Annotated in this window: 46 protein-coding genes (1 of these 46 running past the window's edge); 24 read left to right on the top strand and 22 right to left on the bottom strand. The window is 65.2% G+C overall.

Going from position 1 to position 57,671, the window contains the following annotated elements:
- Both U1R88_RS17195 and U1R88_RS17190 read left to right on the top strand, forming a co-directional pair.
- Positions 1 to 55 carry the end of a 2Fe-2S iron-sulfur cluster-binding protein gene (locus tag U1R88_RS17195; protein ID WP_322432341.1) on the top strand. It extends 1,112 nt beyond the left edge of the window, so only the last 55 of its 1,167 coding nucleotides appear in the window; the start codon falls outside the window, past its left edge; its stop codon occupies positions 53 to 55.
- Positions 52 to 2,085 (top strand): mechanosensitive ion channel domain-containing protein, encoded by a 2,034-nt coding sequence (locus tag U1R88_RS17190; RefSeq protein ID WP_322432340.1) that lies wholly within the window; start codon positions 52 to 54, stop codon positions 2,083 to 2,085. The genes U1R88_RS17195 and U1R88_RS17190 overlap by 4 nt, the downstream gene beginning before the upstream one ends.
- 42 nt (positions 2,086 to 2,127) lie before the next feature.
- Here the strand turns inward: U1R88_RS17190 and U1R88_RS17185 are convergent, their stop codons facing one another.
- The 4 genes from U1R88_RS17185 to U1R88_RS17170 all read right to left on the bottom strand — a co-directional run bounded on the left by U1R88_RS17185 (position 2,128) and on the right by U1R88_RS17170 (position 5,199).
- A complete protein-coding gene (locus U1R88_RS17185) occupies positions 2,128 to 2,745 on the bottom strand; it encodes a class I SAM-dependent methyltransferase (RefSeq protein WP_322432339.1) in 618 nt (205 codons plus the stop codon).
- Positions 2,715 to 3,683: an SDR family oxidoreductase gene (locus tag U1R88_RS17180; protein ID WP_322432338.1), complete on the bottom strand. Its 969-nt coding sequence runs from the start codon at positions 3,681 to 3,683 to the stop codon at positions 2,715 to 2,717. The genes U1R88_RS17185 and U1R88_RS17180 overlap by 31 nt, the downstream gene beginning before the upstream one ends.
- Positions 3,684 to 3,687: 4 nt before the next feature.
- A complete protein-coding gene (locus tag U1R88_RS17175; protein ID WP_322432337.1) occupies positions 3,688 to 4,548 on the bottom strand; it encodes an SDR family NAD(P)-dependent oxidoreductase in 861 nt (286 codons plus the stop codon).
- Between the two features lie 81 nt (positions 4,549 to 4,629).
- Positions 4,630 to 5,199: a TetR/AcrR family transcriptional regulator gene (locus U1R88_RS17170; protein ID WP_322432336.1), complete on the bottom strand. Its 570-nt coding sequence runs from the start codon at positions 5,197 to 5,199 to the stop codon at positions 4,630 to 4,632.
- Positions 5,200 to 5,776: 577 nt separating this feature from the next.
- Here U1R88_RS17170 and U1R88_RS17165 point away from each other — a divergent pair.
- On the top strand, positions 5,777 to 8,413 hold the full coding sequence (locus tag U1R88_RS17165; protein WP_322432335.1) for an ATP-binding protein: 2,637 nt from the start codon (positions 5,777 to 5,779) through the stop codon (positions 8,411 to 8,413).
- Positions 8,410 to 9,615 carry a response regulator gene (locus U1R88_RS17160; RefSeq protein ID WP_322432334.1) on the top strand — a complete coding sequence of 402 codons (1,206 nt, stop codon included), beginning with the start codon at positions 8,410 to 8,412 and terminating at the stop codon, positions 9,613 to 9,615. The genes U1R88_RS17165 and U1R88_RS17160 overlap by 4 nt, the downstream gene beginning before the upstream one ends.
- Before the next feature lie 187 nt (positions 9,616 to 9,802).
- On the opposite strand, the gene U1R88_RS17155 is transcribed toward U1R88_RS17160, so the two are convergent.
- Positions 9,803 to 10,543: a response regulator transcription factor gene (locus tag U1R88_RS17155; RefSeq protein ID WP_322432333.1), complete on the bottom strand. Its 741-nt coding sequence runs from the start codon at positions 10,541 to 10,543 to the stop codon at positions 9,803 to 9,805.
- Positions 10,544 to 10,896: 353 nt separating this feature from the next.
- On the opposite strand from U1R88_RS17155, the gene fmdA reads away from it, so the two are divergent.
- From fmdA to U1R88_RS17140, 3 genes are all read left to right on the top strand, one after another.
- Entirely contained in the window at positions 10,897 to 12,123 is a 1,227-nt protein-coding gene (gene fmdA, locus U1R88_RS17150; RefSeq protein ID WP_068291088.1) for a formamidase, read from the top strand.
- 86 nt (positions 12,124 to 12,209) lie between these two features.
- The gene (locus tag U1R88_RS17145; protein WP_068291084.1) at positions 12,210 to 12,722 is read left to right on the top strand and encodes an AmiS/UreI family transporter; all 513 of its coding nucleotides are present in this window, start codon (positions 12,210 to 12,212) and stop codon (positions 12,720 to 12,722) included.
- Positions 12,723 to 12,776: 54 nt separating this feature from the next.
- On the top strand, positions 12,777 to 13,076 hold the full coding sequence (locus tag U1R88_RS17140; protein ID WP_322432332.1) for an FmdB family zinc ribbon protein: 300 nt from the start codon (positions 12,777 to 12,779) through the stop codon (positions 13,074 to 13,076).
- A 112-nt stretch (positions 13,077 to 13,188) separates the two neighbouring features.
- On the opposite strand, the gene U1R88_RS17135 is transcribed toward U1R88_RS17140, so the two are convergent.
- A complete protein-coding gene (locus U1R88_RS17135; RefSeq protein WP_425545446.1) occupies positions 13,189 to 14,526 on the bottom strand; it encodes a nucleotide sugar dehydrogenase in 1,338 nt (445 codons plus the stop codon).
- Positions 14,527 to 14,689: 163 nt separating this feature from the next.
- Here U1R88_RS17135 and zigA point away from each other — a divergent pair, with 163 nt between their 5' ends.
- Positions 14,690 to 15,904 (top strand): zinc metallochaperone GTPase ZigA, encoded by a 1,215-nt coding sequence (gene zigA / locus U1R88_RS17130; RefSeq protein WP_322432330.1) that lies wholly within the window; start codon positions 14,690 to 14,692, stop codon positions 15,902 to 15,904.
- A gap of 44 nt (positions 15,905 to 15,948) precedes the next feature.
- On the opposite strand, the gene U1R88_RS17125 is transcribed toward zigA, so the two are convergent.
- The 10 genes from U1R88_RS17125 to U1R88_RS17080 form a co-directional block, all read right to left on the bottom strand.
- Positions 15,949 to 16,362, bottom strand: coding sequence for an MAPEG family protein (locus U1R88_RS17125; protein ID WP_322432329.1), 414 nt, complete (start codon positions 16,360 to 16,362; stop codon positions 15,949 to 15,951).
- Between the two features lie 52 nt (positions 16,363 to 16,414).
- The gene (locus U1R88_RS17120) at positions 16,415 to 16,900 is read right to left on the bottom strand and encodes an SRPBCC family protein (RefSeq protein ID WP_322432328.1); all 486 of its coding nucleotides are present in this window, start codon (positions 16,898 to 16,900) and stop codon (positions 16,415 to 16,417) included.
- Positions 16,897 to 17,214, bottom strand: a complete 318-nt coding sequence (locus tag U1R88_RS17115) for an ArsR/SmtB family transcription factor (RefSeq protein WP_322432327.1) — start codon at positions 17,212 to 17,214, stop codon at positions 16,897 to 16,899. The genes U1R88_RS17120 and U1R88_RS17115 overlap by 4 nt, the downstream gene beginning before the upstream one ends.
- Positions 17,215 to 17,310: 96 nt before the next feature.
- A complete protein-coding gene (locus U1R88_RS17110) occupies positions 17,311 to 18,477 on the bottom strand; it encodes an ABC transporter permease (RefSeq protein WP_322432326.1) in 1,167 nt (388 codons plus the stop codon).
- A 7-nt stretch (positions 18,478 to 18,484) separates the two neighbouring features.
- On the bottom strand, positions 18,485 to 19,504 hold the full coding sequence (locus U1R88_RS17105; RefSeq protein WP_322432325.1) for an ABC transporter permease: 1,020 nt from the start codon (positions 19,502 to 19,504) through the stop codon (positions 18,485 to 18,487).
- Entirely contained in the window at positions 19,501 to 21,438 is a 1,938-nt protein-coding gene (locus U1R88_RS17100) for an ABC transporter substrate-binding protein (RefSeq protein ID WP_322432324.1), read from the bottom strand. The genes U1R88_RS17105 and U1R88_RS17100 overlap by 4 nt, the downstream gene beginning before the upstream one ends.
- Positions 21,435 to 23,339 (bottom strand): ABC transporter ATP-binding protein, encoded by a 1,905-nt coding sequence (locus tag U1R88_RS17095; protein ID WP_322432323.1) that lies wholly within the window; start codon positions 23,337 to 23,339, stop codon positions 21,435 to 21,437. The genes U1R88_RS17100 and U1R88_RS17095 overlap by 4 nt, the downstream gene beginning before the upstream one ends.
- A gap of 119 nt (positions 23,340 to 23,458) precedes the next feature.
- Positions 23,459 to 25,321: a glycosyltransferase gene (locus U1R88_RS17090; RefSeq protein WP_322432322.1), complete on the bottom strand. Its 1,863-nt coding sequence runs from the start codon at positions 25,319 to 25,321 to the stop codon at positions 23,459 to 23,461.
- Entirely contained in the window at positions 25,318 to 26,445 is a 1,128-nt protein-coding gene (locus U1R88_RS17085; protein WP_322432321.1) for a glycosyltransferase family 4 protein, read from the bottom strand. Before U1R88_RS17085 ends, U1R88_RS17090 begins: the two co-directional genes overlap by 4 nt.
- Positions 26,446 to 26,567: 122 nt before the next feature.
- Positions 26,568 to 28,646, bottom strand: a complete 2,079-nt coding sequence (locus tag U1R88_RS17080) for a bifunctional rhamnulose-1-phosphate aldolase/short-chain dehydrogenase (RefSeq protein ID WP_322432320.1) — start codon at positions 28,644 to 28,646, stop codon at positions 26,568 to 26,570.
- Between the two features lie 167 nt (positions 28,647 to 28,813).
- Here U1R88_RS17080 and U1R88_RS17075 point away from each other — a divergent pair, with 167 nt between their 5' ends.
- On the top strand, positions 28,814 to 29,593 hold the full coding sequence (locus U1R88_RS17075; protein ID WP_322432319.1) for a DeoR/GlpR family DNA-binding transcription regulator: 780 nt from the start codon (positions 28,814 to 28,816) through the stop codon (positions 29,591 to 29,593).
- Positions 29,594 to 29,746: 153 nt separating this feature from the next.
- Here the strand turns inward: U1R88_RS17075 and U1R88_RS17070 are convergent, their stop codons facing one another.
- A complete protein-coding gene (locus U1R88_RS17070) occupies positions 29,747 to 31,084 on the bottom strand; it encodes an MFS transporter (protein ID WP_322432318.1) in 1,338 nt (445 codons plus the stop codon).
- Between the two features lie 92 nt (positions 31,085 to 31,176).
- On the bottom strand, positions 31,177 to 32,097 hold the full coding sequence (locus U1R88_RS17065) for a phytanoyl-CoA dioxygenase family protein (protein WP_322432317.1): 921 nt from the start codon (positions 32,095 to 32,097) through the stop codon (positions 31,177 to 31,179).
- A 238-nt stretch (positions 32,098 to 32,335) separates the two neighbouring features.
- Here U1R88_RS17065 and U1R88_RS17060 point away from each other — a divergent pair, with 238 nt between their 5' ends.
- From U1R88_RS17060 to U1R88_RS17045, 4 genes are all read left to right on the top strand, one after another.
- Positions 32,336 to 33,319, top strand: a complete 984-nt coding sequence (locus U1R88_RS17060) for a LacI family DNA-binding transcriptional regulator (RefSeq protein WP_322432316.1) — start codon at positions 32,336 to 32,338, stop codon at positions 33,317 to 33,319.
- 310 nt (positions 33,320 to 33,629) lie between these two features.
- Positions 33,630 to 35,246, top strand: a complete 1,617-nt coding sequence (locus U1R88_RS17055) for an FGGY-family carbohydrate kinase (protein WP_322432315.1) — start codon at positions 33,630 to 33,632, stop codon at positions 35,244 to 35,246.
- Between the two features lie 157 nt (positions 35,247 to 35,403).
- Positions 35,404 to 36,468 carry a substrate-binding domain-containing protein gene (locus U1R88_RS17050; protein ID WP_322432314.1) on the top strand — a complete coding sequence of 355 codons (1,065 nt, stop codon included), beginning with the start codon at positions 35,404 to 35,406 and terminating at the stop codon, positions 36,466 to 36,468.
- Positions 36,469 to 36,589: 121 nt separating this feature from the next.
- Positions 36,590 to 37,960, top strand: a complete 1,371-nt coding sequence (locus tag U1R88_RS17045; RefSeq protein ID WP_322432313.1) for an FGGY-family carbohydrate kinase — start codon at positions 36,590 to 36,592, stop codon at positions 37,958 to 37,960.
- A 67-nt stretch (positions 37,961 to 38,027) separates the two neighbouring features.
- On the opposite strand, the gene U1R88_RS17040 is transcribed toward U1R88_RS17045, so the two are convergent.
- On the bottom strand, positions 38,028 to 38,603 hold the full coding sequence (locus U1R88_RS17040; RefSeq protein ID WP_322432312.1) for a tyrosine phosphatase family protein: 576 nt from the start codon (positions 38,601 to 38,603) through the stop codon (positions 38,028 to 38,030).
- 304 nt (positions 38,604 to 38,907) lie between these two features.
- Between U1R88_RS17040 and rhaS the strand changes: the two genes are divergently transcribed.
- The 8 genes from rhaS (at position 38,908) to U1R88_RS17000 (ending at position 51,546) form a co-directional block, all read left to right on the top strand.
- Positions 38,908 to 39,900 carry a rhamnose ABC transporter substrate-binding protein gene (rhaS, locus tag U1R88_RS17035; protein WP_322432595.1) on the top strand — a complete coding sequence of 331 codons (993 nt, stop codon included), beginning with the start codon at positions 38,908 to 38,910 and terminating at the stop codon, positions 39,898 to 39,900.
- Between the two features lie 261 nt (positions 39,901 to 40,161).
- Complete coding sequence (locus U1R88_RS17030) at positions 40,162 to 41,658, top strand: sugar ABC transporter ATP-binding protein (RefSeq protein WP_322432311.1); 1,497 nt, start codon at positions 40,162 to 40,164, stop codon at positions 41,656 to 41,658.
- A complete protein-coding gene (locus U1R88_RS17025; RefSeq protein WP_322432310.1) occupies positions 41,655 to 42,662 on the top strand; it encodes an ABC transporter permease in 1,008 nt (335 codons plus the stop codon). Before U1R88_RS17030 ends, U1R88_RS17025 begins: the two co-directional genes overlap by 4 nt.
- On the top strand, positions 42,662 to 43,663 hold the full coding sequence (locus U1R88_RS17020; RefSeq protein ID WP_322432309.1) for an ABC transporter permease: 1,002 nt from the start codon (positions 42,662 to 42,664) through the stop codon (positions 43,661 to 43,663). The genes U1R88_RS17025 and U1R88_RS17020 overlap by 1 nt, the downstream gene beginning before the upstream one ends.
- A 20-nt stretch (positions 43,664 to 43,683) precedes the next feature.
- Entirely contained in the window at positions 43,684 to 43,968 is a 285-nt protein-coding gene (locus U1R88_RS17015; protein ID WP_322432308.1) for a type II toxin-antitoxin system VapC family toxin, read from the top strand.
- Between the two features lie 476 nt (positions 43,969 to 44,444).
- Complete coding sequence (gltB, locus tag U1R88_RS17010) at positions 44,445 to 49,205, top strand: glutamate synthase large subunit (RefSeq protein WP_322432307.1); 4,761 nt, start codon at positions 44,445 to 44,447, stop codon at positions 49,203 to 49,205.
- 97 nt (positions 49,206 to 49,302) lie between these two features.
- The gene (locus U1R88_RS17005; RefSeq protein WP_322432306.1) at positions 49,303 to 50,727 is read left to right on the top strand and encodes a glutamate synthase subunit beta; all 1,425 of its coding nucleotides are present in this window, start codon (positions 49,303 to 49,305) and stop codon (positions 50,725 to 50,727) included.
- 186 nt (positions 50,728 to 50,913) lie between these two features.
- Positions 50,914 to 51,546: a LysE family translocator gene (locus tag U1R88_RS17000; RefSeq protein WP_322432305.1), complete on the top strand. Its 633-nt coding sequence runs from the start codon at positions 50,914 to 50,916 to the stop codon at positions 51,544 to 51,546.
- 16 nt (positions 51,547 to 51,562) lie between these two features.
- Here U1R88_RS17000 and U1R88_RS16995 read toward each other — a convergent pair whose 3' ends face one another.
- Together U1R88_RS16995 and U1R88_RS16990 are read right to left on the bottom strand one after the other, a co-directional pair.
- On the bottom strand, positions 51,563 to 52,705 hold the full coding sequence (locus U1R88_RS16995) for an SGNH/GDSL hydrolase family protein (RefSeq protein ID WP_322432304.1): 1,143 nt from the start codon (positions 52,703 to 52,705) through the stop codon (positions 51,563 to 51,565).
- 52 nt (positions 52,706 to 52,757) lie between these two features.
- Positions 52,758 to 53,993 carry a lytic murein transglycosylase gene (locus tag U1R88_RS16990; RefSeq protein ID WP_322432303.1) on the bottom strand — a complete coding sequence of 412 codons (1,236 nt, stop codon included), beginning with the start codon at positions 53,991 to 53,993 and terminating at the stop codon, positions 52,758 to 52,760.
- 79 nt (positions 53,994 to 54,072) lie between these two features.
- Between U1R88_RS16990 and U1R88_RS16985 the strand changes: the two genes are divergently transcribed.
- The 3 genes from U1R88_RS16985 to ccmB all read left to right on the top strand — a co-directional run bounded on the left by U1R88_RS16985 (position 54,073) and on the right by ccmB (position 56,454).
- Positions 54,073 to 55,071: a KpsF/GutQ family sugar-phosphate isomerase gene (locus U1R88_RS16985; RefSeq protein WP_322432302.1), complete on the top strand. Its 999-nt coding sequence runs from the start codon at positions 54,073 to 54,075 to the stop codon at positions 55,069 to 55,071.
- A 14-nt stretch (positions 55,072 to 55,085) separates the two neighbouring features.
- Positions 55,086 to 55,688 carry a heme ABC exporter ATP-binding protein CcmA gene (gene ccmA, locus U1R88_RS16980; RefSeq protein ID WP_322432594.1) on the top strand — a complete coding sequence of 201 codons (603 nt, stop codon included), beginning with the start codon at positions 55,086 to 55,088 and terminating at the stop codon, positions 55,686 to 55,688.
- Between the two features lie 97 nt (positions 55,689 to 55,785).
- Entirely contained in the window at positions 55,786 to 56,454 is a 669-nt protein-coding gene (ccmB, locus tag U1R88_RS16975; protein ID WP_322432593.1) for a heme exporter protein CcmB, read from the top strand.
- 132 nt (positions 56,455 to 56,586) lie between these two features.
- Here the strand turns inward: ccmB and U1R88_RS16970 are convergent, their stop codons facing one another.
- The gene (locus tag U1R88_RS16970; RefSeq protein WP_322432301.1) at positions 56,587 to 57,492 is read right to left on the bottom strand and encodes a LysR family transcriptional regulator; all 906 of its coding nucleotides are present in this window, start codon (positions 57,490 to 57,492) and stop codon (positions 56,587 to 56,589) included.
- Positions 57,493 to 57,671: the final 179 nt, after the last annotated feature.

Raw genomic sequence — 57,671 nt, 5'->3', positions numbered from 1 at the left:
GGCTTCGGCCGGCGGGGCCATATCGCAACCCATCGCGTCTCAGGCCGCGCCATGAGGATACGCAGCATCCTTTCTATCCTGGCAGGCGCTTCGATTGCCAGCCTGGTCCTGCAGCGGGCGCAAGCGGAAACGCTCGCCGCTGCCGCGCTGATCCAGGACCAGACGGTCCCGCAGGGGCAGCTTTCGGCCTTCGTGGCCAGCCTGCTGCAGGCTGCCAAGCATCGTCTCTCCGGCATTGCCAACAGTCTCACCCTGGCACCCGGCGAATTCGCCCGCCTTGCCTCGGACGTCTCCACCGCGATGCCGACCGGCAACGGCATCGTCACGCTGACTTATGGCCTCATCCTGCTCATCGTCGGCGCGGGGGCCGAATGGCTCTATTGGACCTATGCCACGCCGGCGGTGATCGCGCTGGAGGCGGCTGCCGTCACGAGCCGCCGCGAGGCTTTCAGCCTCGCCATGCGGCGCCTCGGCCTGCGGGCTTTTGGCCTGGTCCTGTTCGTGGTGGCCATTGTCGGCGCCGCCGCTTATTTCGATTGGCCGTCCGGTTTCGACGGCTTCGTGATCGCCTCGATCCTGCTCATCGTGTTCGTGCGCCTGGCCTGGCTCATGGCGGACATCATTGCCGCGCCCGGCCATCCGCAATTGCGGCTCGGCGACATCGACCCCGCCCGGGCCAAGCGCTTCGTGGCTGCCTTTGTCGGCATGGGCTTCCTGCTCGCCCTCAGCCATCTCCTGCCCGAACTCCTGGAATATGTCGCCGGCGCGCCGCATGCGGCTTCAACGGTGCGGGTGATCGCCGCCACTCTGATCACGGTGATCGTGCTGGCCGGCGTTCTGACCGGGTTGAGACGGAGCCGGGCCGTCGTCAGGGCAAGCGGCCGGCTGCTGCCGCGATTTCCCTATGGCTTTCTCGCCGCCGCGCTGATCCTCGGTATCTACGGCGTCTGGCTGGCGGCCGGCTCGACGCTCGCGACGTTGCTGGCGATCCTGGCCATCGTCGCGGCGGTGCAGATGCGGCTCAGGCGTTGGGTGTTCTTCTTCTGGCCCGAGGAGGTGACGCCGGACGGCAACACCATCGGTGCCGGCCTGCTGCCGAACATCGTGCTGGCGCTGTCGCGCTATGTCGTGGTGCTCACCGGCATCGCCGCCGCCCTCCTTGCCCTGGACGCGCCGATGCGCAACATGGCGGGCAGCGACAGTCCGCTGATGCGCTTCGTGCTGCACCTGCTCGGCGTCGCCGGCCTGGCGCTCGTGGTCAATGTCGGCTGGGTCGCCATCCGCGAATTGATCGATCGGCGCCTGCGTGCCATCGGGCCCTTCGACCCGCATGCCGAGCCCGGCCCCAATGCGCGCCTGCGCACCCTGCTGCCCTTGCTGCGCATGACCAGCGCCATCGTGCTCCTGGTGCTGCTGGTGCTCTCCGCCCTGTGGACGCTGGGTATCGAGATCACCCCGCTGCTGGCCGGCGCCGGCGTGCTCGGCCTCGCCGTCGGCTTCGGGGCCCAGGCTCTGGTGCGCGACATCATCGCCGGCATCTTCTATCTGGTCGAGGACGTCTTCCGCATCGGCGAATATATCGAGAGCGGATCGAGCACCAAGGGCACGGTGGAGCGAATCACCCTGCGTACCGTCGCGCTGCGCCACCACAATGGCCCATTGCATTTCGTGCCCTATGGTTCGCTCGGCACGGTGCGCAACAATTCGCGCGATTGGGTGATCGAGAAGTTCAACCTGCCGCTGCCGGTGGGCGTGGATTCCGAACAGGTGCGCAAGCTCATCAAGAAGGTGGGCGAAGGAATGCAGGCCGATCCCGATATCGGCCCGCTGATCCGCGAGCCGCTGAAAGCCAAGCTCTACCGCATCGATCCCGGCATCAAGATCTTCCGCTGCAAGTTCCAGACCGCGCCGGGCAAGCAGTTCGACGTGCGGGCCGAGGCCTATAAGCGCATCGAGGTCGCCCTGCAGGCCGCCGGCATCCGCTTCGCGGACGGAATGCAGACCGTGGTGATCCCGGGCTCACAGGTGAGCCCGGGATCACAAGGAACACCGGTATTGCCGGGCGGGCAGCCGGCCGTCGCCTGATGATCAGACGCTGCGGCCACCGCCATTGCCACGGCGCCTTGCTCAAATGCGTTTTGCTCTCGTGATCCGGTAGACTGCGGCTGGCGGCAGGTTCCAGAGGGCGCCTCCGATGCGTTTTGCCTGCAGGCCGAAATCGGCGAGGACGGCGCGGGGAACCGGGCAGCGCGGACCATAGGTGAACTGGTAGAAGGCGCCATCCGGGCGCAGATAGTGGAAGGCGCCCGCCACGATATCCGCCACCTTGTCGGGCGGCGTCGACAGCAGCGGCAGGCCGCTGACCACGGCACCGACGGGACGGCCCTGATAAAGCGCATGCCGGGCAAGATGGGCGGCATCCATCGACAGGATGCGAGCACGGGGGAAGCGGCGTTCCAGCATGCGGGCAAAGTCGGCGCCGAATTCGATCAAGGTGAGATCGCCTTCGGCGATGCCGCGTGCCAGCAGGGCGCGGGTGAACACGCCGGTGCCCGGGCCGAGTTCCAGCACGGGGCCGTGCGCCGGCGTGATCTCGCGGGTCATTACCCGGGCGAGCGCGTCGCTGGAGGGCGCCACGGCTGCCACGCGCAGCGGGCTGGCGATCCAGGCCCGGAAGAAGCGGGAGAAATCGGCACAGGACGTGCCGGGATCGGTCAAACGAAGCTGGGCTGATGGTTCGGCCATGTCACACCTGTCAGTTCTTCGGAAATGGTCCAGAGGCGGGCTGCGAGGGCGGGGTCGCGAGCCTTGTCGCCGACCCTGGCGTCCCCGACCGGCCCCCTGAGCTCGAACATATTCTGAGGACCGTAATAGCCTGACGGCAAGGCCTCGGGCGCTGTCGCTGCGAACAGCGTCGGCAACGCCCCCTCGGCGGCGGATTGGGACATCAGCGGCTGCATCAGCCTTGTCAGCCACGCCATCGGGTGGGGGCGGCTGCGGCCGAGGCGCGGTCCGCTGGTCTGCAGATCCGTGACAGCATAGCCGGGATGGGCGGCATTGCTGGTGAGGCCCCAGCCGAAGGCGTTGCTGCGCCGCTGCAGTTCGAAGGCGAACAGGATCATGGCGAGCTTGGACTGGGCATAGGCCCGCCAGGGCTTGTAGCTTTTACGCCATTGCAGGTCGTCGAAATGGATATCGGCCAGCAGCCGGTGAGCGCCGCTGCTAAGATTGACGACGCGGGGGGCCTTGCCGCGGCGTAGCAGGGGTAGCAGCCGGCCGGTGAGGGCGAAATGGCCGAGATAGTTGGTGCCGAACTGCAGTTCGAAGCCATCTCGGGTTTCGTGACGGACGGGCGGCGTCATTACGCCGCCATTGTTGACGAGAAGGTCCAGCGCATCCTGTTCGTCGCCGAGGCGGGCCGCAAAGGTCGCGACGGCGTCGAGATCTGCCAGATCGAGGTCTGCGTAGCGGATGGTGGCGGCGGGGCTGTGGGCGCGGATGCGGGCGAGCGCCTGCTGCCCCTTGGCTGGGTTGCGCCCGGTCAGCAGGACATCGGCACCCGTCCGTGCCAGGGCCAGGGCCGTCTCGTAGCCGAGGCCGCCGGTCGCGCCGGTGATCAGGACGCGCCGCCCCTTTTGGGGCGGCATGTCACGGGTGGTCCAGTCCAGGCTGGTTGCACTCATTGTGTCAGGCCCTCAGCAAGGCCGGAAGTTCGGCGCCGTCGAAGTCGGTGGAGGCGCTGACCTCGGCCCAATCTGCTGCGGCCTTCTGCCGGGCCGTCTCCGCCTGACGGAAGACGTGGAGCGCGTCACTGCCCAGGAGCAGGTGAGCCGGCAGTGTCTCGCGGGTGGAGATGTCGACGACGAGCCTGGCGATCTTCTCGGGGTCGCCGACCTCGTTGCCGACATAGGCCTTCATGCGCTTCAGGACCGCGCCGACGCTGGGCTCATAGTCGGGCAGGATGTCGCTGGCAGCGTCACGGGCCGTGTAACCCCAATCCGTGCGCATGCCGCCGGGCTCCAGGGCGATGACCTTGACGCCGAAGGGCGCGACCTCCTGGGCCAGCACCTCGGTGAAGCCGCCCACCGCCCATTTGGCAGCCTGATAGGCGCTGAGGCCGGGGGTGGCGACGCGTCCGCCGACGGAGGAGATATTGATGATGTGGCCGGATCGCTGGCTGCGCATCACCGGCAGCGCCACCCGGATCAAATTGACCACGCCGAAGAAATTGGTCTCGACCTGGGAGCGGAAGTCCTCCTCCCCGGTCTGCTCGAAGGGACTGAGATGGCCGAAGCCGGCATTGTTGACGAGGACATCGAGGCCGCCATAGGCCGCCACGGCAACGTCGACGCCGCGGCGGGCCATGGCCGGATTGGTGACGTCGAGCGCCGGATTGAGCAGGTTGTCGCCATAAAGCCGCTTGAGGTCGGCAAGGCGCTCCGGATCGCGTGCCGTCGCCACCACCTTGTTGCCGGCGGCCAGCGCCGCTTCGAGGATCGAACGCCCCAGCCCGCGGCTGGCACCCGTGATCAGCCAGATCTTAGACATGATTCACTTCCCGTTTCGGTAAATAAAGAGTGTGCACTCACTCATTTAACCTGTAAAACAGCTTCGTTTTTCAAGCCGCCGTCAGCTTCCCAGGCCGCTCCAGAAGATCTGGAAGCCGGCCTGCTTGTAGGCTTCCCGCCTTTCCGGATCGCGCGCCGTGAATTCCAGGGTCGTCTCCGCGAGCGCCTCGAAGGAGGCGCTCAGGAACGCCATGGGCTGGTCCTTGAGCGGGCCCAGCGCATGGGCCTGTTCGAAGGCAGCACTGACATCGCGGAAAGCCGCGCTGCCGGCCTGCCTGGTGGCCGGAGTGATGCGCTCGGATACGCCGAGTTGGCGCATGGCCTTGCGCTTCACCGGATATTTCGCGCCCCAGTCGATCCAATGGCTCCAGATGTGCCAGGCACGCTCCCTGATGCTGGCATCCGGGAGGAAGCCTTGCATGATGGTGCCGCCGAGTTCGGTCTTGAGGGTCAGATAGAGCTGGTTGAGCAACTCGTCCTTGTTGGCGAAATATTTGAACAGCGTGCCCTCGGCGATCTCCGCGCCTTGGGCGATCTTCGCCGTCGGCGCGCCGATCCCCATGGCCGCCACCAACCGGGTGGCGGATGCCAGGATCGCCTGGCGCTTTGCTTCGCTGAGGGGCCGTGCCACGGTTCGACTTCATTTGAGTGAGTACATGCTCATTTATAGGAATAGCGAGGCGCTCCGTCAAGATCCAAGATTGGGTTTCCGGCAGGGTGGACGTCTTCCGTAGGCATTAACTTGAGGCGAGGGGCGCGGCGCCAATCACCCCTTCGCCCCGTCTTTACGGGGAGAAGGTAAGGATGAGGGGCAGCTCGACCTCATAAATCACACCCTTGGAGCAGCCCCTCACCTCGATCCTCTCCCCGTAAGAACGGGGCGAGGGGGCTCATATGTCGAGCTTTATCGCCAACCGCCTCATCTTGCCCAACCCCTCAAGTCAGCGCCTGTGAACGCCTTCATCCGTGCTCCCGGAAATGGCGGGCGCCGCCTTGCGGTATCCGCGGGGGCGGATCACAATACCGACGCCGAGGGATGATACTGTCGGAGCGAAGGAGATTCGGCCGCTTCAATCCGGTAACACCGGGATCGCGGACCGTGTCGAGCCCGCCGCCGCCGCATGAAAGCGCCGCCCGGGCCGGGAGGGGAGAGGCATGTCTGACACGGTCGGCCTGAGGCGCAAGCGCCGTTCCGGGCGGGTCCTTTAGTGGACATTCCGCGCCTGCCTGCCTTGCGGTCCTACCATTCCTGGATCGCCAACGAGACGCTGGAGGACTATTCGCTGCGCTATGCGGCCAGGTCCTTCCGGCGCTGGTCGCCTTTCGTCATCGCCAATACGGCGCTCGGCGGCATTTCCTTCCTGGCGCTGGAGGCGATCGGCGGCACCATCACGCTGAGCTATGGTTTCGCCAATGCCTTCCCGGCCATCCTGGTCACCTGCCTGTTCGTGTTCGTGACCTCGACGCCGATCGCCTATTATTCGAGCCGCTACAACATCGACATGGACCTGCTTACCCGCGGGGCAGGGTTCGGCTATATCGGCTCGACCATCACCTCGCTGATCTACGCCACCTTCACCTTCATCTTCTTCGCCCTGGAAGGGGCGATCATGGCGCAGGCGCTGAAGCTCTTCGCCAATGTGCCGCTGGTGCTTGGCTACATCATCTCCTCGCTGGTGATCATCCCGATCACCTTCATGGGCGTCACCATGATCTCGAAGCTGCAGATGATCACCCAGCCGGTCTGGATCGCCCTGCACCTGCTCCCCTTCGTCTATATCGCTGTCGGTCATCCCGGCACGCTTGGCGAATGGGTTGCCTTCGCCGGCAGCGCGGCAGGCGGAGAGGGGTTCAATCTCCTCGCTTTCGGCTCGGCGATCGGCGTGCTCGGTGCCCTGTCGATCCAGATCGGCGAGCAGGTCGACTTCCTGCGTTTCCTGCCCGACAAGACCGAGGAAAACCGTTGGCGCTGGTGGACGGCGGTGATCGCGGCAGGGCCGGGCTGGATCGTGGTCGGCGGCTTCAAGATCCTGTGCGGCAGCTTCCTGGCCGTGCTTGTGGTCAGCTCGGGCCTGCCGCAGGCGACGGCCCTCGAACCGGTCCACATGTATATCAAGGCCTATGAATATGTGAGCACCGATACGGCCGTGGTGCTGGCCGCCGCCGTGGTGTTCGTGCTGATCTCGCAGGTCAAGATCAACGTCACCAACGCATATGCCGGTTCGCTCGCCTGGTCGAACTTCTTCTCCCGTGTCACCCACTACCATCCGGGCCGGGTGGTCTGGCTGATCTTCAACATCCTGATCTCGCTGCTCTTGATGCTGCTCGGCATCTTCCAGACCCTGGCGCTGGTGCTGGCCGTCTATTCCATCATTGCCTCGGCCTGGATCGGCTCGATCTTCGCGGATCTCGCCATCCTCAAGCCGCTCAAGATCAGCCCGCCCTTCACCGAGTTCAAGCGGGCCTATCTCCACAATTTCAACCCGGTCGGCTGCGGCTCGATGGCACTCGCCTCCATCGTCGCCGTGCTCTGCTTCATCGGCAGTTTCGGCACGTTGGCCGAGGCCTATGCGGCCCCGATCGCGTTCTTCACCGCACTCGTCAGCGCGGTCGCGATCGGCGTGGCGACCGGTGGGCGTTACTATCTCGCGCGCCCTCGGGAGGAAGTGGCCGCCCGCCGGCAGGCCATCGTCAAATGCGAGATCTGCGGCCTCGACTACGAGCGCCCCGACATGGTGCACTGCACCTTCTACGACCGGCCGATCTGCTCGCTGTGCTGCAGCCTGGATTCGCATTGCCATGATGTCTGCAAATCACCCGGCGGGGTGCTGGAGGACCAGCGCTCGCGCTATTTCGGGCGCACGCTGATCGGCAAGATCGCCCCGCATATGGGCCAGCGCCTGCTCAAGGTCGGCGGGGTGGGATTTGCGCTGACCATCGTTACCGCCGCGGTCTTCCTCATCACCTACCGCCTGATCGAACCCGGTGCCGAGGAGCCGCATCTCGACAGTGGCGCCTTGCTGCTCCGGGTCTTCCTGGCCCTGCTGCCGCTGCTCGGCATCGGCGCCTGGTGGATCGTGCTCTCGCATGAAAGCCGCGAACTCGCCGAGCGCGACCTCGTCGCTTCGCTGGGACGCCTGCACCAGGCCCAGCAGGAATTGGCGAGCAATGAACGCCTGGCGGCGATCGGCCAGATGACAGCCACGGTGAGCCATGAATTGCGCAATCCGCTCGGCACGCTGGTGACCTCGGCGGATGTGCTCAGGCGTTCGCTACGCGACGCCGGCGAGCCGGTGATGGGCGAGTTGCAGCGCCTGCAGCGCAATGCCTGGCGCTGCGTGCGCATCATCGAGGATCTGCTCGACTTCTCGCGCAAGCGCCCGCTGGTGCTCGCGCCGGTCGCCATCGATGCCTGGGTCCGCCAGCAGGCCGGCGAGCAGGAAGCGGCCATCCGCGCCCTGATCACCCTCGACCTCAAGGCGAATTGTGCCGTGCCTGCCGACGCCGAACGGCTCCGCCAGGCTTTTTCCAACGTGCTCGTCAACGCGATGCAGGCCTGCGAGGGCCGGGTACCGGACGAGGGAGCCATCACCATTTCCACGCGCCGGGAAGGGGAACGGATGGTGCTCGCCATCGCCGACAAGGGCAGCGGCATGTCCCCGGAGGTGGTCGATCGCATCTTCGAGCCCTTGTTCAGCACCAAGGCCTTCGGTGTCGGGCTCGGCATGCCGCTGGTCAAGCGTATCCTCGAACAGCATGGCGGCGAGGTCAGGGTCGAAAGCGAGCCAGGCGAGGGCGCGTTGATATCGCTGGTCCTGCCTTGTGTTCCGGCGGCCCGGCCATGAAGGACGAAGATAGCGAACTGCCGGCGGACATCATCGGCGCGTCGGGAACTTCCCCCGGGGGCGAGGAGGCCGGAACGCGCTGCGTGCTGATCGTCGACGACGACGTCGATTTTGCCTCCAGCCTCGCCGGCCTGCTGCGCCTGGAAGGCTACCACACCCCGATTGCCCATGACTCGGCGGCGGCCCTGGATATGCTCGGCCGCGAGCGTATCGCCGTGGCGCTGGTCGACGTCCGCCTGGGCCTCGGCGATGGCGTCGATCTCGTCCGCACCCTGCGCCAGCGCAGCCCCGATCTCGTCTGCGTGATGGTCACGGCCTATGCCTCGATCGAGACGGCGGTGGAGGCCCTCAAGGCGGGCGCCTATGACTACCTCTCCAAGCCCTTCTACACCGAGGAATTGCTGGCCCTGCTCGATCGCTGCTTCGAGCGCATCCGCCTGGTGGAGGAGAAGGGGCGGATTGCCGAGCGCCTCCGCCAGACCCAGCGCCTGGAGGCGATGGGCCAGCTCGCCAGTGGCATCGCCCATGACTTCAACAACATCCTGGCCGTGCTCTATTCCAACCTGCGCTGGCTGCAGGAACGGCTGGACGGCCAGCCGGAGCTGCATGAACTCGTCGCCGATGCGCTCGACGCCGCGCGGTCCGGCTCCGAGCTGGCCTCGCGCCTCCTCAGCTTCGGGGCCAGGCGCATGGACGAGACGGCGGTCGTCGATCTCGGCAGGGAACTGCCGCCCCTGATGCGGGTTCTCGCCCGCACGCTGGGCGACAGGGTGACGGTGGTTCTCGAGGTGGCGGAGGATCTCCAGCCGGTCGAGATTCCGACCGGCCAGCTCGAGCCGAGCCTGCTTAATCTCGCCCTCAATGCCCGCGACGCCATGCCCGAAGGCGGGCGCCTCGTCTTTGCCGCTCGCAACCTCCTGGTGGCGGCCGAAGATGCCCGCGTGGCTTCGGGGCTGCTGCCGGGCTCCTATGTACTGCTGTCGGCGACCGATACGGGACAGGGCATGCCGCTGGCGGTCCGGCGCAGGGCTCTCGAACCCTTGTTCAGCACCAAGCCCTCGGGGGAGGGCAACGGCCTCGGCCTCGCCATGGTCGATGCCTTCGTGCGCCAGGCCGGCGGGCGCCTCGGTATCGTCAGTGCGCCGGGCGAGGGCACCACGATCAATCTCTATCTGCCGCAGGCAAGGCGCGTGGGAGGTTGAGAAACCCCTCATCCGGCTGCCGCCACCTTCTCCCGCAAGGGGAGAAGGGGCCAAAATGCCATAGGTCGCGGCCGGTGGGCGCAACCGCTGATTCGCGCTGTGCTCACCCGATAAAATTCCTTCTCCCCTTGCGGGTGTCGTCAACTCTCTTGAGTTGACTAGAGGTCCCGGCAGGGGGATGAGGGGCCTACTCGCCCCGCGCCTCCGCCGCGAACATGTAGCCGACGCCGCGGATGGTCTTGATATATTGGGCGTCGCGCACATCGTCGCGCAGCTTGCGGCGGATCTTGCCGATCAGCACGTCGATGCTGCGGTCATAGGGCGTCCAGCTGCGATTGGCGACGATATCGAGGATCTGGTCGCGCGAGAGGATGCGCCCGCGTCGTTCGACCAGGGCCGACAGGATCTGGAACTCCTGGCTGGTCAGGCGTACGCGCTCGCCCTGCGGCGAGGAGAGCTCGTAGCGCGAGGGATCGAGCTGCCAGCCGGCGAAGCGAATGGCGGGCGAGGCGTTGGGCTCCACTGTTTCGGGCAGGTTGATGCGGCGGGCGAAGCGGCGCAGCACCGTGCGGACCCGGGCCAGCAATTCGCGCGGCTCGAAAGGCTTGGTGATGTAGTCGTCGGCACCCAGTTCCAGGCAGACCACCTTGTCGATGGTGCTGTTCTTGCCGGACAGCATGATCACCGGCAGGTCGTATTGGCTGCGCAGGGCGCGCGCCAGGCTGAGGCCGTCTTCCCCGGCGGGGAAGGTCAGGTCGAGGATCACCAGGTCGAAGCTCTCGTCGGCCATGGCCCGGCGCATGGCCCGCCCCTCATTGGCGCTGGCGGTGGCATAGCCTTCGCTGGCCAGGAATTTCTCCAGAAAGCGGCACAGCCGATGATCGTCATCGACGACGAGGATGCGAGACTTGGTGTCGGCTGCAGGCATGGCGGGCAGGATAGTCGTATTGCTGGCCGGGGTCGAGATGGGCGGACGGGACGTCCGCGGTCCCAGCCGCGACATTTCCGGCGCGAACCTTGCTGGAATTGCATGGGAAACGATGCGGCTGGGACCGCGGATGTCCCGTCCGCCCCTGAAACCGGGATGCTTGTCGCAGAAGCGCAGGCCTTTCCGGTTACAAAAAATTACACAAACCGTGGTCGGACGATTCATGGCGGTTACAGGGCCCGCCTAGGCTCCCTTTGCACGAACGGCCCGGCGGCCCCTTGCGGCGCGGGCACAGAACATCGTGACGGTTCGGCCCGGAGTACCCCGCAGGCCGGCCCCAGGAGGAGGAACCGATGCCCAAGACCGTATTCTCCGTCGATCTGAAAAAGGCACCCGAGGACCAGGCGATCAAGACCCACAATCGCTGGCATCCCGATATTCCGATGGTCGAGACCTTCAAGCCCGGCGACGTGTTCCGCGTCGAGTGCTATGACTGGACCGGCGGTCAGATCGGCAACAACAACAGCGCCAACGACGTGCGCGACGTCAACCTCACCCGCGTGCATTATCTCTCCGGCCCGTTCGGGGTCGAGGGTGCCGAGCCCGGCGACCTCCTGGTCGTCGACATCCTCGACATCGGCGCCCTGCCGGATTCGGAATGGGGCTTCAACGGCCTGTTCGCCAAGGAAAATGGCGGCGGCTTCCTCACCGAGCACTATCCCAACGCCACCAAGTCGATCTGGGATTTCAAGGGCATCTACACCACCTCGCGCCATGTGCCCGGCGTGCGCTATCCAGGCCTGATCCATCCCGGCCTGATCGGCTGCCTGCCCGACCACAAGCTGCTGGCCGAGGCCAACCGGCGCGAGGCGGCATTGGTCGCGACCGATCCCGAGCGCGTGCCGCCGCTCGCCGCACTTCCGTTCGGCGATACGGCGCTGATGGGCCAGATGACGGGCGACGCCGCCCACAGGGCGGCTGCCGAAGCCTGGCGCACGGTGCCGCCGCGCGAGCATGGCGGCAATTGCGACATCAAGAACCTGTCGCGCGGCTCCAAGGTCTACTTCCCCGTCTATGTGAAGGGCGGCGGCCTTTCGATGGGAGACATCCACTTCTCCCAGGGCGATGGCGAGATCACCTTCTGCGGCGCCATCGAGATGGCCGGCTGGATCGACATCAGCGTCGATGTCATCAAGGGCGGCATGGCCAAATACGGCATCATCAACCCCATCTTCAAGCCGAGCCCGATCGACCCGCATTTCGACGACTACCTCATCTTCGAGGGCATCTCGGTCGACGAGCATACGGGCGAGCAATATTATCTCGATGCCCATGTCGCCTATCGGCGCGCCTGCCTCAATGCCATCGAATATCTCAAGAAGTTCGGCTATTCGGGCGAACAGGCCTACTCGATCCTGGGCACTGCGCCGGTGGAAGGGCGGATCGCCGGCATCGTCGACATCCCCAATGTCTGCGCGACACTGGCCATTCCCACGGCCATCTTCGACTTCGACATCAATCCGAACGCGTCGGGTCCGACCAAGAAGGTCTCGGGTGCCGACGTCGCCAGGACCAGCTGATCATCGCCTCGCACACATCATGAAACCAGCGCCTCGGCCGGACTGCCATCTCCGGCCGGCGCGTTGCGTGTAGAGGAAACGCGATCATGCTGCTCGGATTTGCATTGCTTTACGTGGGTGCCGTCCTGTTCCTGAACGGCTTGTGGCTCATGGGCAGGATCGACGACAAGGAGATCGTCGTCATCAACGTGGTCTCCGGCTTCGTCACCTTGTGCGTCGCCCTGTCGTCGGCCTTCGGCGCCAAGGCCGATGCCGCCTCGATCAAAGCGGCGGCCCTGACGCTGTTGTTCACCACCACCTATCTGTGGGTCGCTTACAACCGGGTGGTGACGGTCGACGGCCGGGGCCTGGGCTGGTTCAGCCTGTTCGTGGCCGTCACTGTCGTGCCCATCGCCGTCCAGGGCCTGACCTCGGCCCAGAGCCTGACCGATACCTGGCTCGGCCTGAACTGGGCGATCTGGGCCGTGCTCTGGTTCATGTATTTCCTGCTGCTGGCGCTCAAGCGCCCGATCCTCAAGGTGACGGGGCTGGCGACCGTGGCGTCCGGCATCGTCACCGGCTGGATCCCGGGCCTGCTGCTGCTGGAAGGCAAGCTGTGAACCGGCCGCGGGGTACGCCCCGCGGCATCTTCCGCGTATCGGTTGGAGAGAACCATGCCGCTTTACAACTATGTCTGTGACGATTGCGGTCCCTTCGACGAATGGGTGCCGATGGCGGATGCCGGCAAGGCCTGCGCCTGCCCGACCTGCAGCGAGCCCGGCCAGCGCGACGTCGCCGCCCCGCAGCTCAGCCTGATGAACGGCACGCTGCGCCGAGCGCTTGCCCGTTCGGAAAAGAGCGGTACCGAGCCGAAAGTGGTGAAGAAGGCCCACCTCGCCGGTTGCGGCTGCGGAATCTGCAAGGTCGGCAAGAAGGGCCCCTCCACTCGTCACAAATGGATGATCGGGCATTGAATTCCTGGAGCGCGGACTTCCAGTCTGCTCTTCCTTTCAGCAAACGCGGTGTTTCCAAGCGCGGACATCGCGACATGCCAGCATGTCGCTGAGAAGTCCGCGCTCCCAGGATCTACGCCTTGACCACCTTCGCCATGTCGGCGCCGGCCTTGGCGCAGGCATTGCGGGTGTCGACCACCAGCCGGGCGGCACTGGCGACCAGGCCGTAATCGATGCCGTCATGGTCGGTGGCGACCAGCACGGCGTCATAGCCGGCAAGGATCTCGGGAGAGAGTGCCACCGAACGGCGGCCGGCAAGGGCGGCATGCTCGCGCGTCTTCGGGATCACCTGGGCATGGGGATCGTGGAAATCGGCCTGCGCCCCGCGCTCCTCCAGGATCTCGATCAGCTTGAACGAGGCGCTCTCCCGGGTGTCGTCGACGTTCTTCTTGTAGGCGATGCCGATCAGCAGGACGCGGGCACCGTTGAGGCCGCGCTTGAAGCGCTTGTCGAGCGCCTCCGCCAGCCGGTCGACGACATGGCGGGGCATGGCGGTGTTGATCTGGCCGGCCAGCTCGATGAAGCGCGTGGCGATGTCGAACTCCCGCGCCTTCCAGGTCAGATAGAAGGGATCGATCGGGATGCAGTGCCCGCCGAGCCCGGGGCCGGGATAGAAGGGCATGTAGCCGAAGGGCTTGGTCTTGGCGGCCTCGATGATTTCCCAGACATCGAGGCCCATGGCGTCGTAGATCACCTTCAATTCGTTGACGAGGGCGATGTTCACCGAGCGGAAGATGTTCTCGGTGAGCTTGACAGCCTCCGCCGCCGCCGGCGAGGAGACCGGCACGGTGGCGCTCACGAAGGCGTCGTAGAGGGTCTTGGCCAAGGCGAGCGCGTCGGCGCCGTCGCCCCCGACGACCTTGGGAATGTTCTGGGTGCCGTAAACCGGATTGCCAGGATCCTCGCGCTCGGGCGAGAAGGCGAGGAAGAAATCCTGGCCGCAGACGAGGCCGGCAGCCTCCAGCACCGGCTTCATCAGTTCCTCTGTGGTGCCGGGCCAGGTCGAGGATTCCAGGATGACGAGCTGGCCGCGCCGGAGCTTTTTCGCGATCGAGGCAGTCGAGTTGGCGACATAGGACATGTCGGGCTCGCGCTGGCGCGTCAGCGGCGTCGGCACGCAGACGAGGATGGCATCCGGCTCGTCGAGCCGGGCGAAATCGGCGGTAGCCTCGAACAGGCCCTTGGCGATGGCCTCGCGGATCGGCGCGTTGGAGATGTGCCTGATCAGCCCGTCGCCCTGGTTGAGGGCCGCCACGCGCCTGAGATCGATGTCGAAACCCAGCACTTTGAAACCGACGCCGGCAATGGCGGTGGCGAGCGGCAGGCCGACATAGCCGAGACCAATGATGCCGATCACGGCCTGTCGTGTTTGGATGCGGGCGAGGAGGGCGGAGGCAAGCGGGGACTGCATGTCTTGCATATCCGCCAGGGCGGGACGGAAGGCAAGCGGACGTTGCGCATCGTCAAGGTTCGATTGCCCCTCCGGTGGGTTCACGCCTCTCGACGCCGAAGCGGCTTGCCAAGCAGCAAAGCCATAGGTAATGTTATGTTATAACATTACCTATGGAGTCATTATGGAGATCGAAGACAAGAGGCTGCCGGTCACCGTGCTGTCGGGGTTTCTGGGGGCAGGCAAGACCACCCTGCTGAACCATGTCCTCAACAACCGGGAGGGCCGGCGGGTCGCGGTGATCGTCAACGACATGAGCGAGGTCAATATCGATGCCGATCTGGTGCGTGACGGCGGCAGCGGCCTGTCGCGGACCGACGAGAAGCTGGTGGAGATGACCAATGGCTGCATTTGCTGCACCTTGCGCGACGACCTGGTTTCCGAGGTCCGGCGCCTGAGCGAGGAAGGCCGCTTCGACTATCTCCTGATCGAGGGCACCGGCATTGCCGAGCCGCTGCCGGTCGCCAGCACCTTCTCCTTCCGCGACGAGGCGGGCGTGAGCCTTTCCGATGTCGCCTGCCTCGACACCATGGTCACGGTCGTCGATGCGGCGAACCTGCTGGCCGACTACGGCTCCAATGATTTCCTGCGTGATCGTGGCGAAACGGCGGGAGCCGGGGACGAGCGCACCATCGTCGATCTCCTGGTCGAGCAGATCGAGTTCGCCGATGTCGTGGTGATCAACAAGGCCGCGCAGGTCTCTGCCGATCGGCTCGCCTTGGTGCGCAAGGTCGTGCAGGCCCTGAATGCCGATGCACGCATCGTGGAGACTGATTTCGGCAAGGTTGCGCTCGATGCCGTGCTCGATACCGGCCTGTTCGACGAGGAGAAGGCGCAGCGCCATCCGCTCTGGTACAAGGAACTCTACGGCTTCGCCGACCACGTGCCGGAGACGGAGGAATATGGCATCGCCAGCTTCGTCTATCGCGCGCGGCGGCCTTTCGATCCCGACAAGTTCAACGCCTTAGTCGAGAGGACCTGGCCGGGCCTGATCCGGGCCAAGGGCCATTTCTGGCTGGCGACGCGGCCCGACTGGGTGGGCGAGTTCTCGCTGGCCGGCGCCATCGCCCGCGTGAGCGCGATGGGGCATTGGTGGGCGGCCATCCCGCGGCGGCATTGGCCCGATCATCCCGATTGGTGGCGTATCCTCAAGCGCAACTGGGACGACGTCTGGGGCGACCGGCGCCAGGAACTGGTCTTTATCGGCACCGGCCTGGATGAGGCCGCGATCCGCAAGGCCCTGGACGATTGCCTTGTGCAGCCTGCCGGCGGGAGCCGCTTCGACCCGCAGGCCTATCGCCACCTCAGCGATCCCTTCCCGACTTGGGAGGCGGCCTGAGGCTGTGCGGAACCCGAGGCCAGGGATGGTCAGCTACCGGTTCCTCAGGCGATGGCGACCCATCCGGTCACGACGATGAGGATCACGGTGACTATGCAGCCGGCGATATAGAGAATGGTTCGCACACTGCCGCCCTTCGCCGCGTTGCCGCCGCGCAGGTAGATCGCCACATGGGCCAACCGGACCAGGACGTAGAGCCAGACCAAGGTCGCGAGCAGGGCCGGCCCCACACCTAGCATCATCGCCAGCACGGCTGGTACGACGAAGGGGGCCAGCGCCTCCACCGAGTTCAGATGTGCACGGTCGATGCGGAAGAGCGGGTTTTCGTCGGCGGCCGGAAGTATCGGGCCGGAGAGCACGCCGGCCCGGCCCTTGGAGTATCCCGAGTTGATGGCCAAGGCGATCGAGGTCAGGCAGAGTGCGAGCACCCCGATGATGCTGAAGGTGTAGGCTGCCATGTGATCTCCACGGGTTCGAGCCACGGTGAGGTCGGAATGGAGCAGGCCGGCATCAGGCCTGGCCGGCCACCAACTCCGCGAAGCGCCGCAGATAGAGCGGCCACCCCTGGTCGCCGGCAACGCCATCGCGCACGCTTTCCCAGCCTTGGCCGTGGCGCTCCAGCTTCCGATGCTCGAGCTCGACACGGGTGCGGCTCGCCGTCTCGGCGATGAACTGCACCTCCCATTCGCTGGTCTTTTCCGGATCGGTCTCGATCTGCCATCGCGGGTTGATGTCCCAACTCAGCAGCACCCGACGAGGTGGCTCATAGGCCAGCACGCGTGCCCAGCGGCATTCGCTGCCGTCGACGCCGCGGTCATAGATATGGCCGCCGACCCGCGGCTCAAACACGGTTTCGGCGATCTCGACGCCAAGCAGATTGTGCTCACGGGGCTTGAAACTGCCGAATTGTTCGGTGAAGACCTTGAAGGCGCGCTCGATCGGCGCCTCGACCACGATTGATTGCTTCACGGGTGAGGGCGTTACATGAAGGCTCATTGCAGTTCCTCCGCCGGCTGCTCGACGGCAATTTTGTAGGCCGTCAGGGTGTCGCTCCAGAATCGGTCGAGCCAGGCACGCATCTGGCCAAGTCCGTCGGGATCGATGTGGTAGATGTTGCTCGCCCCTTTCGGTTCCGAGCGCACGAGCCGAGATTCACGCAGTACCTTCAGATGCTGCGAGACGGCCGATTGCGAGACCGAAACATGCCGGGTGATCTCGGCAACGGAGCGCGGTCGCTCCGCGATCAGTTCGAAGATCATTCGACGGGTCTGGTCGCCAAGAGCAGCGAGTTGCGCGCTATCAACAGTCATGACTTATCATTAGTGGAAACTGATGATAGTGTCAAAGCAAGGCAGCGGCCTTCGAGCCGGGCCTGCCGTCCCGCCTCTGCCTAACCAGTCTCTCGCCTAATGATAAGGATCGGCCGCATCCCTGAGGCCGTCACCGAAGAAGTTGAAGGCGAGCACGACCAGCATCACCGGGATCATCGGGATCAGCAGCCAGGGATAGAGGTTGATGGCGCCGAGATTCTGGGCGGAATTGAGCAGCACGCCCCAGCTCACCACGGGCGGGCGCAGGCCGAGCCCGAGGAAGGACAGCGCCGTCTCGCCGAGAATCATCGCCGGGATCGACAGGGTGGCGCTGGCGATCAGGTGGCTCATGAAATTGGGCAGGAGATGGCGGCCGATGATGCGCGATCGCGAGGCGCCCATCATTTCGGCGGCATGCACGAAATCCTCGTTGCGCAGCGACTTCACCTTCGAGCGCACCGCCAGCGCCAGGCCCGGCCAGTCGAGCAGGCCGAGAATGATGGTGATGCCGAGAAAGACGATCACCGGGCTCCAATTGGCCGGCAGGGCGGCCGACAAAGCGAGCCAGAGCGGCAGTTCCGGCAGCGAGCGCAGCACCTCGATCAGACGCATCACCAAGGCGTCGACGATACCGCCGACATAGCCGGCAAGGCCGCCCAGGGTCAGGCCGATCGTGAAGGAGACCGCGATACCGATCAGACCCACGGTGAGGGAGATGCGGGCGCCATAGATGATGCGCGAGAGCATGTCACGGCCGAGCCGGTCCGTCCCGAGCAGGAAGGCGGTGCCGTTTTCGGGCGGGCAGACCAGATGGAAATTGCCCTCGAACAAGCCCCACATCTTGTAGCGTTCGCCGCTGCAGAAGAAACGCAGGGCCTGGGGCTTGGTCTTGTCGACCTGGTAGATGCCGGGAAATTGCGGGCTCTCGATGTCGCGGATGGCGAAGTTCACGGGATAGACGAAGGGGCCGACGAACTGCCCGTCGTGAAACAGATGCACGCTCTGCGGCGGCGTATAGAGATAGTCGGCGTTGCGCTGGTTCAGGGAATAGGGGGCGATGACCTCCACGAAAGGCAGCGACAGATAGACCAGCGCCAGGAAGATGCCGGCGAACAGGGCCGGCCGGTTGCGCCGGAACTTCCACCAGATCAGCATGGCCGAGGACGCGCGATAGAAGCGCTCCTCCTCGGCCGTCATCTTCTTGGCGACGTAGGGGTCGAAGGGAGCCGGATTGACGTAATGGGGCGATCGCAACTCGGTCATTACAGTCCTATTTGCCGGTGCCGATACGGATGCGCGGATCGAGCACGGCGAGGGCGAGATCCGCGATGAACATGCCGACCACCGTGAGGAAGGCAACGAAGAGCAGGATGAAACCCGCCAGATACTGGTCCTGGATGCGCAGGGCCTGCACCAGGATCGGGCCGATCGTGGGCAGGCTCAGCACGATCGAAACGATGGCCGAGCCCGAGACGATGCTGGGCAGGAGATTGCCGATATCGGCCACGAAGGGATTGAGCGCGATGCGGAAGGGGTATTTCAACAGGGCTCGGCCCGGCGGCAGTCCCTTCGCCTTGGCCGTGACCGTATATTGCTTGGCGAGCTCGTCGAGCAGGTTGGCACGCAGCCGCCTTATCATGCCCGCGGTGCCGGCCAGGCCGATCACCACCACCGGCACGATCATATGGCTGAGGAAGGAGCCGAGCTTGCCGAACGACCAGGGCGCATCGGTATAGTCGGGCCCGAACATGCCGCCGATCGAAATGCCGAACCAGCGGTTGAGATAGAACAGCAGCGCGAGGGCGAGCAGGAAGCTGGGCGTCGCCAGGCCGATATAGCCCAGGAACGTCACCAGATGGGCGCCGATGGAATTGCGGCGGGTGGCCGAATAGATGGCAATTGGGATGGCGACGAGATGGATGAAGACGATCACCGCCAGATTGAGCAGAACGGTCAGCAGCAGTGCGTCGCCGACCACCGCCTTCACGGGCTGCTCATATTCGAATGACCAACCCCAATAGCCTTGCAGCAGGCCGTTGAAGCCGTTGGGCCCGGGCAGCACGCCGAGCCAGGTGGCGTATTGGTGCAGCAATGGCTTGTCGAGGCCGTATTGCACCCGCATCGCCTCCGCTTTGGCGATGCTGGCAGTCTCGCCCTGGGCCCTCAGTTCGTTGATCTTGTTGGTGAGGAAGTCGCCCGGCGGCAGCTTGATCACGATGAAGATCAGGAGCGAGATCAGCAGCAGCGTCACCACCATGGTGGCGAAGCGGCGCAGCACGTAACGCATCATGGCGTATTCCCCGTCACGACGATGTTGTCGTAGTAGAATTCGTCGACGCGGTAGACACCGATCAGCGCGGTCGGTTCCCAGGAAAAGACCGCCTTCTTGGGGATGTTGCGGATGGCCTTGTTGACGATGATGGGCTTGAGTGCGCCCTGCACGGTGCCGATGCTGAACTGCTGGTCGGCGTGAAGGGCGAGCATTTCGCGCCAGACGGCTGCCTGGGCGTTGAGCGTGGTGGCATTCATCCACTGCTCCCACAGGGACATCAATTCGATCGCCTCGGGCATATCGGGTTTTTCACCCGCCATGCCGCCGGTTTCGGCATATTGGCCCCATTTGGGCCAGGAGTAATTGTCCTGGCGCAGGGGCGCCAGGCCGTTGGGCGGCATCAACGCGGTCGGAATGGCATTCTCCAGGCCTTCGCTCGCCACCATCAGGGTCATGCCCGAGAAGGAGCGCTTGGCAAGGTCGTTGCTGTCCTCGGCCTTCACCACCACCTTGAGGCCGACATCCTGCCAGAACTCGCTGGTGATCTCGAGCGCGTCGGCGATGTCGCGGGCATTGCCTGCCACCTCCACGATCAGTTCCGCTTCCCGACCGTCGGGCAGCAGGCGGAAGCCGGCCGCGTTACGCTTGTTGAGGCCGGCTTCGTCCAGCAGCTTCTTGGCGAGCGCCGGGTCATAGGTAGCCCAACGCTTGCGGTCGTCTTCGCTGTAGAGCGCGCTTTCCGGCATCACGGTGTTGTTGCCCTCGATGCCGAGCCGGAACCACAAGGAATTGTTGAGCGTGTGCCGGTCGATGGCCATGGACAGGGCCCGGCGGAAGCGCACGTCCCTGAGCACCGCCCGCCAGACTGCGTCGTTGCAGGTGAGGTTGGGGTAGAGGGCGAAGGCGGAGCCGCGTGCGATCGGCCAGGCCAGCGTGCGATAGGCATGGCTGGCTTCGCCTTCCTTGAGCGTGGGAATGTCGCTGGTGCTCAACCCCCAGGCCAGCAGGTCCACCTCTCCTGCATTGGCCTTGGCGGCGAACAGGCCGGCGGACGAGATCGAGACCACGATGCGGTCGATATAGGGAAGCTGCCGCCCGCGCGGGTCGACCCGGTGGAAATAGGGGTTGCGCTCGAACACATATTGCTGGGCCGGCGGCTTGGTCACCACATGCCAGGGATCGAGCGTCGGCATATCGGGGTTCGAGTTCGTGTAGGGATCGTCGAGCTTGTTGTAGAGCGCGGCCCAGGAGGTCATCTGCCGGTCTGCGGTCATCTGGGCGAGCTTGTTTGCATCCCCGTACTTCTTGTGGAACTGCTTGAGATAGTGAGCCGGCGAATAGATCCAGTTCGGCGCAGGCGCTGCCAGCGAGGGCAGGAAGGCCGGATTGGGCTTGGACCAGCTGTAGCGGATATGGGTGGCGTCGAGTATCTCGACCTTCGGCTTCTCGCCGTCGACCAGCATGAAGGCAGGTGGGCCTGCGGGATTGATCTTGGGGTTGAGGGCGACATCCTCCCAGTAGAAGCGGAAATCCTCGGTGGTGAAGGGGGCACCGTCCGACCAGCGATGGCCCTCGCGCAAGGTGAAGGTGAAGACCTTGTCGTCCTGGCTGTCGACGGCCTGCAGGATGTCCGGCTCGAGGTTGAGATGCTCGTCATAGCCGACGAGGCGGGTATAGCCGATGACATTGATGTAGCGCAGGTCCCGGGCCTTGGCGGCCAGGGTGCGGATCTCGCCGCCATAATCACCCAGGCTGCGGTTGCGGGCGAGCATGTCGGCCACCAGCGGCACCTTCGGCATGCGATCGAGCAGTGGCGGCAGGTCGCCGCTAGCGATCTTGGCGACCAGGGAAGGCGGTTCAGCGGGAGCCGGCGGCGGATCCGCGATGGCAGGGCCTGCCAGGAAGAGGGCGAGGCCGAGAGCGGCTGCAATATGCTTGAGGGCGGTGTTCACGCCGCTTCCCCCCTGCGCTGGCTGGCCGCGTCGGCGCCGAGGCGGACGAAATGGCGAGGCTCCACCTCTACCATGACGGGCGGCGGCGCGTTCGGCAGGATGGCGAAGGGGGCCGGCCATTGCTCGGGCTGGGAGGCATTGCCGGTCTTCAGCTTGGCGAAGTCGAGCGGATTGGCAAGGTCGACGTCCGGAATGGCCTGCAGGAGGGCCTTGGTATAGGGATGCTGGGGCGAGCGGAACAGCACCTCGCGGGGCGCCTGTTCCACGATATGGCCGCGGCACATCACGGCAATGTCGCGGGCCATGTATTCCACCACGGCCAGGTTGTGGGACACGAACAGATAGGAGACGCCGAGCGCGGCCTGCAGGTCCTTGAGCAGATTGAGGATCTGGGCCTGGACCGAGACGTCGAGGGCCGAGGTCGGCTCGTCGCACAGGATCACCTTGGGTTCCAGCGCCAGGGCGCGGGCAAGGCCGATGCGCTGGCGCTGGCCGCCCGAGAAGGAATGCGGGTAGCGACGCATATATTGCGGCTCGAGCCCGACCAGCTCGAGCAGGGACTTGACCCGCTCATGGCGTTCGTCGGCGGTGCCGATGCTGTGGATCCGCAGGGGCTCCGACAGGATGTCGAACACCGTCATGCGTGGGTTGAGGCTGGAGAACGGGTCCTGGAACACGAATTGGACCGACCGGCGATAGGCCTTGAGCGCCTCGCCTTCCAGCGTGAACACGTCGCGCGGGCCGCTGCCGTCGTCGAAGCGGACCTCGCCGCTGTCCGGTGCGCTGCCGGGCGCGCGCATGATCATGCGCGACAGGGTGGTCTTGCCCGAGCCGGATTCGCCGACGAGGCCCAGCGTGGTGCCGCGTTCAAGCGAGAGCGAGACATTGGTCAGGGCCTGGATCGTCTCCGCGCGGCCCGACCACATGCCCGACCGCATCGTGAAGGTCTTGGAGACATTCTCGACCTGGAGGACCGGGCCGCCGCCCGCAGTGGTCGGGGCCAGCGTCGCGGCCCCGCGAGGCGGAACGGCGATCTCCCGCAGGGGCTTCAGTCTTTCGCCCGGCTTCATGTTGAAATGGGGCACGGCCCGCATCAGGGCCTTGAGGTAGTCGTGCTCCGGGTTCTGGAAGATGGCATCGCGGTCGCCAAGCTCCATCACCTCGCCGCGATACATCACCACGACCCCGTCGGCCATGTTGGCGACCACGCCGAGGTCGTGGGTGATGAAGATCACCGCCATGCTCTGGTTCACGGCGCTCTTGGCATCCTGGATTTCCTTGATGAGAGCGAGGATCTGCGCCTGGGTGGTGACGTCGAGCGCCGTGGTAGGCTCGTCCGCGACCAGCAGGGCCGGCCGGCAGATCAGGGCCATGGCGATCATGGCGCGCTGGCGCATGCCGCCCGACAGTTCGAAGGGATAGGTGGTGAGCATGCGCTGGGGATTGCGGAAATGGATCTTGGCGAAGAGATCGAGCGCCCGCTCATTCGCCTCGCGCCGGGAACAGCCCGTATGCACGATCAGCGCCTCGGTGACCTGGTCGCCGATGGTATGTACCGGCGACAGCGAAGTCATCGGCTCCTGGAAGATCATGGCGATGCGCCCGCCCCGGATGGCGCGCATCTCCGGTCCGTTGGGATTGAGCTTGACGAGATCCGTCGTCGTGCCGGTGGCGGGGTCGCGGAACAGGCAACTGCCGCCTGTGATCCGCGCCGTCTTGGAGAGCAGGCCCATGATGGCCTGCGCCGTCACCGACTTGCCGGATCCGGACTCGCCAACCACCGCCAGCGTCTGCCCTTCGAAGACGTCGAAAGACACGTTCTTCACCGCATGAACCAGGCCGGTGTCGCCCTGGAAATCTACGCTGAGGTCGCGCACGCTCAGCAACGGCTGGTTGATCATCCCCGCTCCGCAGTCTCTCCGATGCCCGTTTTCCGGTGCTTGTCGGTTGCCAGACTATTCCCACGCGCAATCGCGCGCCACTGCTATCTGGCGTGTGTATCGTTTTTCGATCCAGCGCTTCATGCAAATAACGAATGTGCCGGCAGGAAACGTATATTCTCGTGCTTCTTGAGTCTTTTGAGCAATCTATCCAGGAAACTCCAAATCCAGGCGTCGTGTACGAGGTGATGCGTGAGTATGCCCAAGGGTTCGTCATGTTCAAGGGCATTGATGAACTGTGACAATACAAGGACGGGGTCAAGGAGGCCGCCACCTTGTTTCCAGGCGATCGGATCGATGTGAATATTGACGGCGGTAAGATCATGCAGCCGGGCGGCAGGCCGCGGGCCGGCGACGGACAAGCCGCGAAAGCCGAGGGTGGCGAGGCCGCCGATCAGCACCGGATCGATGCGGTTCCAGGGCGGCACCAGGACGGGCAGGCAGCGCGCGCCGAAGCGGGAGCGCAACGTCGAGAGGCCCTGGCCGAGTTCCGCCAGCACCTCGGCGGCAGGGCGATAGCCGAGTTCCTGCTTCTTGGCGCCGGGCGGGGCGTGATTGGCATGGGCATGGCCATGCACGAGAATGTCGACATGTCGTTCTTCGGCGATCGCTTCGGCCAGGCTCGGTGAGACGGTGGCGGGGATGGCGGCCAGGGACAATGGCAGCTGATGGCGGCGCGCCAGGCCGATCAGGCGGTCGAGTGCCGGCGTGGCGGCCACGGCATCGTCGTCGCGCCACCACAGGCGGACTTCGCGGCGGGCGGCCAGCGCTTCGTCGAGACGTGTCCAGGCCTCAGCCAGCTCTTCGGCCCGCTGCGCCGCCGCCTCCACGGTCCGCACGCTGGCGGCGATGCCGTCGAGGGCAAGGACGGGCGCCTTGCCGGGCGCGCGTGCCAGGGCAGCCTTGACGGCTGCCGCCAGGGAGGAGCCGGAGAGATCGGCTTCACCGACGATGCCGGCGAGGCCGAGGGCATGGAAACGCTCGGCGCGCAGGCGCTGCTCGGCTTCCTTGCCCTGTTCGAACGGCACGATCACCGCCGGTACGCCCGCACGGGTGAGGTCGATCATGGTGTTGTAGCCGGCCTGGCTCACCGAAGCGGCCGCGCCCGCCAGCAAGGCAGGAAAGTCCGGCCTGGCCCGCTCGACGGTGACCTTGGCGCCTGCACTGGCCGCCAGGGCCTCGAAATCGCCCGCGGCGACGCCGTGCCCGACCAGCAGGCGCCAGCGCGTGGGCATATCGGCAAGCGCCGCAGCCTCGATGGCGGCGCGGTAGAGCGGCAGGCTGGCGGCGCTGCCGCCACCCGAGACCAGGATCTCGCCGGAGGGGACGGCTTCGACGGGCTCGGTCGTGTCGGCGATGTAGCCGGTATAGGTCAGCATGCGCTCCAGCCCCGGGCTGGCAGGCCAGGACGCCGAAAGCGGCGTGACCACAGCATCGCCATGCACCAGCACGCCGTCATAGAAGCGAGCCAGGACGGCCTCCGTCTCTTCTACCCGGCTCGGCTTGGCTGGCGGGTTGAGGATGTCGCGGATGGAGGCGAGGATGGCCACCGGCCTGGCGCGCTGGCGCGCCGCCTCGACCAAGGCGCGGAATTCGGGGGCGAGCTGACGGCGGCCGAAGGGATAGGTTTCGGTCACGACCACGTCCGGATCGGCGGTGGCGAGAGCGGCCAGGATCGCCGCGATGCGGGCTTGCCGGACGTTCTCGCCGATTTCATGGCCATCGGAGCCGAGCAGCGTGCGGAAATCGACGCCGACGCAATGGACGGGCGGCAATTGCACGAAGGCTGCGTCCTCGACCCGGATCAGGGGAGCGGGTCGGCCGCCGCTGACCAGGGTGACGCGATGGCCGGCGGCGGCCAGCCCGCGCGCCAGGGCGGCCGCGCGGGCGAGATGGCCAACGCCGAGCAGATGGGTAACGAGGATGAGGACGGAGCGGCTCATGCGTCGGGCTTTTCCGGTTGGATCAGGGGCAGCAGGGCCTCGCGCAGGCGGCGGGAGGCTGAGGCGAGCGAACGCTCCTGCCGGGCAAAGGCGAGGGCTTGGCCGGAAAGGCGCTGCCGCAGGGCAGTGTCGCGCATCAGACCGGCGAGGGAGTGGCCGAAATCGGCGGCGTCACCGGGCCTGGTCAGCAGGCCGGTCTGTTTGTCCAGTACCACCGAGCCGACGCCACCGAACCTGCCGGCGACCGCGGGGCAACCCTGCAGGGCTGCCTCCAGAAAAACCATGCCGAAGGCCTCGTTCACCGCCGGCCAGGCCAGCAGATCGGCCCGCGCGTAGAGGGCGGCCAGCCTGGCCCGATCGTCGATGCGGCCATGCAGGACGACGCGTTCGCCGAAGGGGGCGAACAGCGTCTCGACCCGAGGCCGGGCCGGGCCGTCGCCGACGATATCGAGATGCCAGGAAGGATCGGCATCGAGCCCGGCCAGAGCGGCCGCCAGAATCTCATAGGACGCCAGCTTGTCGGGTTCGCGCATCATGGCGACGGTGAGAAGGCGGCAGGGAGTCGACGGCGCGTTGGACTCCGGCCGGCCTGGTTCCAGCAGCGGCCAGCCTGCGGCATCAATGAAGGGCGGCAGGTCGACAAGGACCTGGCCATCGGGCCTTGCGGCTTCCAGCATGGCCCGGTCGTTCGGATTGAGGATGAAAATGAGCGAGGCTGCGTCGAGGGCGGCTTCCGCCTGGGCGTGCCCTCTGGACCAGGCGCCCTGGGCGCGCTTGGGAGCCCGTGATCCCTCGGCGATCACATAGGGAATGCCGAGGGCCCGGGTGATCGCCGGGCCGATGAGGTCCGGTGCCTTGTAATAGACGTGATAGGTGAACCACAGGGCCGGCCATTCCTGCGGGTGCTCGCGATAGAGAGCAAGCAGGCGGGCCACCTCCGCCTGTGCCGGTTCTGAAAAATCCCGCCCGCCGGCGGGATCCGCCGTCCGCAGCGTCGAGGCGATGCCGGTCTCGAAACCGGCGCCCTGCAGCGCGGCAAGAAAGAGGCGTGCCGTTTCCCGATCCCCCGACGGCACCGGGTGATCGGCTGGTTTGAGCGGGGCGTGGAAGGCGATCCGGGCCATGGGAAGCGATGAACTGCTTGAGCGCTGCGGGAGGCCGTTCCCGCAGACGGGACAGACCCTTTCCGCTTAGCCCGCCGCCGCCGGGCGCACAATCCCTTCCCAAAGCCCTTGGATGGGAGAGATCAGCGCGTGAAGCTCACCACATTGCCGGCATCGACGTTGAGGAAGTTGCCGGTGGACTTGGCCGAAAGGTCCGAGGCGAAGAAGTAGACAGCCTCGGCGATGTCCTCGGGATAGACCGAGCGCTGCAGCAGGGAACGCTTGCGGTAGAACTCCTCCAGGTCGTCCTCGCCGATCTTGTTGGAGGCGGCGCGCTGCTGGCGCCATTCGCCCTGCCAGATCTTGGAGCCGCGCAGCACGGCGTCGGGATTGACGACGTTGACGCGGATGCCGTGCGGCGCCCCTTCCAGGGCCATGCAGCGGGCGAGATGGATTTCGGCCGCCTTGGCGGTGCAATAGGCCGAGGCGCCGGCCGAGGCGGAGACGCCGTTCTTGGAGGCGATGAAGACCAGGGAACCACCATTGCCCTCGGTCTTCATCAGGCGATAGCCCTCGCGGGCCACCAGGAAATAGCCGGTGGCGAGGATGGAGATGTTGCGGTTCCACAGCTCCAGCGACGTGTCCTCGACCGCAGCCGCCGAGGAAATGCCGGCATTGTTGACCACGATGTCGATGCCGCCATAGCTGCGTGCCGTTTCCTCGAAGGCGGCGATGACGCTGGCCTCGTCGGTGACGTCCATCCGGATGCCGCGCACTTTGTCCTTGCCGAACACCCTGCCGAAATCCGCGATGGCGGCGTCGAGCGAGGCCTGGTCGATGTCGGCCAGTACGGCATTGGCGCCTTCCTGCATCAGGCGGGCAGCAATCGCGCGGCCGATGCCGCCGGCGCCACCGGTGACCAGGGCGGTGCGCCCGGCCAGGCCCTTGGGCTTGGGCATGCGCTGGAGCTTGGCTTCCTCGAGCAGCCAGTACTCGATGTTGAAGGCTTCCTGCTCGGGCAGGCCGACATAGCTGTCGACACCGCTGGCGCCGCGCATCACATTGATGGCGTTGACATAGAATTCGGCGGCAATGCGGGCCGTCGCCTTATCGGCGGCAAAGGAGAGCATGCCCACGCCCGGCACCAGGTAGATCACGGCATTGGGATCGCGCATGGCCGGGGAATCGGCATGCTTGCAGCGCTCGTAATAGGCGGCGTAGTCGGCGCGATAAGCCTCGATCAGAGTATCGAGCGAGGCGATGGTGGCCTCGATGTCGCCGGCGAAGGGGATCACCAAGGGGCGGATCTTGGTGCGCAGGAAATGGTCGGGGCAGGAGGTGCCGAGCGGCGCGAGCTTGGCGAGCGCATTCGAATTGACGAATTCCAGCACTTCCGGCGCATCGGTGAAATGGCCGGCCTTGGCCTGAGCCTTGCCGATGCGGCCGCGGATGGCCGGCATCAGGCGGGTGGCGATGGCGGCGCGCTCGGCAGCGGGCAGGGCCTCGACCTTGCCGCCCTCGAAGGCGGGCTTGCTTGCCTTGGCTTCCAGCCAGTCGGCGGCCTTCTGGATGATGCGCAAGGTGAGCTGGTAGCAGGCCTTGGCATCGTCATGCCAGGTGAACAGGCCGTGCCCGCCGAGCACCACGCCGGTGAGATGCGGGTTCTCGATCGCCAGCTTGGAGAGCTTGAGGCCGAGGTCGAAGCCCGGCCGCTGCCAGGGCAGGAAGCCGATCTCGCCACCGAAGATCTCCTGCGTCAATTTTTCGGCGTTCCGCGAGGCGGCGATGGCGATCACCGCGTCGGGATGAACGTGATCGACATGGATTTTGGGCACGAAGGCATGCAGGGGCGTGTCGATGGAGGCGGCGCGCGGATTGAGGTCGAAGGTGCAATGCGGCAGATAGCCGACCATCTCGTCCTCATGCGCGAGGCCACGATAGAGACCCTTCAGGGCTTCGAGCTTGTCGAGATAGAGGGTGGAGAAACCATCGAGCTTCATCGAGCCGATGTCCCCGCCAGAGCCCTTGACCCAGAGCACGGTGACGTCCTGGCGCGTCAGCGGATCGGTTGCCGTCACCTTGGCCGAGGTGTTGCCGCCGCCGAAATTGGTGATGCGCAGGTCCGAGCCCAGCAGGTTGGAGCGATAGAGCAGCTTGCCTGGTTCATCGAGGGAACTGGCGACGGCGTCGTCCCAGAGATCTGCGAGTCGTGCGGAGGCCATGGCATGCGTTTCCTGTGTCATTGTTCCCGGACCTTATGAACGCTCTCGCTCACGGTCAATCATTCTCGCTCACTTAATGCGCATATTTTGTCGTTCAATGCAACAAACTATGCGTTTCGTTGACATGCATGAGCGAATGAGCGAGTTTATGAGCGAATGGAGGGGGCATGCACGAACAGGAACGTTGGCAGGCCATCGTCAGGCTGGTTGGGGAGCGCTCGGTGATCTCGGCGCGCGAGCTTGCCGTCGTCACCAGGGCCTCACCCGCAACCATTCGCCGCGATCTCACCCATCTGGCCGCGCAAGGCATGGTGCAGCGCATGCATGGCGGCGTCCGCGCCCTGGCCTCGCCGGAAGGCGCCAAGCTCGAGGCACAGCGTTTCGGTGTCAGTCAGGCCCTCAACGCCGTGCGCAAGCGAGCGATCGCCGAACGTGCGGCGGCGCTGTGCCGCGACGGCGAATCCGTCATCATCAATGGTGGGTCGACCACCTTCCACATGGTCGAGTTCCTGCGGGCCTCCCGCCTACAGATCCTGACCAATTCCTTCCCGATCGCCGCGGCGTTGATGCAGGAGAGCGACAATCGCATCATCCTGCCCGGTGGCGAGATCTATCGCGATCAGAGCCTGATCCTCTCGCCCTTCGACGAGGATTCGATCCAGCATTACACGGCGTCGAAAATGTTCATGAGCGCGGCCTCCATCGGTCCGCTCGGCCTGATCGAGAGCGATCCGCTGATCGCGCGGGCCGAAGCCAAGCTGCTCAATCGTGCGGCCGATCTCGTCGTCCTGGTGGATTCCTCGAAATTCGAGCCGCGCGGCTCGATGGCCGTCGCGCCGCTGTCGCGTATCCGCCGGCTGATCACCGATGACGGCATTCCGCCCGCTGCCCGCGACATGCTGGAGGAGAATGGCGTCGAGGTCGAGGTGGTTCGTGTGGCAGGTTGACGACAAGTCTTCTGGCGAAATTCCTATCAGTTCGGTCCGCTGATCGAGGTTGCCAAACGAGCCGCTTCGCGTGCTCGATCGCAACGAAGCCCGCGATGCCGAGTTCGCGCTTGCGAACTCGGTTTTTGTTATTCTTCTCGTTCCTATTCCTCGCTACGCAACTTGTGCCCGCGCCCGCAGAGTTGTGGCGACGCTCTCAAGCTGATCGACTGCGATGTCGTCCCGATAGGTTTCCGGACCCATCCATACGGCATAGGCCGTGCAGAGGCCGAGGAAGATTGAATAGAGCGCTACCGGCCACGATGAGCCTGAAGCCCACGACACCATCAAGGTCGCCAATGCGGGTGCTGGGCCGCCGGCGAGAAGCGACCCGAGCTCGCGCGCGAAAGCGAAACCCGAGAAGCGGCGCGCCGGCCCGAAAAGTTCGGAGAAATATGCAGCCTGTACGCCGAACATCATACCGACCGCTATCTGCGCCAGCCAGAACGCGGCGATCGAAGCCAGGAACGATTTCGACTCGAGAAGCCAGAAAAACGGGAACGCGATGAGACATCCAAACAACGCGCCGGCGATGTAGACCGGCCGTCGGCCGATGCGATCCGACAGCGCGGCGAAGCCGATCACGCACGCTACCTGCACGACATAGCTGGTCATCAGCACGAACAATGATTGATCCTTGGGGAACTCGAGCGTGTTCACCGCGTAGCTAAGCCCGAATACCGGGAATAAATAGCCAAAGCCGTTCTCGGCAAGACGCGCGCCGAGAACGACGAAGAAATTGCGCGGTTGCTTCGTCAGGGACTCGACGATCGGATTTTTCGATTTCTTTTCCGGCTCGGCGGCAATCGTCTCGAACACCGGTGTTTCATCGATACGGTAGCGCACGAACAAGCCGAACGCGACGATGACGATGCTGGCCAGGAATGGCAGGCGCCAGCCCCAGTCCATGAATTGCTCTTGCGGCAGTTGCGAGACGAGCCAGAACGCGCTCGATGCCAACATCATGCCGAGGCCGACTCCGGCGGGCGCAAATGAGCACCAGAAGCCGCGCTTGCCGATTGGCGCATATTCGGCGAGCAGGATCACGGCGCCCGTATACTCGGCACCCGCGCCGAAACCCTGCATCAGGCGCATCGCGACGAGCAGGATTGGCGCCCAGATACCGATTTGGTCGTAAGTCGGTAACAGGCCGATGAGGACTGTGCCGATGCCGACTATCATCAAGGTGATCAGCAGCACCGGCTTGCGGCCGATGCGGTCGCCGAGATAGCCGAAGAACAGGCCGCCGAAAGGGCGGGCGATGAAGCCGACGCCGAACGTTGCGAGGGCGATCAGCGTGCCCTTACCACCGAAATCGGCGAAAAACAGCTTGCCGAACACGAGACCGGCGGCCGTCGCATAGATGAAGAAGTCGTACCATTCGAGTGCAGAGCCGACGCAAGACGCGACGATGACCTTGCGTGGATGCATTTCCATCGCAGCTTTTGGCATAGAGGATCCTCCCCGGAGGCATTTGTTTTGTATCGAATGACCGGCGCCTCGTTGGACGCCGGCTGCGCTTTGCGCGCTCGCAAGCGGCGCGGCTAGGCCGCGCGCCCGGCCTTCTGATCGGCCTTGGCGAAGGCGCTGACCGCGCCCGCGCTCTTTTGTGTCTTGAAGATCGAGGTCGCGTCCGGCGCCGGCGGCAAGGGCAGGAGCACCGGCACGTCTTTCAGGCGCGGGCGCATCGTCTGCTCGCCGAAGATGATCCGGCTTTGTACCGTGTCATAGACCTGGCGCTGATTCATGTTGAGGAAGGCGCCCGCGCCGCCCGCAAGTGGCCAGGCATCTGCCGCGCACATCTCATAGAAACAGATGAGACGCGCGCGGTTCGACACGTTCGGCGCAGACCCGTGCAATGTGCGGCAATGATGTACCGTCATCGAGCCGGCCTTGCCGGTCAGCGTGACGATCTTGTCCTTCTCGAACAGCGGATCGCCTGGATCGATCGCGCCGGCGAATACGCCGTTGACGAAGTGACTGAGCACCGGACCCTTATGCGTGCCCGGTATGACGAGCAGCGGACCGCTTTCCTCCTCGACGTCCTCAAGCATGAGGCCGATCGCAAGCACGTCATCATTGGTGTGCGGATAGAACGCCCAGTCCTGGTGCCATTCGACGGCGGCTCCGCCGCCCGGTGCCTTCGTATTGAGCTTCGAAGTCTGCAAGCGCACCGCCGGACCAAGAAGGGCTTCCAGCACCGACCGGAATTTGCTGGATTTCAACACGTCCCAGAACGCAGGCATCTGAATGTGCGGCATCTTGATGCGTGTCAACTTCGGGTTGTCTTTCGAGTGCCCGTCGTCGAGGTCGAACACCTCGTCGCTTGCTGATACGGCCCGCGATTGATCGATCTTTTCGTAGGTCAAACGTCGCAGTTCTTCGAGTTCCTTACCCGTGACGACATCCTCGACAAGGATGTAGCCATCGTCGTGATAAGCCTGGATCTGGGCTTCACTGAGCATTTTTCCTCCTTCAGACATGGCGTTTCTTGCTTGAACGGCGAATGTCTGTTTGCGTAAACATGATTGCGCAAACATGTTTGCGATAACATGACCGAGAGTCAAGTGCATTGAGTTGTGCGGAAAAAAATAATACGAGGCGAAGTCGGCCTTTTGCGCGACGATGCGCCGAACCGGATGAAGTGAATAAAGGCGCATGGCAGCCCCCAGATCACAGCCCAAAACAGACCGCCGGCTCCGCATGGACGATGTGGCGGAACGCGCCGGCGTTTCGCAGATGACCGTGTCGCGCGCGCTGCGCACGCCCGAGCTTGTTGCCGTAGCAACGCGGGCTCGCATCGAAGCGGCGATGGCCGAATTGGACTATGTGCCAGACCTCCTGGCCGGCAGTCTTGCTGCACGGCGGAGCGGATTGATCGCCGCGGTGGTCTCGACGTTCGAGAACGCGATTTTCTCACAGACCATTGCCGGCCTCACACGGTGCGTCGAAGCGGCTGGTTTTTCCATTCTGCTCGGCTCGTCGGATTATTCGGCGACCGACGAGGAGCGTTTGCTGCGTGCGATCCTCGGCCGCCGTCCTGATGGAGTCGTGTTGACCGGCACGCTGCATACGCCCCGCGCGCGCCGCTTGCTGAGCACGGCCGGCGTGCCCGTCGTCGAGACCTGGGAACTGCCGGCCGAACCGGTCGACATGGCGGTCGGCTTCGACAATCCGGCTGCTGGTCGCGCGATGACGATGGCGCTGCACGGCTATGGTTATCGACGCATCGGTTTCATCGGTCCCGGTGACGAGAAGGATCGGCGCGGCCTGCAGCGGCGCGAGGGCTATCGCACCGCACTGGCGGCTCTGGGCATGGCGCCGCGCGAAATTGCCGTAGCGGCTGTGGTCGCCGGCATGGAAAGCGGTCCGGCGCTCCTTGATGAACTGCTGGCCCGTTTTCCCGATACGGATGCCGTGTTTTGCTCGCTTGATGCCATCGCTGCCGGTGTGCTGCTGGCCGCACAGCGGCGGGGCATCGAGACACCGCAAGCGCTCGCCGTCGCCGGCTTCGGCGATTTTGCGATCGCCCAGCCGAGTGGCCTTGATCTCACGACGATACGCATCGCCGGGCGTGACATTGGAACGCGCGCCGGCGAATTGGTACTGGCGCGCATACGCAAAGAGACGGTTCCCGTGGGGATCGTCGATATCGGTTTTGAAGTGGTGCGCCGCAGTTCGGCGTAGCGGTGGTTGCCAAACGCCGGCAGCGCGGTGGGAACGCTCGTCGTTGATCGAAAGGCAATCGCCTGTGGCGAGCCATTCGCGACCATGCATTCGCACTTTCTCTCTAACGAATTGTTTTGACGCGTTTTCTTAATCGAAAAACTATCAGCTTTTCTGGAAGACGCTTTAGTGTTCCGCCCGAAAAGCGATTGCGCGGGTGAAATTCGTATCAGCTCTGCCTGCCAATCGAGGTTGCCAAGCCGGGGCGCCCCTTTAAGCTGAAGGCTCTGAGCAGCGGAAGGCTGCAGCATATCCGGGAGCGAACCGCGAGATGGGCGATCACTATTTCATCGGTGTCGACGTAGGCACGGGCTCGGCCCGGGCCGGCGTGTTCGACGCCAAGGGCAAGCTGCTCGGGTCGGCCAAGCAGGCGATCACCATCTGGCACGAGCCGGGCGACATCGTCGAGCAATCCTCCGAGAACATCTGGCAGGCGGTCTGCACGGCCACGAAGGCAGCACTGGCCGAGGCGGCGGTCGAGCCCGGCGCCATCGCCGGCATCGGCTTCGATGCGACATGCTCGCTGGTGGTCGTGGGCAAGCTGGGCGAGCCACTTTCGGTCGGCCCGTCGGAAGATCCCAATCGCAACGTCATCGTGTGGATGGACCATCGTTCGCTCGACCAGACCCGGCGCATCAACGAGACCGGCGAAGAGGTGCTGCGCTATGTCGGCGGCGTGATCTCGCCGGAGATGGAGACGCCCAAGCTGCTCTGGCTGAGGGAACACAAGCCGGAGATCTTCGCCTCCGCCGGTTATTTCTTCGACCTGCCTGATTATCTGAGCTGGCGCGCCACGGGCTCGCTGTCGCGCTCGGTCTGCACCGTCACCTGCAAATGGACCTATCTCGCGCATGAGAAGCGCTGGGACGCCGGCTATTTCCACAAGATCGGCCTCGGCGCGCTCGCCGATGAAGGCTTTGCCCGCATCGGCGACACCATCGTGGATGTCGGTTCGCCGCTCGGTTCCGGCCTGACCGAGGCGGCTGCCGGCGATCTCGGCCTGGCGGCGGGCATTCCCGTCGGTGCCTCGCTGATCGATGCCCATGCCGGCGGCATCGGCACCGTCGGCGCGGCCGGCAGGGACGGCCAGGGTGCCGACGTGACGGCGCGCCTCGCTTATGTCTTCGGCACCTCGGCCTGCACCATGGCGAGCACGCGCGAGGCCGCCTTCGTGCCGGGCGTGTGGGGCCCCTATTTCTCGGCGATGGTGCCTGGCCTCTGGCTGAACGAGGGTGGGCAATCGGCAGCCGGCGCGGCGCTCGACCATCTCCTCACTCTGCATCCCGCCTATGCCCAGGCCATGGAGCGAGCCGAGACCGCCGGGCGCCCTCTGCTGGCCTGGCTGGAGGCGCAGGCCAATCTCGCCGGCGATGCTACCCTGGCACGCAGCATTCACGTCGTGCCCGAATTTCTCGGCAATCGGGCGCCCCATGCCGACCCCGATGCCCGGGCTGTAATCGCGGGGCTGGACCTCGAAGACGATCTCGACAGCCTGGTCAGGCTCTATGTCGCAGGGCTGTGCGGTCTGGCCTATGGCGCGCGGCAGATCGTCGAGGCCATGGCGGCCAAGGGCATCGTGCTCCAGCAGATCATCATCTCGGGCGGCGCGGCCCAAAGCCCGCTGGTGCGCCAGATCATCGCCGACGCCACCGGCATCGAGGTCGCGGTCGCCGAGACGCCGGAGCCGGTCCTGCTCGGTGCGGCCATGCTCGGCGCCGTGGCCGGCAAGGCCTATCCCACGTTGGGCGAGGCGATGAGCGGCATGTCCGCGCTCGGCGCCACCTACGCGCCCGGTCAAGGTGAGATCCGTGCCTTCCACGAGAAGAAGTTCAGGGTCTATGAAGTTTTGCAGGCCGCGGGGCGGCAGGCCCGCGAGTTGATGGCCTGAAGCAACGCGATTTAGCGCTAACGCCGTGATTGCAAAGATCATGGCATGTGATGAGATGGGCGCGGCCGTGATTCGGCCGCTCTCGCTGCCTGTCCGGCTGTTCGGCCGAACTCGCGGCGTTACTTGCCGTTTTTGCACCATCCCGGACGGAGTTCACATGACCGATACCTTCAACCGCCGCCAGATCGTCACGCTGCTGGGGGGCTTGGGGCTTGTCGGCATGTCGTCATCAGCCTTGTCGGCCCCCAGTCCGAAACCCAAGCCCAAGGCCGATCCGACGCCGGTCTTGCCGGTGACCGAGGGCAGGTTGCGCGTCGGGGTGATCGTGCCGGTCAAGGATGATCCCTTCTACAAGGCCTGCACCGACGGGGCACAGGAGGCCGCGACGCAGATCGGCACGCTCGACATGGCCGTGGCGGCGCCGGAAAAGCGTCAGGTGCGCGAACAGGCTCTCTTCATCAACGGCTTCGTGAAGCAGAAGGTCGATGCCATCCTGATCAGCCCTGTTGATGCCGGCCTGCTGGCGCCGCTGTGCAAGCGTGCCATGATCCGCGGCATCAAGGTGGTTTCCTTCGAGCAGGCCTTGCCGGCCAATTCGCGTACGGCCCATGTCGATCCCGTCAGCAGTCGCGGCAAAGCGGAGACCTTCCTTCAGATGCTGGCCGACGATGCCAAGGATGGCGGTGACGTCGCCATCCTGGCCGGTGCTCGCACTGGCGCGGATGGGCAGGGGCTGGTTTCGGAGACCATGCAGCAATGGCTCAAGCCGGCCTATGGCAAGCTCAAGCTTGCCGACACGCTCTATGGCAATGACAATGAAAAGGCCGGCTATGCCGCCGCTGACTTCGTGCTGAGGCAACGCCCCAACCTCAAGGGCCTGCTGGTCTTCAGCCCGGCGGCGCTGGTGGGGGCGGCACAATGCGTCTCGGACAGAGGCCTTGCCGGCAAGGTCTTCGTTACCGGCTTCGGCCGTCCGGCCACGCTGAAGGCCGCCATGTCGGCCAAGGCGGTGGAGTATTTCGCGACCGCCAATCCGGTGGATATCGGCTATGCCGCCATGCAGATTGCCGCGGCGCTGGCCAGGAACACCATGACCACCGGTACTGGCAGCCTGGTCACCGCCGGCCGCCTCGGCCAGATTGCCCTCGGCGAGAACAGTGTCGCCACGCTGCGTCCCTTCGTGGTCGATGCCAAGAATTTCGACAAATATGCCGATCTCTAGAGCAAGCGTATTCATCACTGCACGCTTGTTGCTCTAGTTCCTCGTTTCGAGGCATTTTCTTGATCAGGAAGTCTGCTTCCTTTGAAAATGTCTTGGTGAAAGATAATCCTGCGAGCCGACCATGTCCGTCACCGCCGTGCTCGATGTCGGTAAGACCAATGTGAAGCTGGTCCTGTTCGACGGAGCCGCCAGCCTCTGGCAGGCTTCGATGCCGAACCGGACGCTGGCCGGCCCGCCCTATCCGCATGCCGATGTCGAGGCGATCTGGCGCTTCCTGATGGAAGGGCTGCGCCAGGCCGGTGCCGAGCACGCCATCGCGGATATCGCCGTCACCACCCATGGCGCCGCCATGGCGCTGATTGGCGACGATGATCTGGCCCTGCCGGTGATGGACTACGAGTTCGAGGGCGTCGGCGCGGTCGAGGCCGAGTATGCGCCGTTCCGCCCGCCCTTTGCCGAAACCCTGTCCCCGCCGATGTCGGCGGGGCTCAATTCCGGCAAGCAGATCTTCTACCAGCAGCTGCACCACTCCGAAGCATTCGCGCGTGTCCGGCATATCGTGCCCTATCCGCAATATTTCACCTGGCGCCTCACCGGCATCGCCCGCAACGAGGTCACCGGCATCGGCGGCCATTCCGATTTGTGGGCCGTCCGTGAAAAGCGCCTCTCCTCCCTGGTGACCCGGCGTGGCTGGGAGGCACTGTTCCCACCGCCGGTCGCGGCCTATGCCGTGCTGGGCCCGCTGCGGCCCGAGGTGCGGGCCGAGACCGGCTTGCCGGATACGGTGCGGGTGCGTGCGGGCATCCACGATTCCAACGGCTCGATCCTGCCGCACCTGATTGCCTTCGAGCCGCCCTTCACGCTGGTTTCCTCCGGCACCTGGGCGGTGATCATGGCCCTGGGCGCCGATCCCGGCCGGCTCGACGCGGCCAGGGACATGCAGGCCTATGCCGATGTCGAGGCCCGCCCAGTGCCGGCCGCCAAATTCATGGGCGGACGGGAATTTGCGGTCATCCTCGATGGCGCGTCGCCGACCTGCTCGCTCGCCGATGCCGCGGCCGTGATGGCGGCCGGCGTGCTGGCGCTGCCGAGCTTCGTGCCCAATGGCGGGCCATTTCCGGGGCATCCCAGCGCGATCCGGGGCACGCTGCCGGACGGCGAGGGCATGCGGGCGGCGCTCGCCAGCCTCTATTGCGTGCTCCTGACCGACTATCTCCTCGAGGCGCTCGGTGCCAACAGCGGGCCTTTGCTGATCGAGGGCAGCTTTGCCGCCAATCCGGTCTATTGCAGTCTGCTCGCGGCATTGCGACCGGGGCAGGCGGTCCTGCCCAGCCTCGACAGTTCCGGCACCGCCTATGGTACCTCGCTTCTGGCGACCTGGCCCGATATGCCGGCCCGCGAGCCGGCAAGACCGGCAACGGCTTATGCCGATGCCGAGGCCCTGCTTCGCTACAAGACCGCCTGGCGCGCAGCGCTGCCGCAAGTCGCTTGACGGAAGAGCATGCGGAGCGTCGACCGGCAGGTCGGCACTCCATGCCAACGGGCGCTTCGGACGAACCTCAGGCCGCCATCTCGACTTCGCGCGCCCGGCCGAGCCGCACCATCCAGTCGGCCATGTCGGGGCGGTGCTGTTTCTGGAAAGCATAGTGCCGGCGAAGGGCCTGCGTCAGACGCCCGCCGCGGCCCAAGAGATCGTCGGCAAAGCCGATCAGCACGGAATTGGGCCAGGCCTGCGGGCGGATCTTGCGCAGGCGGGCGAAGATCTCGTCCTCGGACAGGTTCGAATCGGAGCGTGCCATCAAAGTCGCCATCGCCGCCGTCGAGCGCGAGACGCCCATATGGCAATGTACCAGCAGGCGTTCCGGCACGAGGATGGCGCCGGCTTCGTCGCGGGCGAAACGCAGGATTTCGGCCATGTGCTCGCGGGCCGGCATGATCTTGCCGGCCAGGGGATCGATGATGTCGTCGAACTGCAGGATGGTGCGCTGGTGCGCGCCATAGGCACCGAAGGCACTCAGCTCAGGCCAGTCCGGGTCGACGATCGAGAGCACATGGCTGACGCCGGCGCCGCTGAACTGATCGAGCTCGTCGATGCCGCAGACGGTCCAGGCCGCAAAGGAAGGAAGGGAAGTCATCGGTTCCAAAGGCAATGTGTGGAGAAGGGACGATTTCCACTGTCGTAGCGGCTGGACTCCCGGTCATCAAGACATTCGCGCGGAAGGCTCGGGCAAGGCGATGGCTGCCTTGCCAAAATTAATCAGACAAATTGCAGCCGACTCTTGCATTCGCCGGCGAGGCGAGCATGAATGGCGCCTCTGCGCGGGAGAGTCGGCCGTCAAGCCGCCTGCGGGCAGACAGACCGGCAAGGCTCGGCTGGCCAAGAATAGGAATAAAACTGGAGGGAACGACATGTTCGACGATCAGTCTCGTCGCAGCGCCTTGAAGATCCTCGGCGGCTCGCTGCTGGCAGGCGCCCTGCCGCTCGGCGCGGTCTCGCCGGCCTTCGCCGCCAACAAGCGCATCGCACTGGTAGTCAAGAATCTCGGCAATTCCTATTTCGATGCCTGTCGCGACGGCGCCCAGCAGGCGGCGAAGGAACTCGGCGGCATCGAGATCATCTACACCGCCCCGACCAAGGCGACCGCCGAGGATCAGATCGCGGTGATCGACGCCCTGATCGCCCAGAAGGTCGACGGCATCATCGTCTCGGCCAATGACGCCAACGCCCTGGTGCCCGTCGGCAAGAAGGCCGCACAGCGCGGTATCAAGGTGATCTCCTTCGACAGCGCCATCGCCAAGGGCGGGCGCATCATGCATCTCAATGCCTCTTCCACCGAGATGATCGGCGCCAAGCAGGTGCAGATGATTTCCAAGACCCTCAAGGGCGAGGGCGAGGTCGCCATTCTCTCGGCCGCCTCGACCATGACGAACCAGAACTCCTGGATCGCCGCCATGAAGCGGGAATGGGAGAAGCCAGAATACGCCAAGCTCAAGCTGGTCGACACCGTCTATGGCGATGACCAGGACGACAAGTCCTATCGCGAGATGCAGGGCCTGGTGAAGACGCATCCCAATCTCAAGGGCGTGATCTCGCCCACCACCATCGGCATCCGCGCCGGCGCGAAGGCGATCATCGACGGCGGCCTGGCCGGCAAGGTGTTCATCACCGGCCTCGGCCTGCCCTCGGAAATGAAGGACGCCGTGCTGAAGGGCGCCTGCGATTCGTTCGCGATCTGGAACCCGGTCGATTACGGCTATTCGGCCACGCAGATTCTGGCTGGCATCATCGGCGGCGAGGACGCCAAGCCCGGCTCCACCGTGAAGATGGGCCGCATGGGCGAGACCAAGATCGGCGAGGACGGCGAGGCGGTGATGGGCGAGCCCTTCACCTTCGACAAGTCGAACGTCGAGAAGTACGCCAAGATCTTCTGAAGGGCGCAGGAGCTAGGGCGCGAGGGACCCAATCGAGCTGAAGATAGCGCGACAAGCCCTCTCCACGAAGTGGGGAGGGTGGCCCGACGAAGTCGGGTCGGGTGGGGTGTGGCGGGCAGTGCGATGTTCTCTCTGAGACTTGCGCGACCGTGGTGCCATCTCGTTATGCTCGGCGTACTGCCCGCCGCACCCCATCCGTCAGTGCTTCGCACTGACACCTTCCCCACTTTGTGGAGAAGGCTTCCCCCGGCGCAGATCCTTATGACCTCCACTCCACTGCTTTCCCTTTCCGGCGTCTCCAAGCGTTTTCCCGGCGTGCGGGCGTTGCATGACGTGCGTCTTACCCTCCATCCCGGTGAGGTCACGGCGCTGCTCGGGGAGAACGGCGCCGGCAAGTCCACCATCGTGAAGATCCTCACCGGCATCTACACGCCGGACGAGGGCGAGCTCAGGGTCGGCGGCGAGGCGGTGCGCTTTTCGAGCCCGCGCGATGCCTGGGCGGCTGGCATCACCGCCATCCACCAGGAAACCATCATGTTCGACGAGCTCTCGGTCGCCGAGAACGTCTTCATGGGGCATATGCCCAAGGGCGCCGGCGGCCTGGTGGATTGGGGCGTCGTCCAAGCGCGCACGCGCGACCTGCTCAAGCGCCTCGATGCCGACATCGATCCGGGCGAGCCGCTGAAGGTCCTGAGCGTGGCCCAGAAGCACCTGGTCGAGATCGCCCGCGCCTTGTCCCACGAGGCCCGCATCGTCATCATGGACGAGCCGACGGCGGCGCTCTCGGCCCGCGAGATCGACGATCTCTTCCGTATCATCGACCAGCTCAAGGCCGAGGGACGGGCGATCCTGTTCATCAGCCACAAATTCGAGGAGATCTTCCGCGTCGCCGACCGCTGGCTCTGCCTGCGCGACGGCGAATATGTCGGCGATGGCGCGATCAGCGAGGCGACCCCGGCCGAACTCGTCCGCCTGATGGTGGGGCGTTCGATCGAGCAGGTCTTTCCCAAGCGCGAGGTGCCGATCGGCGACGTCGCACTCGAGGTCAGAGACCTCGGCAATGACAGTGAGTTCGCCGACATCTCCTTCACGCTGCGCCAGGGCGAGATCCTCGGCCTTTACGGACTGGTCGGCGCCGGCCGGTCCGAGGTCATGCAGGCGGTGTTCGGGCTTTCGCGGCTGGACAAGGGCGAGATCCGGGTGCGCGGCAAGGCCCTGGCGATCAAGAGCCCGGCCGATGCCATTGCCGCCGGCATCGCCTATGTGCCGGAGGACCGCCAGATCCAGGGCGCCGTGCTGCCCTTCGGCGTGCGCGAGAACACCACGCTGGCGAGCCTGGTGCGCCATGCCCGCTTGGGCTTCCTCAGCCAGCGCTCGGAGATATCGGATACGCGCCGGCTCGGTACCAGGCTGGCGGTGAAGGCCGCCTCCTGGGACCAGAAACTGCAGGAGCTGTCCGGCGGCAACCAGCAGAAGGTGGTGATCGCCAAATGGCTCGCCACCAATCCCAAGGTCATCATCCTCGACGAGCCGACCAAGGGCATCGACGTCGGCTCCAAGGCCGCCGTGCACGACTTCATGGTGGACCTGGCCGCCGAGGGCCTCGCCGTGGTGCTGATCTCCTCGGAACTGCCGGAGGTGATGGGCATGTCCGACCGCATCCTGGTGATGCATGAGGGGCGCATCGTGAAGGAATTCGCGCGGGCCGAGATGGACGCCGCCGCCATCGTCACATCGGCCACGGGAGGCCATGCATGAAGACCCTGTGGCGCCGTTATGGCCGCGAGATCATTCTCGCCCTCATCGTCACGGGCATGGTGCTCGGCATCGGCCTGCGCGCGCCGGTCTTCCTTGGTGTCGACAGCCTGATGGGCGTGCTCAAGGATACCGCGATCCTCGCCATGCTGGCGCTCGCTCAGATGACGGTGATCCTGATTCGCGGCATCGATTTGTCGGTGGCGGCCAATCTCGCGCTCAGCGGTATGGTCGCGGCGCTCTTTTCGATCGCGGCGCCCGATGTGCCGATCGGCCTGGTCATCCTGGTTGCCATTGCCGTCGGCACCTTCTTTGGCTTCGTCAACGGCGTGTTCATTGCCTATGTCGGCATTCCCTCCATCGTGGTGACCCTGGGCACGCTCGCCATCTATCGCGGCCTCGTCTTCATCGTCTCGGGCGGCAAGTGGATCAGCTCCGACAAGATGACCCCGGCCTTCCTGAACTTTCCGCATGCCACCTTTCTCGGCCTGTCGAGCTTGGTCTGGTTCGCCATCGCGGTGGCGGTGGCCATGGCCCTCTTCCTCGGGCGCACCACCATCGGCCGCGGGCTCTACGCGGTGGGCGGCAATCCGGTGGCGGCACGCTATTGCGGCATCGATCTCGCCCGCCAGCAATTGCTGGTCTTCACCCTGTCCGGCGCGGTCTCCGGCCTGTGCGGCTATCTGTGGGTGGCGCGCTTCGGCATCGCCTATACCGAGATCGCGCTCGGCTATGAGCTCAGCGTGATCGCGGCCTGCGTGATCGGCGGCGTCTCGATTGGCGGCGGCATCGGCTCGGTCAGCGGCGCCTTGCTCGGCGCGCTGTTCCTGGGCGTGGTGGTCAACGCCCTGCCGGTGATCAACGTCTCGCCCTTCTGGCAAATGGCGATTTCCGGCGCGGTGATCCTGGCCGCTGTGGTGGTCAATGCCCGCGCCGAGCGCAAGGGCGGCAAGCTGATCCTGCCCGAGGCGCGCCGCCGTGCCGCCGCCAGAGAAGGAGCCCGGTGATGACGGACACCGCCCGCTACCAGGTGCTCGACCGCGCGCCCCGCACGCTGGCGGACCGCCTGCTGCGCTGGGAGACCATTCTCTGCCTGCTGCTGGCGGCGGTGATCGTGGTCAACGCGCTGGGTTCGCCCTATTTCCTTGATCTCTACAACCTCTCCGACATGACGCAGAACTTCTCGGAGAAGGCGATCATCGCGCTCGGCATGGCGCTCCTGATCCTGACCCGGGAGATCGACCTGTCCGTCGCCGCCATCGTAGCGCTGGCCTCGCTCGCCATCGGCTATGGCGCGCAGGCGGGCTATGGGCCTGTCATGCTGATCGCCATCGGGCTTGGCGTCGGCATCGTCTGCGGTGCCTTCAACGGCTGGCTGGTCACCGGCTTCGGCCTGCCCTCGATCGTGGTCACCATCGGCACCATGTCGCTCTATCGCGGCATCGCCCAGGTCGTGCTGGGGGACCAGGCGATCACCACCTATCCGGAGGAATACACCAACCTCGCCCAGCTCTACATCATCCAGGAGCCGCCGCTTTATCTCGCCTTCATCCTGTTCCTGGCCCTGGCCGTGCTGTTCACCGTCGTGGTGCATTACACCGTGTGGGGGCGCATGCTCTATGCCATCGGCAACAACCCGGTGGCGGCACGCTTCTCGGGCATCCCGGTCAATCGCATCCGCTTCCTGCTCTTCGTGCTGACGGGCCTCCTTGCCGGACTTGCCTCGGCCCTGCTCACCGCCCGCATCGGCTCGACCCGGCCTAATATCGCGCTGGGCTGGGAGCTCGAAGTGGTGACCATGGTGGTGCTTGGCGGCATCTCGATCGCCGGAGGCTCCGGCACCATGCCGGGCGTGGTGATCGCCGTCTTCGTGCTCGGCCTCACCACTTTCGGCCTGACGCTGATCAACGTGCCCGGCATCGTCATCGCCGTTATTCTCGGCGTCCTGCTGGTGGCCGCGATCGCCCTGCCGATCATCGTGCGGCGGATCCTCGGGCTGCGGGTCTAGCGCCGGGCTTCCGACGCAGCGTGGCAAATTACGTTGAATTGTCGATGGTGATCGAAAACCAGCTCGGTTCCGAGGGGATGCGGCAGGCGGAGGCTTTCTTTCGCCGAGCTGGCATCGTCGTCGAACCGGTGACGCTCGACCAGAGCGAGCTGGCTCGCCAGGCCTTTCTCGATTTCGGCAAGGGGCGCCATAAGGCTGGGCTGAATTTCGGGGACTGCTTCTCTTACGCCCTGGCCAAGGCGATGGGCGAGCCTCTCCTGTTCAAGGGCAATGATTTCAGCCAGACGGATATCGGCGTCGCCTGATGGGGCGGTTTGATGTCCTGCCCCGCACGAAACAGTTTCGCATCGCTTGACAAGATCTCGCCACAATGACGATTTTTCAGAACTCTCTGTCTCGCTTTGATGTGATCACATTTCTTTTCTTGCTGTCGCGCTGGGGTTGCGCGCAAGAAAAAGTCGCGCTGCCGCTTTTATATGCTTGTCCCCAGCTTGGAATCATGCCATGTCAGCCATCCATATTAGGACAGCTATGCTGTCCCATTATGGATGCTGCCGCTTTCTGCGGCAGCCCGCGGACCAACCGAAGATGGCCCACAGGCCCGGCTTGGCCGTAGGACAAGAACGCCGCTCTCGCGTTTCAGCGCGGAGCGGTGCACAATTGAGTGACAGCTTTCACAATCCGGCGGCATAGTCGCGGCCCGACCCTTGCATGGGCAGGCGATGAGCGGGCGAGTGTGCGGGCTGGCGGCAACAGGACTGAGGCGAAGAGGAAACAGGTGATGAGCGCGATCTTCCAACACGGACAGCAGACGGTTTCGGCAGCGGCGATCGACGCTGCGACGAAAACGATTGCCACCGTGACGAAAGATCCCAAAGCGACGCGCGTGCCAGTCCTGCGCGATCCCGGCCTGCCCCAGGCCCAAGGCCTCTATGATCCGGCCAATGAGAAGGATGCCTGCGGCGTCGGCTTCATCGCCGACATGAAGAACCGCAAGAGCCACAAGATCATCAGCCAGGCGCTGCAGATCCTGCACAATCTCGACCATCGCGGCGCCGTCGGCGCCGATCCGAAGGCGGGTGACGGCTGCGGCATGCTCGTGCAGATCCCGCACGACTTCTTCGCCGCCGAATGTGCCAATCTCGGCTTCGAGCTGCCGGCGCCCGGCGATTACGCCGTCGGCTTCTTCTTCCTGCCGCGCAACGAGGAAGGCCGCGTGCATGCCATGCGCGTGGTCGAGAAGGTCGTGGCCGAGGAAGGCGAGGTGTTCCTGGGCTGGCGTGCCGTGCCCGTGGACAATTCGGGCCTGGGCGAGAGCGTGCTGCCGACCGAGCCGATCCACATGCAGGCCTTCATCGGCCGCTCGCCGGCCACGCTCGACCAGGACGAATTCGAGCGCCGTCTCTTCATCATCCGCAAGGTGATCTCCAACGTCATCTACAACGATGTGGAGCGTCGGCCGGTGACGGCGGGCTTCTATCCCGTCTCGGTGTCGAGCCGCACCATCACCTATAAGGGCATGCTGCTCGCCACCCAGCTCGGCGACTACTTCAAGGACCTCACCGACGAGCGCTTCCAGAGCGCCATCGCCTTGGTGCATCAGCGCTTCTCGACCAACACCTTCCCGAGCTGGACGCTGGCCCATCCCTACCGGATGGTCGCGCATAACGGCGAAATCAACACGCTGCGCGGCAACGTCAACTGGATGGCGGCGCGCCAGGCCTCGGTCGACTCCGAGCTGTTCGGTAACGACATCTCCAAGCTCTGGCCGATCTCCTATGAGGGCCAGTCCGACACCGCCTGCTTCGACAACGCGCTCGAATTCCTGGTGCAGGGTGGCTATTCGCTCGCCCACGCCATGATGATGCTGATCCCCGAGGCCTGGGCGGGCAATCCGCTGATGTCCGAGGACCGGCGCGCCTTCTACGAATATCACGCCGCGCTGATGGAGCCCTGGGACGGGCCGGCCGCCGTGGTCTTCACCGATGGCCGCCAGATCGGCGCTACGCTCGACCGCAACGGCCTCAGGCCTGCCCGCTATCTCGTCACCAAGGACGGGTTGGTGGTGCTCGCCTCCGAATTCGGCGTGCTGCCGATTCCCGAGGCCGACATCGTCGAGAAGTGGCGCCTGCAGCCCGGCAAGATGCTGCTGATCGACCTGGAGGAAGGCCGCATCGTCTCCGACGACGAGATGAAGGCCTCGCTCGCCACGGCCAACCCCTATCGCGACTGGCTCAAGCGCACCCAGATCGTGCTGGAGGATCTGCGCCCGGTGGAGGCGCGCGCCTCGCGCACCGACGTATCGCTGCTCGATCGCCAGCAGGTCTTCGGCTACACCCAGGAAGACATCAAGCTGCTGCTGCCGCCGATGGCGACCACCGGCCAGGAGGCTGTGGGCTCGATGGGCACGGATACGCCGATCTCGGCACTCTCCGACAAGTCGAAGCTGCTCTACACCTATTTCAAGCAGAACTTCGCCCAGGTCACCAACCCGCCGATCGATCCGATCCGCGAGGAGCTGGTGATGAGCCTGGTGTCCTTCATCGGCCCGCGCCCGAACATCCTCGACCTCGAAGGCACCTCGCGCAAGAAGCGCCTCGAAGTGCGCCAGCCCATCCTCACCAATGAGGATCTGGAGAAGATCCGCTGCATCGGCCATGTCGAGGAGCGCTTCGACACCAAGACGCTCGACATGACCTATCCGGCCATCCAGGGCGCCGAGGGCATGCGCGGCTCGCTCGAGCGGTTGTGCGAGCGCGCCGAGGCGGCGGTGCATGGTGGCTACAACATCATCATCCTCTCCGACCGCCAGACCGGCCCGGACCGCATCCCGATCCCGGCCCTGCTGGCGACGGCGGCCGTGCACCATCACCTCATCCGCAAGGGGTTGCGCACCGCGGCGGGCCTGGTGGTGGAGACCGGCGAAGCACGCGAGATCCATCATTTCTGCTGCCTCGCCGGCTATGGCGCCGAGGCGATCAACCCCTATCTCGCCTTCGAGACGCTGGCCACGTTGCATGCCCAGCTCGAATTCCCCGAGGAAGTCGACGAATACGAGGTGGTCAAGCGCTACATCAAGTCGATCGGCAAGGGTGTGCTGAAGGTGATGTCCAAGATGGGCATCTCGACCTACCAGTCCTATTGCGGCGCGCAGATCTTCGACGCCATCGGCCTCTCCTCGGGCTTCGTCAACGAGTTCTTCTTCGGCACCGCCACCATGATCGAGGGCGTCGGCCTCGATGAGGTCGCGGCCGAGGCCGTGTCACGCCACAAGGACGCCTTCTCGGATGCGCCGATCTATCGCAGCGCCCTCGATGTCGGCGGCGAATATGCCTACCGCATCCGCGGCGAAGACCATGTCTGGACGCCGGACAGCGTCGCCACGCTGCAGCATGCCGTGCGCGCCAATGCGCAGGACCGCTATCGCGACTTCGCCAATGCGGTGAACCTGCAGAACGGCCAGCTCCAGACCATCCGCGGCCTGTTCCGCATCAAGACGGCAAGCGAACGCGGCATGGCCCCGGTGCCCCTGGCCGAAGTGGAGCCCGCGAGCGAACTGGTGAAGCGTTTCGCCACCGGCGCGATGTCCTTCGGCTCGATCTCGCGCGAAGCGCATGAGTCGCTCGCCATCGCCATGAACGCCATCGGCGGCAAGTCCAACACCGGCGAGGGCGGCGAGGAAGCCGAGCGCTTCAAGACCTTGCCGGACGGACGCTCGAAGCGTTCGGCGATCAAGCAGGTCGCCTCGGGCCGCTTCGGCGTGACCGCCGAATACCTCGTCAATGCCGACATGATGCAGATCAAGGTCGCGCAGGGCGCCAAGCCTGGCGAGGGCGGCCAGCTGCCCGGCCACAAGGTCGATGCCGTCATCGCCAAGGTGCGCCATTCGACTCCGGGCGTCGGCCTGATCTCGCCGCCGCCGCATCACGACATCTATTCGATCGAAGACCTGGCGCAGCTGATCTTCGATCTGAAGAACGTCAACCCTGCGGCGGATGTCTCGGTCAAGCTGGTCTCGGAAGTCGGCGTCGGCACCGTTGCCGCCGGCGTCGCCAAGGCGCGTGCCGACCACATCACCATCTCCGGCTTCGAAGGGGGCACGGGCGCTTCGCCGCTGACCTCGATCAAGCATGCCGGCAGCCCGTGGGAGACCGGCCTGGCCGAGACCCAGCAGACGCTGGTGCTCAACCGGCTGCGCTCGCGTGTGCGGCTGCAGGTCGACGGCGGGCTCAAGACCGGCCGCGACGTCGTCATCGGCGCGCTGCTCGGCGCCGACGAGTTCGGCTTCTCCACTGCGCCGCTGATTGCGGCCGGCTGCATCATGATGCGCAAATGCCACCTCAACACCTGTCCGGTGGGCGTGGCGACGCAAGACCCTGTGCTGCGCAAGCGCTTCAAGGGCACGCCCGAGCACATCATCAACTACTTCTTCTTCGTCGCCGAGGAAGTGCGCGAATTGATGGCCGAGCTCGGCTTCCGCAAGCTCGACGAGTTGATCGGCCGCTCCGACCTGCTCGACAAGCAGGACGCGATCGACCACTGGAAGGCCAAGGGACTCGACTTCACCAAGCTCTTCCACAAGGTGGACATGCCGGCCAATGTCGGCATCCGCCACGAGGAGAAGCAGAAGCATCCGATCGACAGCGTGCTCGACCGCGGCTTCATCGCCGAGGCAGCGCCGGCGCTCGACTACGGCCGCGAGGTCACCATCGAGGGCAGGATCTCCAATGTCGACCGTACGGCGGGCGCCATGCTCTCGGGCGAGGTCGCCATGCGCTATGGCTATGAGGGCCTGCCCGACGGCACCATCAAGGTGAACCTGGCGGGCACCGCCGGCCAGAGCTTTGGCTCCTTCCTGGCGGCAGGCATCGACCTCACGCTGGTCGGCCAGGCCAACGACTATGTCGGCAAGGGCCTGTCGGGCGGCCGCATCATTATCAAGCCGAGCGAAGAAACGCAGGCCGTGCCGGAGAAGTCGATCATCGTCGGCAACACCGTGCTCTACGGCGCCATCGCGGGCGAGTGCTATTTCCGCGGCGTGGCGGGCGAGCGCTTCGCGGTGCGCAATTCGGGCGCCGCGGCGGTTGTCGAGGGCACCGGCGACCATGGCTGCGAATATATGACCGGCGGCGTGGTGGTGGTGCTCGGCCAGACGGGCCGCAACTTCGCGGCCGGCATGTCCGGCGGCGTCGCCTATGTCTATGACGAGGACCAGAGCTTCGCCAAACGCTGCAACCTCTCCATGGTCGACCTCGAACCTGTGGAAGAGGAAGAGGATCTGATGGAGCGCCTGCACCATCATGGCGGCGACCTCGAGTTCAAGGGCCGCATCGACGTCTCCGGCGACATGGGCCGCTATGACGAGGAGCGCCTGCGCAAGATGATCGAGAACCACCTGCATTACACGGGCTCGACGCTTGCCAAGACCATGCTGGACGATTGGGCCACCTATCGCACCCGCTTCGTCAAGGTGATGCCGGTCGAATATCGCCGCGCCCTGCGCGAGATGGAAAAAGCCCGCACCATGATGGCGGCGGAGTGATTTCAGCATCGTCGCGGATGCTTGGATCCGCGGCATGAATCTTTTGACACGGCCCCGGATGGCGCGGCGCGCGTCCGGTTCGACCGGAGGACTCAACATGGGCAAGGCAACAGGATTTCTCGAGATCGATCGGCAGGACCAGAAGTATCTTCCGGCCGCCGACCGCATCCGTCACTACCGCGAATTCACCCTTCCGCTCGACGACAAGGATGTCGGCAAGCAGGCGGCGCGCTGCATGGATTGCGGCGTTCCCTACTGCCACGGCCCGACGGGCTGCCCGGTGAACAACCAGATCCCTGATTGGAACGACCTCGTCTATCATGACGACTGGGAGGAGGCGGCGCGCAACCTGCACACCACCAACAATTTCCCGGAATTCACCGGTCGCATCTGCCCGGCCCCCTGCGAGGAAGCCTGCACGCTCAACCTTGAGGACGTGCCTGTCACCATCAAGACGATCGAGCAGTCGATCGCCGACAAGGCCTGGGCCATGGGCTGGATCCAGCCCGAGATCGCCAAGGTGAAGACTGGCAGGAAGGTCGCTGTCGTCGGCTCCGGCCCGGCCGGCCTCGCTGCCGCCCAGCAGCTCGCCCGTGCCGGCCATGACGTGCATGTCTATGAGCGCGAGCCTGCGGCCGGCGGCCTGCTGCGCTACGGCATTCCCGACTTCAAGATGGAGAAGCACCACATCGAGCGCCGCGTGCGCCAGATGGAGGCCGAGGGCGTCACCTTCCACTATGGCGTCAATATCGGCGTATCAATGAGTTTCGCCGATCTCAAATCCGGCCATGACGCCGTGCTGCTGGCTGGCGGCGCCGAGACCCCGCGTGACCCGACCTTGCCGGGCGCCGAGCTCGAAGGCGTGCATTTCGCCATGCCCTATCTGGTGCAGAGCAATCGCCGCGTCGGCGGCGAGGACATCTCGAAAGAAGAGCCGCTGCTCACCACCGGCAAGCATGTCGTGGTCATCGGTGGCGGCGACACAGCCTCGGACTGTGTCGGCACCTCCTTCCGCCAGGGCGCCATCTCGGTGACGCAGCTCGACATCCGGCCGCGTCCGCCGGAGAAGGAAGACAAGCTGGCGATCTGGCCCTATTGGCCGACCAAGATGCGCACCTCTTCCTCGCAGGCCGAAGGCGCCGAGCGTGAGTTCCAGGCGGTGACGCTCGGCATCGTCGGCAAGAACGGCCGCGTCACCGGCGTCAAGATCGCCCGGGCCGACGAGAAGCGCCGGCCGATCGAGGGCACGGAGACCGTGCTCAGGGCCGACATGGTCTTCATCGCCCTCGGCTTCACCGGCCCTGTCAAGGTGGGCATGATCGACCAGTCGGGCGTCGAGCTCGACAAGCGTGGCAATGTGTCGGCCACCGACCGGGACTATCGCACCTCGATGGACAAGGTCTACGCCGCCGGCGACATGCGCCGCGGCCAGTCGCTGGTGGTCTGGGCCATCCGCGAGGGGCGCCAGGCCGCCCGCGCCATCGACGAGGCGCTGATGGGCGCGACGACGCTGCCGCGCTGAGCGGCGGTTTTCGGTGTGCCGGTCTTCAGACCGGCATGAAAGCGTTGGAAGATTGCCGGTCTGAAGACCGGCACACCTTTCCATCACCGATTTTGACGCCAGCATTCAAAGTGATGATGGATGCGGGTCGGTGCTTGCCTGGATGGGAGGAGCGGGCGTAGCAAGGCAAAACCCGAGGTTTCCGCCATGCTCTCCCTCACCACCGTTCTCGCCTTCACCGCTATCGCCGTCGGCATGGTGCTGACGCCCGGCCCCAACATGGCCTATCTGGTTTCGCGCTCGATCTGCCAGGGGCGCCTCGCCGGGCTGATCTCGCTGATCGGCGTCGTCACCGGCTTCGTCATCTACATGCTGTTGGCGGCCTTCGGCATCACCGCCTTGCTGTTCGCGGTGCCCTATGCCTATGACGCTCTGCGCATTGCCGGCGCGGCCTATCTCGCCTGGATGGCCTGGCAGGCCCTGAAGCCCGGCGGCCGCTCACCCTTCGAAGTGCGTGCGCTCAAGCCTGATTCGGTGCGGCGTCTCTATGGCATGGGCCTGTTCACCAGCCTGCTCAATCCCAAGATCGCGGCGCTCTATCTCTCGCTGTTGCCGCAATTCGTCGACCATTCCGGCCCTGTGCTCGCGCAGACCCTGCAACTCGGCCTCATCCAGATCCTGGTCAGCGCCTTCTTCAATGCCTGCTTCGTCGTGATGGCGGGCACGATTTCGGCCTTTCTCGCCGGCCGCCCGCTGTGGACGACGGTGCAGCGCTGGCTGATGGGCACGGTGCTGATGGGCCTCGCGGCCCGCATGGCGCTCGACACCGCACGGCGGTGAAAACAAAACGCTTCCTTTACGGCATGGCCTGCGCGGACCAGCGAAAATCGTCGGCGCGGCCTTCGCGTGGCGGCAGGCTTTCGCCCTGCCCAAGCACCTTGGCGACGCTGGGGTCGGCGCTGCCCGGTCTGGGGGTGCCGCCGCCGAGCAGCTGGCCGCCGGGCGCGGTCTCATAGGCATCGAGTGGCAGGACCGGTCCATATTCGGGCTTTTCAGCCGGTGAATCGCCTGGAGTCTCGGAGGTCGGCTCGGCGACCGGGGCCGTCGCAACTATCGGCGCCGGCGGTGCTTCGCCGAGCAGGCGCCTTAGATCGCTCTCGAGGAAATGCGCCGCCAGCTTGGCGCCTTCATCGGAGAAATGTACGCCATCGGCCTTGCGCAGGCGCGCCGGCTGGCCGTCGAGCCCGGTGCCGCTGGCGGCATAGGAACCGTCCGAATTGACGAAGCCGTCCCAGATGTCGACATAGATGCCGCCCGCCGCGGTAACCTGGCTGCGATAGAGGCTGTTGAAACGCACCATGGCGGCGCTGAGGGCGTCGCTGCGCATCGGCGGCAGGCCAACCCAGAAGATCTTGACGCCGCGGGCTTTCAGGGGCGCAATCAACGCGTCGATGCGCTTGCGATAGGCCGCCTCCCACTCGTCCGATTGCGGTTCGAGGCGGGTGCCGTTCTCCCGGATGGTCTGGCGGTCGTTGGAGCCGATCAGGATTACCACGGCATCGATCTGGGTGTTGGCGGCGAGAAGATCGGCGACGCCCTTGTTCCAGTCGTAGAAATCGTTGCGCACCAGGCCGCTATCGGCCTTGGTATTGCGGATGATGGCGATATCCGGCCGATCGTCCAGGACGTCGGTCAGCCCGGCTGCGAGCTGGTCCGCCATGGAATCACCGATGACATGCACGAAGGAGGAGGGCGGCACGGCCGGTGCCGGCGCGACCTTCGCTGGCCTGGGCATGGCGAAGGGCGAAGCACGGACCTTGGTGCGCCGGACCGGTGCCGGCCGGGCGTTCTGCTGGCGCACCTTGTTCTGCATCTCCCGATATTGGCGCAGGGCCTCGCCCGGCGTGTCGCCCCCGCTATCACGCGCCATGATAGGGCGTTGCGACAGCACAACAGCCGCCAGCACGAACAGGACGATCAGGAGGAGGCGCTGCTTCAAGGCCGGTCTCCGTTTTCGCGGGATGAAGCGCTCTCGATCAGACTAGCACGCCTCAGGGCGTGGCGCTCAATTTCTGCAACACGGCCGGCGTGGGATAGCCGTCCGCCACCAGTCCCGCCTTGGCCTGCCAGGTGCGCAGGGCCGCCCGCGCCGCCGGGCCGATCTTGCCGTCGATCGTCTCGATCGGATAGCCGAGCGCCTTCAGCTTCTTCTGCATCGCCGTGATCTGGGCACGGTTGAGCGTGGTCTCCTGCGCCGGCCAGCGCCCCTTCAGCGAGGCAATGCCGCGGATGCGGTCGGCAAGCAGGCCGACCGACAGTGTGTAGGAATCAGAGATATTGTAGGTCTTGATCGCCCAATAGTTCTGGAAGGTCAGGAAGGCCGGCCCCTTGGCGCCCGCCGGCAGGAACAGCCAGGCCTTGTCGCTGTCCGGCAGTGGCTTGCCGTCGACCCTGGCGACGCCGAGCTTGGCCCAAGCGCCGGCGGGGCCACCGTCACGGGCATTGATGGCGGTGAAATCGAATTTCGCCGGCAGCTTGACCTCATAGCCCCAGCGCTTGCCGCCATCCCAGTCGTGCAGCTTGAGGTAGTTGGCGATCGAGCCGATCACGTCGGGCTCCTCGTTCCAGATGTCGCGCTTGCCGTCGCCATCCATGTCGACGGCATATTTCAGGAAGCTGGAAGGCATGAACTGCACCTGGCCCAGCGCGCCGGCCCAAGAGCCGGTCATGCCGCGCGGCGTGATGTCGTGCTCCTGCAGGATCTTGAGGGCATCGATCAGTTCGTCGCGGAAGAGCTCGGGGCGCTTGGTCGTGCAGCAGGCCAAGGTGGTGAGCGAACGGACGATGTCGGAATTGCCCGGCGAGGCGCCGTAATTGCTCTCCAGTGACCAGATGGCGAGGATGACATAGCGGTCGACGCCATAGCGCTCCTCGGCCTTGTCGAGCCAGGATTTCCAGCGCTGCGCCATCGCCTTGCCCTGGGCGATGCGGTCGGCGCTCAGGCGGGTCTCGACATAGGCGCGGATGGTCTGGTTGAATTCGGGCTGGGTGCCTGCGAGCGAGACGACTTTGGGATCGACGCCGAGCCCGGCAAAGGCGGCATCGAAGGTCTCGCGGGAAATGCCGGCCTTCTCGGCCCGCGGCCATAGCGCAGTGACGAAGTTCAGATAGCTGTCGGCGCGGGCAGGCGAGGTCAGGCCGAGGACCATCAGGCCGAGGATCGTGAGCCCCTGTATGGATCCGAGCCGCATCGTGCGCGCGATGAAGTTAGAAGGCGTGCATGACATGGGCGCGTTCCCGAATCGTGATTCTCTTTACCGATTCTGTGATAAACACCGCCGCGAAACAAATCGTGACGAGGCAGGTTTGAAACAAGGTGATGGCCAAAGTGATCGCACGCTGAAGGCGGCGCAGCAATCGGCCCTGCGCACCATCGCGACCGAAAGGGCCGGCCTCGAGGCGCTGGCGGAGGCGATCGAAGGCGATCTCGGCCCCGTGTTCAGCGCCTGCATCGAGCGTTTTTCCGGCCTCAAGGGCCGCGTCATCGTCACCGGCATGGGCAAATCGGGCCATATCGGCAAGAAGATCGCGGCGACCTTCGCCTCGACCGGTACACCGGCCTTCTTCGTGCATCCGAGCGAGGCCAGTCATGGCGATCTCGGCATGATCACCGCCGATGACGCCGTCATCGCCCTGTCCTGGTCGGGCGAGACGCGCGAACTCGGCGACATCATCGATTATGCCACCCGGTTCAACGTGCCGCTGGTGGCGGTGACCTCGGTGGCGAGCTCCACCCTGGCCAAGGCGGCGGACCTGCCCTTGGTCTTGCCCCAGGCCAAGGAAGCCTGCCCGAACGGCCAGGCGCCGACGACCTCCTCCCTGATGATCCTGGCACTCGGCGATGCCCTGGCCATGGCCATGCTGGAGTCGCGCGGTTTCACCGCCGCCGATTTCCGTGTCTTCCATCCCGGCGGCAAGCTCGGCGCCTCGCTGAAATTCGTGCGCGACGTCATGCGTACCGGCGATGCGGTGCCGCTGGTCACCGAGGGCACGCTGATGTCGCAAGCCATCCTGGTGATGTCGAAGAAGGGGGTCGGCAGCGTCGGGGTCCTCGACGCGTCGGGCATGCTGGTCGGCATCGCCACCGACGGCGATCTGAGGCGCCACATGAGCGATGATCTGATGACGCGGCGGGTCGATGACATCATGACGCGTACGCCCAAGGTCATCCGCCCTGACGCCCTGGTCAGCGAAGCCATGGAGGTGATGGATACCAGGCGCATCGCCGTGCTGTTCGCCGTGGAAGGCGGGCGGCCGGTGGGGGTGGTCCATATGCTCGACCTGTTGAATATCGGCGTCGTGTGAGCAATGCCCCGCCCCTGCGCCTGACGATCGAAAACCTCGCCTGCGAGCGGGGAGGCCGGCTCGTGTTCGAAGGGGTCGGCTTTTCCGCCGGTGCCGGCGACCTCGTCGCCGTGACGGGCCGCAACGGCGCCGGCAAATCCAGCCTGCTCAGGGTGATCGCCGGCCTGGTGCCGCGCAGGGATGGGGCGATACGTCTGGACGGCGGCGATGCCGAGAAGACGCCCGCCGAGCACATGCACTATTGCGGCCATGCCGATGCGCTGAAACCCTCGCTCAGCGTGCGCGAGAATCTGGGCTTCTGGCGCGCCTATTACGGCGATGCCGACCTGCCGATCGAGGATGCGCTCGATCTCTTCGCCATCGAGCATCTCATCGACCTGCCGGCGGCCTATCTGTCGGCCGGCCAGAAGCGCCGGCTCTCGCTGTGCCGGCTGCTGGTGTCCCGGCGGCCGGTCTGGCTCCTGGACGAGCCGACATCGGCGCTCGATACCGCCACCCAGGCTCGGCTCGCCGGGGTGATGGGCGAGCATCTTGCCGGCGGCGGGCTGATCCTGGCCGCCACCCATGGCGACCTCGGCCTGGCGCCGAGCCTCACCCTCACAATCGGTGCGGCATGAGCATCGTCCGAAAAGTGGGCACCGGTTTTCGGAGGAAGCGATGCGACAACAAAAACTTGAAGCATCGCACTCGATTCCGAAATCGGGCCCGATGCTGATGAGTGCGCTCGCAGCCCTGTTCACGCGCGAGCTGCGGCTAGCCGTCAGGGCCGGCGGCGGGGCGCCCGTCGGCGTCATCTTCTTCCTGGCGGTGGTTGTTGTCATTCCCTTCGGCGTCGGCCCGGATCTCAACCTGCTCACCCGCATCGGCCCGGCCGTGCTCTGGCTCGGCGCCCTGCTGGCGACGCTGCTCGGCCTCGACCGCCTGTTCCAGGCCGACCTCGACGATGGTTCGCTCGACCTCATCCATCTCGGCGGCCCGCCCCTCGAACTGGCGGTGGCGGTGAAGGCGCTGGCGCATTGGGTGACCACAGGCTTGCCTTTGGTGATCGCCACGCCGCTGCTCGGCCTGTTCGTCAACCTGCCCGGCAAGGGGCTGGCAGCCGTGACGCTGACCCTGCTGGCCGGCACGCCGGCCCTGACCTTCCTCGGGGCTATCGGCGCGGCGCTGACCGTGGCGCTCCGGCGCGGCGGCATGCTGATCTCCATCCTGATCCTGCCGCTCACCATTCCCGTGCTGATCTTCGGGGTGGCGGCCGCAACCGCCGCGATCACCGGCCCGATGCCCTTCCTGCCGCCCTTCCTGCTGCTCTGCGCCATGACGTTGTTCTCCATCGTGCTCGGCACGGTGGCGGCGGCCTGGGCCCTGCGCTTCGGGCTGGAATAGCCGTGGATTCTTTACCCCGCGCGGTCTCGATCGTCATTGCGAGCGCAGCGAAGCAGTCCAGGCATTGGGAGGCGGGGTTTGAATTTCTGGATTGCTTCGCGGCGCCCGCAATGACGGATGCGCAGTTCGAAGCTACCATATCAGGACCTCGCGCTTGAGCAGGGCCTCGAGCCAGTCCGCGAACAGTTGTACCCGGCGTGAGAAATGCCGACGATGGGGGAAGAGCAGCGTCATCGGCATGGAGGCGGCGCGATAGTCCGGCATGACCTCGACGAGTTCGCCGGCCGCCAGGTGGCTCTTGACGTCATAGGCCGGGATCTGGATCAGGCCGAAACCAGCCAGGCAGCAAGCGATATAGGCCTCCGCGCCGTTGACGACCACACGGCTGCGCACCGAACGCGTCTGGATCCCGCCATGGCCTACCCATTCCCAGGGCTCGACCCGGCCCGTGCTGGGGGAGGCGTAGTTCACGGCCAGATGCTCGTCGAGATCGTCGGGACTGCGGGGCACGCCGTAGCGCTCGAAATAGTCAGGGCTCGCCACGTTGATCAGGGCCAGTTCACCGATGGAACGGGCGATCAGGCCCGAATCGCTGAGCGGGCCGACGCGCAGCACGCAGTCGAGGCTGTCTTCGACCAGGTCGACGGTGCGGTCCGTCACGCCAAGGTCGACGTCGATCTCGGGATAGAGGTCGAGAAATTCGGCCAGGGCTGGCGCCACGATCAGCCGGCCGATGCGACCAGGCAGATCGACACGCAGGCGGCCGGCCGGGCCGGTGGCGGCTTGCCGGAACAGGCTTTCGGTCTCCTCGAAATCGCTGAGAAGGCGCAGGCAGCGCTCATAGAGGGCGAGGCCATCCTGCGTGGGGGAAACCTTGCGGGTGGTTCGATGCAGCAGGCGCGCGCCCATGCGCGCCTCCAGATCCTTGATGGCGGCCGAGACCGAGGGGCGTGGCAGCCCCAGCGTGTTGGCGGCACGCGTGAAACTCGAACTGTCGACGACGCGAACGAAGATGCGGAAGAGATCGATACGGTCCACGGCCTAATACCAGATTGGTATTAGATTGTAACATGTCATGTTCAAATGGATAGCTTTATATCGAAATCCAAGACGATAAGCTGACCTCCGATTGAGCTTCATTCGTGAAAAGGAGATCCAGCATGGCCGATCACAGCATCAAGGGAAAAGTGGCGCTGATTGCCGGCGGCGGCAAGAAT

The organism is Labrys sedimenti, assembly GCF_034424805.1.
GTDB classification, from domain to species: Bacteria; Pseudomonadota; Alphaproteobacteria; order Rhizobiales; family Labraceae; genus Labrys; species Labrys sedimenti.
This window is presented reverse-complemented; position numbering and strand designations above follow the sequence as displayed.

Bases quoted from the DNA above. Each gene is read 5' to 3' on its own strand.
- U1R88_RS17190 (WP_322432340.1), top strand. From the start codon at position 52: ATGAGGATACGCAGCATCCTTTCTATCCTGGCAGGCGCTTCGATTGCC.
- U1R88_RS17185 (WP_322432339.1), bottom strand. From the start codon at position 2,745: ATGGCCGAACCATCAGCCCAGCTTCGTTTGACCGATCCCGGCACGTCC.
- U1R88_RS17180 (WP_322432338.1), bottom strand. From the start codon at position 3,683: ATGAGTGCAACCAGCCTGGACTGGACCACCCGTGACATGCCGCCCCAA.
- U1R88_RS17175 (WP_322432337.1), bottom strand. From the start codon at position 4,548: ATGTCTAAGATCTGGCTGATCACGGGTGCCAGCCGCGGGCTGGGGCGT.
- U1R88_RS17160 (WP_322432334.1), top strand. From the start codon at position 8,410: ATGAAGGACGAAGATAGCGAACTGCCGGCGGACATCATCGGCGCGTCG.
- U1R88_RS17155 (WP_322432333.1), bottom strand. From the start codon at position 10,543: ATGCCTGCAGCCGACACCAAGTCTCGCATCCTCGTCGTCGATGACGAT.
- fmdA (WP_068291088.1), top strand. From the start codon at position 10,897: ATGCCCAAGACCGTATTCTCCGTCGATCTGAAAAAGGCACCCGAGGAC.
- U1R88_RS17145 (WP_068291084.1), top strand. From the start codon at position 12,210: ATGCTGCTCGGATTTGCATTGCTTTACGTGGGTGCCGTCCTGTTCCTG.
- U1R88_RS17140 (WP_322432332.1), top strand. From the start codon at position 12,777: ATGCCGCTTTACAACTATGTCTGTGACGATTGCGGTCCCTTCGACGAA.
- U1R88_RS17135 (WP_425545446.1), bottom strand. From the start codon at position 14,526: ATGCAGTCCCCGCTTGCCTCCGCCCTCCTCGCCCGCATCCAAACACGA.
- zigA (WP_322432330.1), top strand. From the start codon at position 14,690: ATGGAGATCGAAGACAAGAGGCTGCCGGTCACCGTGCTGTCGGGGTTT.
- U1R88_RS17125 (WP_322432329.1), bottom strand. From the start codon at position 16,362: ATGGCAGCCTACACCTTCAGCATCATCGGGGTGCTCGCACTCTGCCTG.
- U1R88_RS17120 (WP_322432328.1), bottom strand. From the start codon at position 16,900: ATGAGCCTTCATGTAACGCCCTCACCCGTGAAGCAATCAATCGTGGTC.
- U1R88_RS17115 (WP_322432327.1), bottom strand. From the start codon at position 17,214: ATGACTGTTGATAGCGCGCAACTCGCTGCTCTTGGCGACCAGACCCGT.
- U1R88_RS17110 (WP_322432326.1), bottom strand. From the start codon at position 18,477: ATGACCGAGTTGCGATCGCCCCATTACGTCAATCCGGCTCCCTTCGAC.
- U1R88_RS17105 (WP_322432325.1), bottom strand. From the start codon at position 19,504: ATGATGCGTTACGTGCTGCGCCGCTTCGCCACCATGGTGGTGACGCTG.
- U1R88_RS17095 (WP_322432323.1), bottom strand. From the start codon at position 23,339: ATGATCAACCAGCCGTTGCTGAGCGTGCGCGACCTCAGCGTAGATTTC.
- U1R88_RS17090 (WP_322432322.1), bottom strand. From the start codon at position 25,321: ATGAGCCGCTCCGTCCTCATCCTCGTTACCCATCTGCTCGGCGTTGGC.
- U1R88_RS17085 (WP_322432321.1), bottom strand. From the start codon at position 26,445: ATGGCCCGGATCGCCTTCCACGCCCCGCTCAAACCAGCCGATCACCCG.
- U1R88_RS17080 (WP_322432320.1), bottom strand. From the start codon at position 28,646: ATGGCCTCCGCACGACTCGCAGATCTCTGGGACGACGCCGTCGCCAGT.
- U1R88_RS17075 (WP_322432319.1), top strand. From the start codon at position 28,814: ATGCACGAACAGGAACGTTGGCAGGCCATCGTCAGGCTGGTTGGGGAG.
- U1R88_RS17070 (WP_322432318.1), bottom strand. From the start codon at position 31,084: ATGCCAAAAGCTGCGATGGAAATGCATCCACGCAAGGTCATCGTCGCG.
- U1R88_RS17065 (WP_322432317.1), bottom strand. From the start codon at position 32,097: ATGCTCAGTGAAGCCCAGATCCAGGCTTATCACGACGATGGCTACATC.
- U1R88_RS17060 (WP_322432316.1), top strand. From the start codon at position 32,336: ATGGACGATGTGGCGGAACGCGCCGGCGTTTCGCAGATGACCGTGTCG.
- U1R88_RS17055 (WP_322432315.1), top strand. From the start codon at position 33,630: ATGGGCGATCACTATTTCATCGGTGTCGACGTAGGCACGGGCTCGGCC.
- U1R88_RS17050 (WP_322432314.1), top strand. From the start codon at position 35,404: ATGACCGATACCTTCAACCGCCGCCAGATCGTCACGCTGCTGGGGGGC.
- U1R88_RS17045 (WP_322432313.1), top strand. From the start codon at position 36,590: ATGTCCGTCACCGCCGTGCTCGATGTCGGTAAGACCAATGTGAAGCTG.
- U1R88_RS17040 (WP_322432312.1), bottom strand. From the start codon at position 38,603: ATGACTTCCCTTCCTTCCTTTGCGGCCTGGACCGTCTGCGGCATCGAC.
- U1R88_RS17030 (WP_322432311.1), top strand. From the start codon at position 40,162: ATGACCTCCACTCCACTGCTTTCCCTTTCCGGCGTCTCCAAGCGTTTT.
- U1R88_RS17025 (WP_322432310.1), top strand. From the start codon at position 41,655: ATGAAGACCCTGTGGCGCCGTTATGGCCGCGAGATCATTCTCGCCCTC.
- U1R88_RS17020 (WP_322432309.1), top strand. From the start codon at position 42,662: ATGACGGACACCGCCCGCTACCAGGTGCTCGACCGCGCGCCCCGCACG.
- gltB (WP_322432307.1), top strand. From the start codon at position 44,445: ATGAGCGCGATCTTCCAACACGGACAGCAGACGGTTTCGGCAGCGGCG.
- U1R88_RS17005 (WP_322432306.1), top strand. From the start codon at position 49,303: ATGGGCAAGGCAACAGGATTTCTCGAGATCGATCGGCAGGACCAGAAG.
- U1R88_RS17000 (WP_322432305.1), top strand. From the start codon at position 50,914: ATGCTCTCCCTCACCACCGTTCTCGCCTTCACCGCTATCGCCGTCGGC.
- U1R88_RS16990 (WP_322432303.1), bottom strand. From the start codon at position 53,993: ATGTCATGCACGCCTTCTAACTTCATCGCGCGCACGATGCGGCTCGGA.
- ccmB (WP_322432593.1), top strand. From the start codon at position 55,786: ATGAGTGCGCTCGCAGCCCTGTTCACGCGCGAGCTGCGGCTAGCCGTC.